The sequence below is a fragment of the Actinomyces oris genome (assembly GCF_001937445.1).
Classification (GTDB): domain Bacteria; phylum Actinomycetota; class Actinomycetes; order Actinomycetales; family Actinomycetaceae; genus Actinomyces; species Actinomyces acetigenes.
Genome location: NZ_MSKS01000013.1, coordinates 1 through 57671, shown reverse-complemented (window position 1 = coordinate 57671; position 57671 = coordinate 1). Strand labels below are relative to the sequence as shown.

44 protein-coding genes, 1 tRNA gene and 1 pseudogene (1 of these 46 running past the window's edge) are annotated in these 57671 nt (G+C 68.8%); 19 read left to right on the top strand and 27 right to left on the bottom strand.

The features are described from left to right. Window positions 1–945 carry the 5' portion of an Fpg/Nei family DNA glycosylase gene (locus BKH20_RS04395; protein WP_075390085.1) on the bottom strand. It extends 57 nt beyond the left edge of the window, so only the first 945 of its 1002 coding nucleotides appear in the window; its start codon is at window positions 943–945; its stop codon lies off the left edge, out of view. Window positions 946–947: 2 nt separating this feature from the next. Continuing rightward, the gene (locus BKH20_RS04390; RefSeq protein WP_075390084.1) at window positions 948–1454 is read right to left on the bottom strand and encodes a ribose-5-phosphate isomerase; all 507 of its coding nucleotides are present in this window, start codon (window positions 1452–1454) and stop codon (window positions 948–950) included. Between the two features lie 98 nt (window positions 1455–1552). Between BKH20_RS04390 and BKH20_RS04385 the strand changes: the two genes are divergently transcribed. The 5 genes from BKH20_RS04385 to pepN all read left to right on the top strand — a co-directional run bounded on the left by BKH20_RS04385 (window position 1553) and on the right by pepN (window position 10525). Next, window positions 1553–3736 carry a M13 family metallopeptidase gene (locus tag BKH20_RS04385; RefSeq protein ID WP_075390083.1) on the top strand — a complete coding sequence of 728 codons (2184 nt, stop codon included), beginning with the start codon at window positions 1553–1555 and terminating at the stop codon, window positions 3734–3736. Window positions 3737–3944: 208 nt separating this feature from the next. Further along, complete coding sequence (locus BKH20_RS04380; protein ID WP_075390082.1) at window positions 3945–4907, top strand: LPXTG cell wall anchor domain-containing protein; 963 nt, start codon at window positions 3945–3947, stop codon at window positions 4905–4907. A 157-nt stretch (window positions 4908–5064) separates the two neighbouring features. Further along, the gene (locus BKH20_RS04375; protein WP_075390081.1) at window positions 5065–6168 is read left to right on the top strand and encodes an LCP family protein; all 1104 of its coding nucleotides are present in this window, start codon (window positions 5065–5067) and stop codon (window positions 6166–6168) included. Window positions 6169–6393: 225 nt separating this feature from the next. Beyond that, entirely contained in the window at window positions 6394–7731 is a 1338-nt protein-coding gene (locus BKH20_RS04370; protein ID WP_075390080.1) for an LPXTG cell wall anchor domain-containing protein, read from the top strand. A gap of 193 nt (window positions 7732–7924) precedes the next feature. Beyond that, on the top strand, window positions 7925–10525 hold the full coding sequence (gene pepN / locus BKH20_RS04365; protein WP_075390079.1) for an aminopeptidase N: 2601 nt from the start codon (window positions 7925–7927) through the stop codon (window positions 10523–10525). Between the two features lie 120 nt (window positions 10526–10645). Here pepN and BKH20_RS04360 read toward each other — a convergent pair. After that, window positions 10646–12104, bottom strand: a pseudogene (locus BKH20_RS04360) (PTS transporter subunit EIIC). Window positions 12105–12364: 260 nt separating this feature from the next. Here BKH20_RS04360 and BKH20_RS04355 point away from each other — a divergent pair. The 3 genes from BKH20_RS04355 (at window position 12365) to BKH20_RS04345 (ending at window position 13990) form a co-directional block, all read left to right on the top strand. Next, window positions 12365–13108, top strand: a complete 744-nt coding sequence (locus tag BKH20_RS04355; RefSeq protein WP_075390078.1) for a GntR family transcriptional regulator — start codon at window positions 12365–12367, stop codon at window positions 13106–13108. A 193-nt stretch (window positions 13109–13301) separates the two neighbouring features. Then, entirely contained in the window at window positions 13302–13532 is a 231-nt protein-coding gene (locus BKH20_RS04350) for a glucose PTS transporter subunit EIIB (RefSeq protein ID WP_075390077.1), read from the top strand. Beyond that, window positions 13529–13990, top strand: coding sequence for a PTS sugar transporter subunit IIA (locus BKH20_RS04345; protein WP_075390076.1), 462 nt, complete (start codon window positions 13529–13531; stop codon window positions 13988–13990). The genes BKH20_RS04350 and BKH20_RS04345 overlap by 4 nt, the downstream gene beginning before the upstream one ends. Before the next feature lie 143 nt (window positions 13991–14133). Here BKH20_RS04345 and malQ read toward each other — a convergent pair whose 3' ends face one another. Together malQ and BKH20_RS04335 are read right to left on the bottom strand one after the other, a co-directional pair. After that, a complete protein-coding gene (gene malQ, locus BKH20_RS04340; RefSeq protein ID WP_075390075.1) occupies window positions 14134–16347 on the bottom strand; it encodes a 4-alpha-glucanotransferase in 2214 nt (737 codons plus the stop codon). A gap of 436 nt (window positions 16348–16783) precedes the next feature. Then, window positions 16784–17044: a glucose PTS transporter subunit EIIB gene (locus tag BKH20_RS04335; protein ID WP_256277323.1), complete on the bottom strand. Its 261-nt coding sequence runs from the start codon at window positions 17042–17044 to the stop codon at window positions 16784–16786. Window positions 17045–17387: 343 nt separating this feature from the next. Between BKH20_RS04335 and ptsP the strand changes: the two genes are divergently transcribed. Together ptsP and BKH20_RS04325 are read left to right on the top strand one after the other, a co-directional pair. After that, a complete protein-coding gene (ptsP, locus tag BKH20_RS04330) occupies window positions 17388–19085 on the top strand; it encodes a phosphoenolpyruvate--protein phosphotransferase (RefSeq protein ID WP_075390074.1) in 1698 nt (565 codons plus the stop codon). Continuing rightward, complete coding sequence (locus tag BKH20_RS04325) at window positions 19082–20062, top strand: acyl-CoA thioesterase (protein ID WP_075390073.1); 981 nt, start codon at window positions 19082–19084, stop codon at window positions 20060–20062. The genes ptsP and BKH20_RS04325 overlap by 4 nt, the downstream gene beginning before the upstream one ends. A 132-nt stretch (window positions 20063–20194) precedes the next feature. On the opposite strand, the gene BKH20_RS04320 is transcribed toward BKH20_RS04325, so the two are convergent. The 3 genes from BKH20_RS04320 to ettA form a co-directional block, all read right to left on the bottom strand. Then, window positions 20195–20389, bottom strand: coding sequence for a hypothetical protein (locus tag BKH20_RS04320; protein ID WP_075390072.1), 195 nt, complete (start codon window positions 20387–20389; stop codon window positions 20195–20197). Between the two features lie 14 nt (window positions 20390–20403). After that, window positions 20404–21108 carry a M23 family metallopeptidase gene (locus BKH20_RS04315; protein ID WP_075390071.1) on the bottom strand — a complete coding sequence of 235 codons (705 nt, stop codon included), beginning with the start codon at window positions 21106–21108 and terminating at the stop codon, window positions 20404–20406. 145 nt (window positions 21109–21253) lie between these two features. Beyond that, window positions 21254–22936, bottom strand: coding sequence for an energy-dependent translational throttle protein EttA (ettA, locus tag BKH20_RS04310; protein ID WP_070659175.1), 1683 nt, complete (start codon window positions 22934–22936; stop codon window positions 21254–21256). 226 nt (window positions 22937–23162) lie between these two features. On the opposite strand from ettA, the gene BKH20_RS04305 reads away from it, so the two are divergent. After that, entirely contained in the window at window positions 23163–23714 is a 552-nt protein-coding gene (locus BKH20_RS04305; protein WP_075390070.1) for a methylated-DNA--[protein]-cysteine S-methyltransferase, read from the top strand. Here BKH20_RS04305 and BKH20_RS04300 read toward each other — a convergent pair. The 3 genes from BKH20_RS04300 to BKH20_RS04290 all read right to left on the bottom strand — a co-directional run bounded on the left by BKH20_RS04300 (window position 23653) and on the right by BKH20_RS04290 (window position 26868). Further along, a complete protein-coding gene (locus BKH20_RS04300; RefSeq protein ID WP_075390069.1) occupies window positions 23653–24492 on the bottom strand; it encodes a CPBP family intramembrane glutamic endopeptidase in 840 nt (279 codons plus the stop codon). The two genes, BKH20_RS04305 and BKH20_RS04300, sit on opposite strands and share 62 nt — an antisense overlap. Window positions 24493–24735: 243 nt before the next feature. Next, entirely contained in the window at window positions 24736–25857 is a 1122-nt protein-coding gene (prfB, locus tag BKH20_RS04295; RefSeq protein ID WP_075373393.1) for a peptide chain release factor 2, read from the bottom strand. Between the two features lie 99 nt (window positions 25858–25956). Further along, entirely contained in the window at window positions 25957–26868 is a 912-nt protein-coding gene (locus BKH20_RS04290) for a LysR family transcriptional regulator (protein WP_075390068.1), read from the bottom strand. A gap of 72 nt (window positions 26869–26940) precedes the next feature. Between BKH20_RS04290 and BKH20_RS04285 the strand changes: the two genes are divergently transcribed. Then, a complete protein-coding gene (locus tag BKH20_RS04285) occupies window positions 26941–27297 on the top strand; it encodes a CBU_0592 family membrane protein (protein ID WP_430793356.1) in 357 nt (118 codons plus the stop codon). A 69-nt stretch (window positions 27298–27366) separates the two neighbouring features. Here BKH20_RS04285 and BKH20_RS04280 read toward each other — a convergent pair whose 3' ends face one another. The 7 genes from BKH20_RS04280 to BKH20_RS04250 form a co-directional block, all read right to left on the bottom strand. Beyond that, the gene (locus BKH20_RS04280) at window positions 27367–27873 is read right to left on the bottom strand and encodes a glycosyltransferase (RefSeq protein WP_075390066.1); all 507 of its coding nucleotides are present in this window, start codon (window positions 27871–27873) and stop codon (window positions 27367–27369) included. Then, on the bottom strand, window positions 27870–28283 hold the full coding sequence (locus BKH20_RS04275) for a hypothetical protein (protein WP_075390134.1): 414 nt from the start codon (window positions 28281–28283) through the stop codon (window positions 27870–27872). The genes BKH20_RS04280 and BKH20_RS04275 overlap by 4 nt, the downstream gene beginning before the upstream one ends. A 156-nt stretch (window positions 28284–28439) precedes the next feature. Then, window positions 28440–28913, bottom strand: a complete 474-nt coding sequence (locus BKH20_RS04270; RefSeq protein WP_070659167.1) for a TadE/TadG family type IV pilus assembly protein — start codon at window positions 28911–28913, stop codon at window positions 28440–28442. After that, the gene (locus BKH20_RS04265; protein ID WP_075390065.1) at window positions 28903–29133 is read right to left on the bottom strand and encodes a hypothetical protein; all 231 of its coding nucleotides are present in this window, start codon (window positions 29131–29133) and stop codon (window positions 28903–28905) included. The genes BKH20_RS04270 and BKH20_RS04265 overlap by 11 nt, the downstream gene beginning before the upstream one ends. Window positions 29134–29220: 87 nt before the next feature. Beyond that, complete coding sequence (locus tag BKH20_RS04260) at window positions 29221–30174, bottom strand: type II secretion system F family protein (protein ID WP_081381589.1); 954 nt, start codon at window positions 30172–30174, stop codon at window positions 29221–29223. Then, complete coding sequence (locus tag BKH20_RS04255) at window positions 30171–31022, bottom strand: type II secretion system F family protein (RefSeq protein WP_070659165.1); 852 nt, start codon at window positions 31020–31022, stop codon at window positions 30171–30173. The genes BKH20_RS04260 and BKH20_RS04255 overlap by 4 nt, the downstream gene beginning before the upstream one ends. Beyond that, complete coding sequence (locus BKH20_RS04250) at window positions 31022–32272, bottom strand: CpaF family protein (protein ID WP_075390064.1); 1251 nt, start codon at window positions 32270–32272, stop codon at window positions 31022–31024. Before BKH20_RS04250 ends, BKH20_RS04255 begins: the two co-directional genes overlap by 1 nt. Window positions 32273–32557: 285 nt before the next feature. Here BKH20_RS04250 and BKH20_RS04245 point away from each other — a divergent pair, with 285 nt between their 5' ends. Beyond that, a complete protein-coding gene (locus BKH20_RS04245; RefSeq protein ID WP_075390063.1) occupies window positions 32558–33886 on the top strand; it encodes a phosphotransferase in 1329 nt (442 codons plus the stop codon). Between the two features lie 22 nt (window positions 33887–33908). Here BKH20_RS04245 and BKH20_RS04240 read toward each other — a convergent pair whose 3' ends face one another. Beyond that, window positions 33909–37337 carry an ATP-dependent DNA helicase gene (locus BKH20_RS04240; RefSeq protein ID WP_075390062.1) on the bottom strand — a complete coding sequence of 1143 codons (3429 nt, stop codon included), beginning with the start codon at window positions 37335–37337 and terminating at the stop codon, window positions 33909–33911. Continuing rightward, on the bottom strand, window positions 37334–40981 hold the full coding sequence (locus BKH20_RS04235; protein ID WP_075390061.1) for a UrvD/REP family ATP-dependent DNA helicase: 3648 nt from the start codon (window positions 40979–40981) through the stop codon (window positions 37334–37336). Before BKH20_RS04235 ends, BKH20_RS04240 begins: the two co-directional genes overlap by 4 nt. 242 nt (window positions 40982–41223) lie before the next feature. Here BKH20_RS04235 and BKH20_RS04230 point away from each other — a divergent pair, with 242 nt between their 5' ends. The 3 genes from BKH20_RS04230 (at window position 41224) to BKH20_RS04220 (ending at window position 42923) form a co-directional block, all read left to right on the top strand. Beyond that, window positions 41224–41439: a DUF3107 domain-containing protein gene (locus BKH20_RS04230; protein WP_009232349.1), complete on the top strand. Its 216-nt coding sequence runs from the start codon at window positions 41224–41226 to the stop codon at window positions 41437–41439. 292 nt (window positions 41440–41731) lie between these two features. After that, a complete protein-coding gene (locus tag BKH20_RS04225) occupies window positions 41732–42157 on the top strand; it encodes a hypothetical protein (protein ID WP_075390060.1) in 426 nt (141 codons plus the stop codon). Between the two features lie 10 nt (window positions 42158–42167). Then, a complete protein-coding gene (locus tag BKH20_RS04220) occupies window positions 42168–42923 on the top strand; it encodes an NAD-dependent protein deacylase (RefSeq protein WP_075390059.1) in 756 nt (251 codons plus the stop codon). Here the strand turns inward: BKH20_RS04220 and ppk2 are convergent. From ppk2 to BKH20_RS04190, 5 genes are all read right to left on the bottom strand, one after another. Next, window positions 42920–43759 carry a polyphosphate kinase 2 gene (gene ppk2, locus BKH20_RS04215; RefSeq protein WP_075390058.1) on the bottom strand — a complete coding sequence of 280 codons (840 nt, stop codon included), beginning with the start codon at window positions 43757–43759 and terminating at the stop codon, window positions 42920–42922. The genes BKH20_RS04220 and ppk2 overlap by 4 nt on opposite strands. Window positions 43760–44446: 687 nt before the next feature. Further along, entirely contained in the window at window positions 44447–46102 is a 1656-nt protein-coding gene (locus tag BKH20_RS04210) for an Eco57I restriction-modification methylase domain-containing protein (RefSeq protein ID WP_218638148.1), read from the bottom strand. Beyond that, window positions 46099–46317 (bottom strand): hypothetical protein, encoded by a 219-nt coding sequence (locus tag BKH20_RS04205; protein ID WP_075390056.1) that lies wholly within the window; start codon window positions 46315–46317, stop codon window positions 46099–46101. The genes BKH20_RS04210 and BKH20_RS04205 overlap by 4 nt, the downstream gene beginning before the upstream one ends. A gap of 1075 nt (window positions 46318–47392) precedes the next feature. Next, window positions 47393–47469: transfer RNA gene (locus tag BKH20_RS04195), tRNA-Met, on the bottom strand. A 119-nt stretch (window positions 47470–47588) separates the two neighbouring features. Next, window positions 47589–50771: a UPF0182 family membrane protein gene (locus BKH20_RS04190; RefSeq protein WP_075390054.1), complete on the bottom strand. Its 3183-nt coding sequence runs from the start codon at window positions 50769–50771 to the stop codon at window positions 47589–47591. A gap of 234 nt (window positions 50772–51005) precedes the next feature. On the opposite strand from BKH20_RS04190, the gene BKH20_RS04185 reads away from it, so the two are divergent. Next, a complete protein-coding gene (locus BKH20_RS04185; protein WP_075390132.1) occupies window positions 51006–51587 on the top strand; it encodes a PPA1309 family protein in 582 nt (193 codons plus the stop codon). Window positions 51588–51664: 77 nt separating this feature from the next. Here BKH20_RS04185 and BKH20_RS04180 read toward each other — a convergent pair whose 3' ends face one another. Then, window positions 51665–53230 (bottom strand): zinc-dependent metalloprotease, encoded by a 1566-nt coding sequence (locus tag BKH20_RS04180; RefSeq protein WP_075390053.1) that lies wholly within the window; start codon window positions 53228–53230, stop codon window positions 51665–51667. Window positions 53231–53488: 258 nt separating this feature from the next. Between BKH20_RS04180 and BKH20_RS04175 the strand changes: the two genes are divergently transcribed. Further along, window positions 53489–54718 (top strand): YlbL family protein, encoded by a 1230-nt coding sequence (locus BKH20_RS04175; protein WP_075390131.1) that lies wholly within the window; start codon window positions 53489–53491, stop codon window positions 54716–54718. Between the two features lie 169 nt (window positions 54719–54887). Beyond that, window positions 54888–55877, top strand: coding sequence for a hypothetical protein (locus BKH20_RS04170; protein ID WP_075390052.1), 990 nt, complete (start codon window positions 54888–54890; stop codon window positions 55875–55877). A gap of 30 nt (window positions 55878–55907) precedes the next feature. Here the strand turns inward: BKH20_RS04170 and BKH20_RS04165 are convergent. Next, window positions 55908–57671, bottom strand: a 1764-nt coding sequence (locus BKH20_RS04165; RefSeq protein ID WP_075390051.1) for an ATP-dependent helicase, incomplete at its 5' end; no start/stop codon positions are given.

The window sequence follows — 57671 nt, the reverse complement described above, 5'->3', positions numbered from 1 at the left end:
GGCCACCGGGGTCCCACAGCGAAGGCAGGGACGGCCGGTGCGGTGGTAGACGTACCACCGGCCGGCCTCAGGGTCGTGGGGCGGCAGGGGGTCGGGGACGTCGTCGAGGTCGACGGTGGTGATGAAGCCGGTGGCCACCCCGTACTCCATGAGGGGGCGCAGGTCCTCCCAGATGGCCCGCAGCCGCTCCTGGCTGATGCGGTTGCCCGCCTGGAAGGGCGAGACCCCGACCCGGAAGAGCGTCTCAGCCCGGTAGATGTTGCCGGCCCCGGAGATGACGGCCTGGTCCATGAGGAGCTCCCCGATGCTCTTGCGCCGCGAGCGCGCCTTGGCCACGAAGGCCTCCACGTCGGAGTCGGCGCGCAGCGGGTCCGGGCCGAGGCGACGGCGCACGGTGGCCACGCCCTCAGCGTCCAGCAGCTCGCAGGCCGCCGGTCCGGTCAGGTCGGCCACCCCGTGCTCGCCGAGCAGCCGAAGCCGCACCGCACCGCGCGGCTCGGGCGGCTCCCACTCCTCGGGGGCGGGCCCGTGCGCGCCAGCGCCCTGGTCCCCGGGTTCGAGGCTCCCACCGTTCAGTCCGCTCAGGGCCGATCCTCCCCCGCCCTTGAGGGCGTGCTCGCCGCGCTCCCCGACGCGCCGACGCGGCGCTCCGATGGCGTGGGGCGCCGTGAACTCACGGTCGCCGTCGAAGGTCCACGCCCCGTAGAGACCCAGGTGGATCCGCAGCCAGGTGACGGAGGCGTCGTCGAGGGACATGTCGGCGCGGGGGCCGAAGGGCAGGAAGAGGTGCTTGCCGTGGGCCTGGCTACCCAGGAGGACCTGGCCGTCCAGACGGCTCGCCCCGTCGGCGAAACGCCCCTGCGGTGAGCACACGCGCAGGCTCTGGCCACCGTAGAGCTCGTCAAGGGCGGCGGCGAGCCGGTGGATGGTGTGCCCCTCCGGCATGCTCAAACCCCGGTGGAGGTGGAGTCGTCGGTGGGATCAGCCGCTGGAGCGGCGGCGTCATGAACGCGGCTCTCGTAGTCGGCGAGCTGGGCGATGCGACGCACGTGGCGCTCATCGCCGCTGAAGGGCTCGGTGAGGAAGGCATCGATGATGGCCAGGCCCGCCCCCAGATCATGCATACGGCCACCCAGGGCGACGACGTTGGCGTTGTTGTGCTGGCGGGCAAGTCGGGCGGTCTCGATCGACCAGGCCAGGGCGGCGCGCACCCCGTCAACCTTGTTGGCGGCGATCTGTTCCCCGTTTCCACTGCCCCCGAGAACAATGCCCAGGCTCCCGGCGTCGGCCACGACGGCCTCCCCGCAGGCCAGACAGAAGGCGGGGTAGTCGTCATCCGGGTCGTAGGAGTGGGCTCCGTGGTCGACGACGGCGTGCCCCTGCTCCCTCAAGTGCTCGATCACGGCGCTCTTGAGCTCGAAACCGGCGTGGTCGGAGGCGATATGGATGCGCATGGGCAGAATTGTGCCTCACGCGAACAGCGCTTTGCACCATGAGGCAACGGGCGCTGTCAGAGCACCTGAGAGTAGCGGAGCGGGTTAGCGTGTCCGCTATGACTGACGCCTGCGCGACCTCACCGACTTCCACCGGCCCTGCATCGGACTCACCGGCCCGCCGCTCTCAGCCGGAGGGTTCCCCCGGCCCCACCGTCGACGCGGTCCTTGCCGGCGTGCTGGAGACGGCGCACACCGACACCTCCGTGCGCCCCCAGGACGACCTGTTCCGATCCGTCAACGGCCAGTGGCTCGCGACCGCCGAGATCCCGGCGGACCGTCCCAGCACCGGAGCCTTCACGACGTTGCGTGACGAGGCCGAGGCCGCCTGCCGCCAGATCGTTGAGGAGCTCGCCGAGCAGCTCTCCTCCGTGGCACCCGAGGAGGTCTCAGAGATCCTGGCCACCAACCGGGGCCGAGTCGGCGCCCTCTACGAGGCCTTCATGGACGAGTCCCGCCTGGAGGAGCTGGGGGCCGAGCCACTGGCTGAGGAGCTGGCGCCGGTGCTGGGCGCCTCCTCCAAGGAGGATCTGGGCCGAGCACTGGGAGAGATGACGCCCGTCGGCTTCATGGGAGTGGTCGGTGCCGATGTCGAGGTGGACATCAACGACCCGGAGCGCTACACGAGCTGGATAGGCCAGTCAGGGCTGGGGCTGCCGGACGAGTCCTACTACCGCGAGGAGGCTCAGGCCCCGCTGCGCCAGGCCTATGTGGAGCACGTGGCCAGGATGCTGGCTCTGGCGGGCCTGACGGAGACCTTCGGCGCCCCGGGTGAGGAGCTGGCCGAGCGGATCATGGCCGTGGAGACCGCCCTGGCCAAGGGGCACTGGGACCGCGTCACCTGCCGTGACGTGGAGAAGATGAACAACCCGATGTCCTGGCGGCAGATCGTGGACTCGGCCCCGGGCCTGCCCTGGCACGAGTGGCGCGAGGGGATCCGCGCGGCGGCCCGGACCGCCGGCATCGAGCAGACCACCTTCCTCGAGGAGGCCATCGTCACCCAGCCCGACTACCTCCCCCACGCGGCAGGCATCTGGCGACAGACCGACCTGGAGGACCTCAAGGCCTGGGCCGCCTGGCACGTCGTTCACGGACGCGCCACCCTGCTGTCAGGCGCCTTCGTGGAGGAGAACTTCGACTTCTACGGCCGCACGCTCCAGGGGACCGACGAGCTGCGGCCCCGCTGGAAGCGCGGCGTCGGCCTGGTGGAGTCCTGCCTGGGCGAGGCACTGGGCGAGATCTACGTGGAGCGGCACTTCCCGCCGTCGCACAAGTCGGCGATGGAGGCCCTGGTGGGGCGGCTCATTGAGGCCTACCACCAGTCCATCTCCTCGCTGGAGTGGATGAGTCCGGCCACGCGGGAACGGGCCCTGGAGAAGCTGGCGCTGTTCACCCCCAAGATCGGCTACCCGGTGCGCTGGCGCGACTACTCGGCCGTGGAGGTCGTCCCCGGGGACGTGCTGGCCTCGGTGCGCAGCGTGGAGCGGGCCGATATGGCCTACTCGCTGAACAAGCTGACCAAGCCAGTGGACCACGACGAGTGGCACATGACCCCCCAGACGGTCAACGCCTACTACAACCCCACCATGAACGAGATCGTCTTCCCCGCGGCGATCCTTCAGCCCCCCTTCTTCGACCCGCAGGCCGACGACGCCGTGAACTACGCGGGCATCGGCGCCGTCATCGGTCACGAGATCGGCCACGGCTTCGACGACCAGGGCTCCACCTTCGACGGCACCGGAAAGGTCAGCGACTGGTGGACCCAGGAGGACCGGGAGGCCTTCACCGAGCGCACGAGCGCGCTCATCAACCAGTACGACGCCTACACGCCCGAGGTCGTCGTCGCCAAGCACCGGGACGCGGGCACGGCGCAGGCGGAGATCCCGCACGTCAACGGCGCTTTGACCATCGGGGAGAACATCGGCGACCTGGGTGGTCTGGGCATCGCCCTCAAGGCCTACTCCCTGGCCCTGGCCGACTCCGGCATCCCCTCACTGGATGAGGCTCCTGTCATCGACGGGCTCACCGGCCTGCAGCGCTTCTTCTACTCCTGGGCGCGGATCTGGCGCTCCAAGAGCCGCCCGGACTACGCCGAGCTGCTCCTGACCGTCGACCCGCACTCGCCGGCGGAGTTCCGTTGTAACGGAATAGTGCGCAACGTGGATGCCTTCTACCAGGCCTTTGAGGTGGATCCCAACGACGCCTTGTGGCTGGATCCCAACGAACGGGTCTCCATTTGGTAAATGGCCCGGATGCTCGGAATCAAGCTCAAGCAACCAAAACTCGTTGCCCCAGTTAGACGAATCCACAACTACCCACCACTGAGGTCGATACCTCATCTACAAAAAATCGTGGAACCTCGCCCCGGGGAGCGCTAAGGTGGGCGCAACGCGGTGATACCCCGACTCACCGGTTGCCACCCATCCCCCTCATATCTATCTAGGAGTACTCATGCGTCTCGGACGCCCCCTGGCCGCCGCAAGCGTGATGACCGCTGCCATCGGCGCCTCCCTCGCCGCCTCCCCCGCGCTGGCTGACAACTCTCTCGCCTTCAAGTTCGCCGAGGACCAGCAGAACATCGTCAGCCCCTCGGACCCCGCCTTCACGGTGTCGGGAACCGGCTGCACCGGCAAGGACGCGGCAGTCGGTATCGCCCTCTACAGCCCTAAGGGTGATATGTCCACCGTCGTGACGGCCACCCCCGACGCCGAGGGCAACTGGTCCACCGCCCTGAACATCCCCGAGCTGGTCAAGTCCACCGGTGTTGAGGCCAAGACGGACGGCTCGGCCGACGGCTGGTCCATCGGAGCCGGCTGCGTCGCCTACGGCGAGGCGAAGGGCCAGGTTCAGGAGGCCATCGCCTTCGACGACACCAAGGTGGAGGGTACCTACGAGGTCACCACCGACCAGAACGGCGCTCAGAAGATCACGGTGAACGTCAAGGGCTTCTCCCCCAACGAGGAGGTCACCCTCACCCTGGTCAGCAAGAACGACCCCTCCAAGACCTACACCGTCGGCAAGCTGAAGGCTGACGCCAACGGCAATGTCACGGGTGAGCTGCCGGCCCCCTCGGACGTGCCTGACGGCGAGTACACGCTGACCATCGAGGGCGCCCGCTACGGCGAGGGCGGCAGCTCCAACAAGACCGTCGTGATCAAGGGTGGCTCCCTCAGCCTTGTGGCTGACGGTGACAACGGCATCGGCGACAACGGTGGCGCCACCGCCAACCCGACCGCTCCCGCCAACAACGGCAGCGTGAACGTCCCGGCCAGCACCAACGCCACCCCGGCGGCCCCCACCTCGGGCAAGCCCCTGGCCAAGACCGGTGCCAACGGCCTGCTCTTCGGCGGCATCGCCGCGGCCCTCGTGGCCATCGGTGGCGGCGTCCTCGTCGTGCGTCGCCGCAAGGCCTGATCGCCTCCTTCCAGTCTGACTGGGAACATGTCCCGCCGGGGAGACAGCACCACCGCGTGCCGTCTCCCCGGCGGCCTTGTCCCATCCCGCAGCCCTCATGCGGCGCGCACGTTCGCGCCTGACGGCACAGCACTGCCCCGAAGCGGACACTGAGACCATGGACTCCACCTCCCACGACGAGCACAGCGCAGCCCCCTCGGAGGCCTCGGACGCCACCGGGGACTTCCCCGACGCCGCTTCCCCTCCGCCTCAGCGAGGTCGTCGACGTCGGACAGGCACAAGCATCAAGCGCTGGTCGAGGCGACGCAGAATCGTCGTCGGCCTGAGCGCCGCGGTCATGACGACCGCTCTGGCACTAGGAACCGATGTGGCCGTCCTGGTTCATCGCCCCGCGCGCGTCGATATCGCCATGCCCTCCACGTCCTCCCCGACGGCGGGCGAGACTTGGCTGATCCTGGGGACCGACTCGCGCGCCACCGTGCCGGGAGACCAGAACCGCTACGGAACCACTCAGGAGGTGGAGGGCTCCCGCGCCGACGTCATCGCCCTGGTACGCCCCTCCCAGGAGGGACTCACCGTCATCAACCTGCCCCGGGACCTGACCATCAACAGCAAGGGAAGGGAACTGGACCGCCTGGCCACCACCTACGTCCCGGGACCGCAGAACACGGTCAACGCCCTGTGCACGGGCCTGGGAATCCCCACCTCGCATCTGGTGACCATCGACATGGCTCAGTTCGCCACCATCATCGACTCCTTGGGAGGCATCGAGGTGGACGTCCCCGAGCCGGTTCGGGACGCCTACACCGGGCTGAACCTCACCTCCGCCGGCCACCACCGGCTCAGCGGGATCGACGCCCTGGCCCTCGTCCGCTCACGGCATCCGGAGATCCTGCGCGACGGCAGATGGGTGGCCATGAGCCAGGCCGATGGCGCCCAACGCCGCAGCCAGTCCACGGCCACCGTCATGCAGGCCGTGCTGTCCGCCATCGGGCAGAAGGCCAGTAACCCCGTCTCACTCCATCAGCTGGCACACACCGTGGCCGGGAACATCACCCTGGACTCAGGTACCGGGCTCAGCGACCTGGCCGCACTGGGACGCAGTGCCTCGAAAGCCGGGCGGGCCGGAGCCACGACCATCGTCGACCTTCCGACAGGACCTCGGGACGAGTCGATCATCGTCTCACCCAACCAGGAGTCGCGTGACCTGCTGGCCCGCTATGGGTACAGCCCCAAAACCTGTCGGCCAGCAGGCTCCTAGTCGCTAACCTTCGAGACTGCGAGCCTTCCCCGCCGTATCAGCCTTTCGTCGCCGTCCTCGCTCAACACCCCATTTTTTCACGTGAGAGAGGACACCTGCACATGTGTCTGGTATCACTTCAGAGACCCACGCCCTCGCCCTATTCATCGTTACGGTAGATAACGAGTCGACGAAGAATCGGATCGCCGACAGCCATCGTTCCCCTCGTCAGACCTAGGAGGACACATGCGTCTTGGACGTCCCTTGGCCACAGCCAGCGCGGTGGCCGCAATGACCGGAGCCTCGCTCATTGCCTCCCCTGTTCTCGCCAACAGCTCCAACAGCAACAGCCCGAGCACCCCCAGCAGCACCGCCGAGGCGACTACACCCCCCGGCAGCCCTGCTCAGCCCACCCCGGCTCCCGGCAAGACCAGCAAGGCCACCCCCACCCCCGGCAAGACCAGTGAGGGCAGCAGCTTCAAGATCACCCAGGAGAAGACCTTCGTGTCGGCCAGCACCAACACGTCCTTCACCGTCTCGGGAACCGGCTGCACCGGGAAGCAGGCCACCGTCGGCATCGCGCTGTACGCACCGGACGGCACCGTGTCCGACGTCGTCAAGACCAAGGCGGCTGCGGACGGCAGCTGGACGTCAAACCTCGACCTGGCTGCGCTCATCAAGTCCATCGGCTCGACCACGGCCACCACTACTGACGGGTGGACCATTGGCGCCGGCTGCATGACCTACGGCGACAAGACTGAGACGGCCCAGGTGACCAAGCAGCAGCAGACGCAGATCTACTTCGACGACACACGCATCTCCGGCTCCTATGAGGTCTCCGCCCGCGCGGAGAGCCAGTCCCAGACCTTCACCTTCAACGCCCAGGGCTTCTATGCCAGCGAGAGAGTCACTGTTCTCCTCAAGAGCAAGAGCGACTCCAGCATCTGCTACACCCTCGGAGAGCTGACGGTTGACGCCAACGGCAACCTCACGGGCAGCCTGCCCGCTCCCGCTGACGCCCCCGACGGGGAGTACGTCCTGGTCCTGACCGGCTCCCACCACAGCGAGACGGCCACCAGCCAGACCGTCACCACGGTCTCCCACCACACCTTCACCGTCGAGAGCACCGAGCGCTCCACCACAGAGACCGAGACCACCGAGAACAACGGCGGTGACAAGACCACCGAGCAGAAGACCACCGAGAACAAGGGCGGTAGCGACAAGCAGGCCGGAGGCGACAAGACCACCGAGCAGAAGACCACCGAGCAGAAGGCCAACGAGAACAACGGTGGCGGCAACAACGGCGGAAGCAACAGCAACGCCAACGCCGGAAACAAGCAGACCGGTGGCGACAAGCAGGCCAACGCCGGCGACAACAAGGCCGGGGCCGACAAGGGCAGCAACCTGAGTTCGAACGCCAAGGAGTCCTCCTCGGACAACCGGGCCGGCGGCGAGACCGCCAAGGACAGCGACGAGTCTCTGGCCCACACCGGTGCCAACGGCATGGTCTTCGGCGGAATCGCCGCATTCCTGGTCGTAGCCGGAGGCGCTGCCCTGGTGGTGCGTCGGCGCAACAAGGCCTGAACCGGTTGTGACCTGATCCGCTGACGTTCCCCAAGCCGCGGGAACAGCCTCTGCGCCGGGGGACGACACGCGATGTGTCGTCCCCCGGCGCCGTTGTGCGGCGCTTCAGGCACTGCCGGTGTCGATCCGAAGGTGAGACAATCACCCGGCGCACCCTCATTGGGCAGCGCATCCCTCTCAGACAGGAGTTCTTATGCCCGGTCAGAACCTGACTCGCCTTGAGGCCGCCGAGCGCAGCGCAACCGTACAGACCCAGAGCTACGACGTCGTCCTCGACCTCACGCGCGGTGAGACGGTCTTCGGCTCCACCACCACGGCACGCTTCACGGCCACACCGGGTTCCTCCGCCTTCATCGACCTCGTCGCACCGACGGTCCACTCCATCACCCTCAACGGGCTCCCGCTTGACCCCGCCGAGGTTTACACGGACTCGCGCATCGCGTTAAAGGATCTGGCCGCGGACAATGAGCTGGTCGTCGTCGCCGACTGCGCCTACATGCACACCGGAGAGGGGCTGCACCGCTTCACCGACCCGGCCGACGGCGAGACCTATCTCTACAGCCAGTTCGAGGTCCCCGACTCCCGGCGGGTATTCGCGGTCTTCGAGCAGCCCGATCTCAAGGCCTCCTTCACCTTCACGGTCACCGCGCCGTCGAGCTGGACGGTGCTGTCCAACTCCCCCACTTCTGAGCCGGTTCCCGCCGAGGCCTCCGACGGCTCAGGAGACGCCCACACCTTCGTCTTCGCCCCCACCGAGCCGATGAGCTCCTACGTTACGGCCATCGTCGCCGGGCCTTACGTCGGTGCGACCGACGAGTACGTGGCCGACGACGGACGCAGCGTGCCACTGGGGGTCTACTGCCGTAAGAGCCTGGTCGAGCACATGGACTCAGAAGAGATCCTGGACCTGACCAAACGGGGCTTCGCCTACTACGAGGACCTGTTCGCCACCCCCTACGCCTTCACCAAGTATGACCAGGTCTTCGTCCCCGAGTTCAACGCCGGAGCGATGGAGAACGCCGGCTGCGTCACCCACCGTGACGACTACATCTTCCGTTCCAGGCCCGTCGAGGCCCGCGTGGAGCGGCGCGCCGTGACGATCCTGCACGAGCTGGCCCACATGTGGTTCGGGGACATGGTCACCATGACCTGGTGGAACGACCTGTGGCTCAACGAGTCCTTCGCCGAGTACACCTCCACTCTGGCCACCGCCGAGATCACCCGCTGGAACCAGGCCTGGACAACCTTCCAGACCCTGGAGAAGGGGTGGGCCTACAACCAGGACCAGCTGTCCTCCACCCACCCCGTGGCCGCGGAGATCCACGACCTTCACGACGTCGAGGTCAACTTCGACGGCATCACCTACGCCAAGGGGGCCTCGGTCCTGGCCGCGCTCGTGGGCTACGTGGGCAGGGAGAACTTCTTCGCCGGCATCCAGCGCTACCTGGCGGCGCACGCCTACGCCAACGCCGAGCTGAGCGACCTGCTCCGTGAGCTGGAGGCGGTCTCGGGACGCGACCTGAGTACCTGGACCCGCCTGTGGCTCCAGGAGGCCGGCGTGACGACCCTGCGCACGCAGCTGGCCACCGACGCCGACGGCCTCATCACCCGGGCCACCGTCCTTCAGGAGATCCCCGCCGACTCACCGGCCTCGCTGCGCCCGCACCGGGTGGTGATCGGCTGCTACACCCTGACCGGCCAGGGCACGAAGGCGAGCCTGGAGCGCACCAACCGCATCGAGCTCGACGTCGACGGTGAGCTGACCGAGGTGCCTGAGCTGGTCGGCGCCAAGCGGGCGGATGTCCTCGTCCTCAACGACGACGACCTCACCTATGCCAAGGTCCGTCTCGATGAGGACTCACTGTCCTTCGGGCTCGAGCACATCGAGTCCTTCACCGAGTCCCTGCCGCGCTCGATCGTCCTGGCCTCGGCCTGGGACATGGTGCGCGACGGCGAGCTCGCCGCCTCCCGATTCCTCGACGCGGCGCTGCGGGCACTGGGCGTGGAGGAGCACTCCTCGGTCGTCCAGGGGCTGCTGGGGCGCGTCACGACCTGCCTGTCGGGTTTCCTGCCCCCGGCCGTGCGCCGGGATCTGGCTCCGGGAACGGCCGACCGGCTGCTGGAGCTGGCTCGGGCGGCCCAGGCCGGAGGCGACAAGCAGCTCCAGCTGGTTCGGGCGCTGGCCGCTCACGCCGTCACCGATGAGCAGCTCGACGTCGTCACCGGTCTTCTGGAGGGGAGCCAGACTCTTGGCGGACTCGACATCGACCAGGACCTGCGCTGGGACCTGCTGATCGGTCTGGTGGCCGCCGGCCGCAGCGGGGAGGAGCAGATCCGCACCGAGGAGGCCCGGGACCGCACCACCACAGGACGTGAGCGCGCCGCGGAGGCCCGCGCATCGATTCCGACCCCGGAGGCCAAGCGGGTCACCTGGCGGGCCCTCGTCGACGACGCCTCCATGCCCAATGAGACCCAGGTGCGCGTCCTGCGGGGCCTGACCAATGTCGAGCGCCGCCCCGAGCTGTTGGCTCCCTTCGTGGGGGCGTATGTGGAGGCCATCGACTCGGTGTGGTCCTCACGCACCTTCCACATGGCCGAGAACCTGCTGACGGGGCTGTGGTCCTGCGCCACGGTGGGCCTGAAGGGCGCTGATGACCCGGCCGCCGCCCTGAGGGGCTGGTTGGAGTCCCACGCCCAGGCCCCGGCCGCACTGCGACGGATCGTGCGCGAGAACCTCGATGACACGCTGCGCGTGGCCAGGGCGCAGGCCGCTGAGAGCCAGAGCAGGCAGTAGCCGCGCCGCACTGCGGCCCTCAGCGGGCTCAGGATGAGGCAATGAGCTGGGGCCGAGCGCATGACGCGCTCGGCCCCAGCTCGTGAGGTGCCGGCCCCGACATCCCGGCACCGGCATCGCTCAGCGCCGGGATGACTCCGCAGACTTCTTGCCCGTGGACTTGGCGGCGGCGGCCTGCGCAGCGGCGAAGGCGTCGACGTCGTCGTCCTCGCGCCCGGGGGTCTTGAAGTCGAACTTGACGATGAGGAACCTGAAGAGGAAGTAGTAGATGACGGCGTAGACCAGCCCCATGATGAGGATCATGAGCGGGCCACGCACCACCCCACCGGAGAGCTCGGCGGACTTGCCGAAGTTGAGCAGGTAGTCGATCGCGCCGGCGGAGAAGGAGAAGCCGTCCTTGGCGCCCAGCAGGTTGGCGACGGCCAGGGAGGAGCCGGTCAGCACCGCGTGGACGGCGTAGATCGGGAAGGCCACGTAGGCGAAGGCGTACTCGAGGGGCTCGGTGATGCCGGTGATGAAGGCGGTCAGGGCCACCGAGATCATGAGGGCGCCGGTCGCCTTGCGCTTGGCGGGCTTGGCCGTGTGCCAGATGGCCAGGGCGGCGGCGGGCAGCGCGAACATCATGATCGGGAAGAATCCGGTCATGAAGCCCCCGGTCCACGAGTTCGAGCCGTCCACGCCCTGGAAGAAGCAGGTGAGGTCACCGTGCGCAGTACCGCCCGAGGCCGTCTGGCAGGAGCCGAGCTGGAACCAGGGCACGGAAGGGCACGGAGTTGAGCAGGTGGTGCAGACCGAAGGGGATGAGCAGCCGGTTGACGGTACCGAAGACGAAGACCGCCAGGGCGCCGGCGATGCCCTTGGAGTTCCCGGCATTGATGAGCCAGCCGCCGAGCTGTTCGTTGATGAGCCAGTTGAAGGCCGGGTAGAGCGCCGACATGACCAGGGCGATGACAAGCGCGGCGCCGGAGGTGACGATGGGGACGAAGCGGCGTCCGCCGAAGAAAGCCAGCCAGTCGGGCAGCTTGACGCGGTAGTAGCGCTGCCAGAGCAGAGCGGCGACGATGCCGATGACGATACCGCCCAGGACCCCGTAGTTGATGGGCGTCTGGGTGGGGATGTCACAGAGCTTGATTCCCTGGTTCCAGGGGCCGACCTGTGCGATCTCACCCTTGGCGGGATCGAAGGAGTGGAGGCAGTCCAGGGCCTCCTTGCTCAGGGGTGCGGGCTCGCCCATGATGATGGGGGACATGGTCCAGGTGACTGCCCGGTAGACGAGGAAGCCGAACAGTGCGGCCACTCCGGTGGAGCCGTCGGCCTTCTTGGCGAAACCCACGGCGACGCCGACGGCGAAGATGAGGGGCAGGTTATCGAAGACCGCTCCACCGGCCGCGGCGAAGATGTCTGCGACAGGCTGCAACCAGGACAGCTTCGAGGCGAGCCCCTCGGCCCCCAGCATGTCCGCCTGCCCCAGACGCAGCAGCAGACCCGCCGCCGGAAGCGTGGCAATGGGCAGCATCAGGGATCTCCCCAGACGCTGAGCAAGGGCGAAGGCGCCGCCCGTCTTCTTCTTGTCTGACATGAGTGTTCTCCAGTTCAGGATCGCGCGGCTGCACTGCCGCGTCAGAGATAGCCACCGTGACGGTGGTAGTCGGGACGGATCGACACCGAACACGTCTGGACCAGTGCTACCAGAAAAACCGATATACTCTTCAATGTCAAGCGCGGGACGCACTCGTCGGCCATAATGATATGAAAATCGATACGACGGAGCGGAAGCAGTGGTCGCAGGCACACCCCTTCTCCTGGCCGCCTCCACCCGCTGTCAACCAGGGGAGTCCCATGCCCAAAAACGCAGGTAAGAAGCCGGCAAAGTACGTCATCGTGCGCAATCACCTGCTGGACCTGGTCAGGAACGGTCTCGCCACCGGCAGCCCGGTGCCCTCCGAGCGCGAGCTGTGCGAGCAGTTCGAGGTTTCCCGTATGACCGTGCGCCAAGCCATCGACACCCTCGTCGTTGACGGTGTCCTGGAGCGCCACCAGGGCAAGGGAACGTTCGTGGCGCCCCCGAAGCTCGACCTGCAGGTCCGGCTGACCTCCTTCACCCAGGAGATGCAACGCCGCGGGATGGAGCCCGGCGTCGTCATGCTGCAGGCCGAGACCATCGCCTCCAGTGAGACCGTGGCGGAGGCGCTCGAGCTCGAGGCCGGGGCCGAGGTTCATCACCTGCGTCGCCTACTGACAGCCAACGCCATCCCCATGGCGATCGAGGAGAACTGGATTCCCGCAGCACTCCTACCCAATCTGTTGCGCACCAACCCTAACTTCTCGGTCTACGCCGAGCTGACCCAGGCCGACCTGGCGCCGCAGTGGGGTGAGGACGTGATCGAGGCCCACGCGGCCACGGCCCAGGAAGCAGCGCTGCTCTCCGTCCAGGAGGGAGCCCCGACGCTGGACATCACCCGGCGCACCTTCCACGAGCACTGTGCCATCGACTACTCGCGCACCCTGTTCCGCGCCGACCGCTACACCCTGTGGGTCCCGGTGGCCGCCCCCAAACCCGCCTTCCGCCCCGACCGCTCGTAGCCTTATCGGGCTGTTGCAGGTCAGTACTGGACAACCTCCAAGCGCCCTGTACCATGGGGTACTAGTATGGACCATTAGTCCGGTACCGGCGAAGGTGCCGCACCTGACTGCACCTCCCCCGCGTCCTGACGCCTCATCTCGGCACCATCACCCACCGAGCCCGGCACACCCCGGGCAGACCCAGGAGGAACCCATGTCTCAGGCACAGAGCATCGTCGACGCCCTCGGAGGATTCGACAACATCGTGGAGATCGAGCCCTGCATCACGCGGCTGCGCTGCGAGCTGGAGGACGGTTCCCTCGCGGACGAGGCGGCCCTGAAGGCCGCAGGAGCGCACGGGGTCGTCAAGCTCGGCGATATCGTGCAGGTCGTGGTCGGCCCCAACGCGGACACGATCGCAGAGGATATCGAGGACCTGCGGTGAGCCTGACTGTCCAGTCGCCGGTATCCGGCGTCGTCGTCGCCCTCAGCGATGTTCCCGACCCCGTCTTCTCCGGCAAGATCGTCGGCCCCGGGGTGGCCATCACCCCGGACCCCGCTGGCGGGGACGAGGTCAGCGCCCTGGCACCGATCAGCGGAACCGTCATGAAGATCCACCCCCACGCCTACGTCATCACCAACGATGACGGCCGCAGCGTCCTGGTCCACCTGGGGCTGGACACCGTGAGTCTGGGGGGCAGCGGCTTCACTCTCCGGGCCGATGAGGGGCAGAGAGTCGAAGCGGGCAGCCCCATCATCAGCTGGTCCCCCGCTCAGATCGAGGCCGGTGGGCTCAACCCGATCGTCCCGGTCATCGCTCTGGAGGGCGATGAGTCCGACCTGGAGCCGGTGTCTCCCGACCGCACAGTCGCAGCCGGCGACACGCTCATGACCTGGGCGTAGACCCGAACGCGGGTCCGGTTCCATCGGGCCTCGCCCGCAACAACGTGTGGTCCCGGCCGCCAGTACGACGGCCGGGACCACAGCATCTCAGCAGTTCACCCGACTCCGGCCCGCCCGATCCGGCGGGCGCTGACCGAGTGACATCAGTCCTGAGAAGCCATCTCGTCGCGTACGGCGCTCAGCAGGCTGCCCAGGCGTGCGTTCTCGGGCAGGTCGTCGACCAGGACGACCTCGCCCGCGCCGTCGGCCAGAGGGATCCGCCAGTTGGGGTACTCCTGGTCGGTGCCGGGCTGGTTCTGAGCGCGCCGCTCCCCCACGCCGTCAACCAGGGCGACGCCGACCAGGACCGAGGGAGTGCACACCACGTAACGGTGCAGGGCCTCCACGACCTGACGCTCGGTGGGGGCGTCCCCCAGCAGGCCGTGCTCGCGCAGTCGGGCGGTCATCCGGTCGCGCTCGATGCGCGCCTCGGTGCGCACCTGCTCGACCGGCTCCGTGAGCAGGCCGAGGCGCTCACGCAGATCGACGTGCTCGTCAGCCAGGTAACCGGCAGTCGGGGGAAGATCATGGGTGTTGACCGTGGACAGGGCAAGCCTGCGGTAGTCCTGAGGCTGGAGGGGCCAGCCGTCGTGCTGTTTCTCGAACCACAGGACGCTGGTTCCCAGCACACCACGACTGGCCAGGTAGTCGCGCGCCCAGGGCTCCACGGTTCCCAGGTCCTCACCGATGACGACGGCACCGGCCCGGTATGCCTCCAGGAGCACGACGCCGAGCATGGCCTCATGGTCGTAACGCACGTAGGCGCCGTGGTCCGCCCCCATGCCCTCAGGGATCCACCACAGGCGGAACAGGCCGATGATGTGGTCCACGCGCAGCGCGCCGGCGTGGCGCAGGACTGTGCGCACCATGTCACGCAGGGGGGCGTAGGCGCTGCGCGCCAGGTACTGAGGGTTCCACGGCGGCTGGGACCAGTTCTGCCCCTGCTGGTTGTACATGTCCGGCGGAGCCCCCACGGTGACTCCGGAGGCGAAGGCCTCCGGGTTGGACCACACGTCAGCTCCCTGCGAGTGCACTCCCACCGCGAGGTCATCCATGATGCCCAGGGCCATCCCCGAAGCCAGAGCCTCAGCCTGGGCACGGGCCAGCTGCTCGTCGACGATCCACTGCAGCCAGGCGAAGAAGTCGATGCGCTCGGCCAGCTGGTGCGCCTCGTTGGCGACGTAGGCGGAGTCCGCCTCCCGCAGCGTGGCGGGCCAGGTGTCCAGGGGCCCGTGCTTCTCCACCAGCGCGCTCCACAGGGCGAAGCGCTCCAGTCCCTCGCCCTGCTCGGCACGGAAGCGCTCGAAGTCCCGCTGGCGAGAGTAGGAGCGACCGGCCGCGAAGATAACCTCGAGGGCCTCGCGCTTGGCCTTCCACGCCGCGTCGCGGTCGATCGGCTCGGCGCTGAGGTCGCTGTCCTTGACCTCCTCGAAGGCCCACTGCACCAGCGAGCGCTTGGGGCCGGACAAGCGGGCCACTTCGGGGATGTTCTCCGGCCGGATGTAGAGGGGGTTGACGAAGCGGCGCGTCACCGGCAAGTAAGGTGAGCAGGTCATCGGCGCCACCGGCTCAGCCGCGTGCAGCGGGTTGATGAGCAGGAAGTCAGCCCCCTGGTCCCCCAGAAAGGCGGCGAGCTCGGTGAGGTCGTCGGTGTCACCGGTCCCCCACGACCCGCGCGAGCGGGTCGAGTACAGCTGGGCCATGACTCCCCAGCCTCGATCGCCGAGAGACTCGGGCAGATCAAGGTGGTTGGGGGTGACCGCCAGCGCCGAGGTCACGGTGATGGTCTCCGCCTCGCCGTCGGCGGGCGCCGCGGCATGAGCCCCCTGCGGGGCCGCCTGGTCAGTGGAGCCGGGGCTGACCTCGGCGATGAGCCGGTGCCACCCCAGGGGCAGATCGGCTCCGAGGATGAAGGAGGCGCGGCCGCGCTTGACGCCGTCCACCTCCCGGGGCACGGTCCAGTCCTCAGTCTGAGTCAGCTCACGGACCTCCCCGTCCTCGAGCTCGACGCGCACCCGCACCTTGGCGCCGTCGGGAACGTAGACGGGGACGGTGGACTCCACACCGCCGCGCGTGACGACTGTGGGGGCAAGCGCCTGCCGCCAAGGGGCGTCCTCGACCTCTCGCAGAGCGCGCCCGATCTCCTCCTCGGAGTGGGTGTTCACCCCTAACGCGGCTAGTACGGCCCTGAGAGTGGCGCTTGAGGGAGAGGCAAGGTTGCCGTGATAGTCCCAGTACTCGGTGGAGACACCGTGCGCCTCAGCCAGTTGCTTGAGGCTCTCGGAAGCAGGTAACAGGTCGTCGTTGAACTCGTTCATGTGCGTGGGTCAGCCTTGCGTGAGCAGATGTGCGATAGAGCGCCATGGAGCGGGCGTGGAGCAGGGTTGCCCTCCGCCATCACCCCTGGGGATGGATGGGTCGGATCGGAACGCGGGCGCTAGCAGGACTAGCAGTGTCCAAGTGTGCCCTAACGGCTGAGGGTTGTGCACCCGCCGCACCGTATCTCCTGACGTTTTGCTGCAACTGTTTCACCATGAGGCCGCACGATGGCGCCACTACCGATGAGCAGCTCGGGGAACGCGTGCCCAAGACCCCACAGCCGGTCGGCAGGCGGCTGACCAGACGGCGAGACCGGGGGTCCCGCTGCCGGCATGCGCCCGACCGCCGTGCGGGCGAAGGCAGATCGCCCGGCTCCATGCTGAAGGCACTGGAGCCGGGCGACCATGCAGACCGTCCGGGAACGGAGGCGATCAGTCAGAGAGCTGCGATCTCTGAGGCGAGGTTGTCCGCCGTGGGCCCCACGACGACCTGGACGACGCGGCCCGAACGCACCACGCCGAAGGCACCGGCCGCTCGCAGCGCCTCCTCATCAACCTTCGTCTGATCGGTTACCTCGACGCGCAGGCGCGTGATGCACGGCTCGAGGTCGGTGATGTTCTCCTGGCCGCCGAGACCGGCGACGATGTCTGATGCAGTACTCATGGCTTCTCCTTCCCGGTTCCCGTCCTCGTGCAATCCCCGTCTGTCATGCGCGTGGTCGGGCAGCTGAGGTCCTTCGTGCTCACGATCACTTTATCCCACCTCCGCGGGATCCGCGGCGAAGAGCTCCGGTCGGCAGGAAGACGCACGTGCACGGAAGCCGCGGGCGCCTGCCGCACGGGAGACGGCAGCGGACGGCAGCACCGGAGAACCTTCCTCGCATGACGGCGCTCACTCACGTAACCTTACGAGAACGCGATAGATGCCTCGACGCCGCCGCAGAGGAGATCGTTATTCCCCTGGCGGAAATGCCTCTTTCCGACCACAATCGGGGCACAATGAGCGATGATCCCCATTCGTCTCCGATGAGGAGCACCACATGACAGTGTCCGACACCACCTCCACAACCCTGTCCGGCACCGGTGTGAGCCCTGGCCTTGTGGCCGGCCCCGTCGCCAGGATGGCACCTCCCATTCCTGAGCCCGAGATCGCGACCCTCGAGCCCAGTCGCGACATCGAGAAGGAGTGCGAGCGCATCGCGCTGGCGGCCCAACGGGTCAAGAAGGGCCTGGAGCTGTCCGCGGCCGAGGCCAAGGCCGAGGCCCGAACCCTCCTTGAGACCACCGCGCAGATGGCCGCCGACCCCACCCTGACCTCGACGGCGCAGGCCATGGTGCGCGAGAAGCGCCTGGTCCCAGAGCGCGCCGTGTGGGAGTCCGCGGGAACGCTGGCCGCCATGCTGGAGTCCCTGGGCGGCTACATGGCCGAGCGCACCCGTGACGTCCAGGACGTCCGCGACCGCATCGTCGCCGTCCTGACCGAGTCCCCGATGCCGGGGATCCCCCGCCTGCCTGAGCCCTTCGTGCTCGTGGCGGCCGACCTCGCCCCGGCCGACACCGCGCTGCTGGACCCTGAGAAGGTCATCGCCTTCATCACCTCCGAGGGCGGCCCCACCTCCCACACCGCGATCCTGGCGCGCGCGCTGGGCATGCCGGCGATCGTCGGCACCGGCGAGAAGGTCACCGACGCGCTGTCCGACGGCGACATCGTCCTGGTTGACGGCACTAAGGGAAGCATCACCATCAACCCCTCCGAGGACGCTCTGCGCCGGGCGCGGGAGCTTGCCTCCCGCGTGCGCGTCTTCAACGGCGACGGAGCCACGAAGGACGGCCACGAGGTCCAGCTGCTGGCCAATGTCGGTGACGCAGCCGGCGCCCGTAGCGCCGCTGAGGCCGGAGCCATGGGCATCGGCCTGTTCCGCACCGAGTTCTGCTTCCTGGACCAGCCTGAGGAGCCCACGGTGGAGGCTCAGGTGGAGGCCTACCAGGGAGTCCTGGAGGCGTTCCCCGGGAAGAAGGTCGTGGTCCGTACTCTCGACGCCGGCGCGGACAAGCCGCTGCCCTTCCTGACTGACGCCACCGAGGCCAACCCGGCGCTCGGCGTGCGCGCCTACCGCACGACGCGCCGCGACCCCGAGGTCCTGGATCACCAGCTCGAGGCCCTGGCCAAGGCCGAGGCCGCCACCGAGGCCAAGGTGTGGGTCATGGCCCCGATGATCTCCACGGCCGGGGAGGCCGAGGCCTTCACGCAGAAGGCCCGCTCCTACGGTCTGAAGACGGCCGGCATGATGATCGAGGTGCCCTCGGCCGCACTCATGGCCGACAAGCTCTTCGAGCACGCCGACTTCGCCTCCGTGGGCACCAACGACCTCACCCAGTACGTCATGGCGGCAGACCGCCTGCTGTCCTCGCTGGCGGATCTGTCCACTGCCTGGCAGCCGGCCGTTCTGCGTCTGATCAGTACCGCGTGCGAGGGGGCCTCCCACAGGGGACGTCCGGTGGGCGTGTGCGGTGAGGCCGCGGCGGACCCGGCACTGGCCGCCGTCCTCGTGGGGCTGGGAGTCGCCTCCCTGTCGATGACGGCACGCGCGCTACCGGATGTCGACGCCGTCCTGAAGTCCGTCACGCTCGCCGAGTGCCAGGAGCTGGCGAGGATCGCCCTGGACGCGGCGACGGCCGAGGACGCGCGCGCAGCAGTGCGCGCCAAGCTTCCGATCCTGGAGGAGCTCGGTCTGTGACAACTCCATACCCCGTCCCCGTCGCCACGGAGGAGCCCCTCGGGTCGGTGACCCGAATCCTCAGCCTGGCGGCGGGTGATGGGGAGGACATCTTCTCCGGGGACTCCTTGCCCCAGCTCTCGGGCCGGGTCTATGGAGGACAGGTGGTGGCCCAGGGCATGCTCGCCGCAGCCGCCACCATCGAGGACGACGGTGACGGTGAACGCCTGCCGCACTCGGTCCACGCTTTCTTCATGAGGGGCGGGCAGCCCGACAGGCCAATCACCTTCGCCGTCGAGCGCCTGCACGACGGGCGGTCCTTCTCCCAACGGCGCACCGCCGCCTCCCAGGAGGGCACGCCGATCCTGACGATGCTCACCTCCTTCCAGGAAGAGCAGGAGGGCGCTGACCTCCATGTCGCAGCCCCCTCAGTTCCGCGCCCTGAGGACTTAACGAGCGCGCTGGAGATCTTCCGCACCATCGACCATCCGGTGGCGCGTTTCCTGGGGCGCACGGCGGCCTTCGACCTCAGGCACGTGGAGGGCAATCTCTACCTGCGCCCCGCCAAGGAGCGTGCCAGCGGCCAGCACCTATGGATGCGCTCGCGCAGCCGCATCCCGGAGCAGACCTCCCAGACCGTGCACCGGGCGCTGCTGGCCTACGTGTGCGACCAGGTGATGCTGGAGCCGGTGCTGCGAAGCCAGGGACTGTCCTGGCGCAGCGAGGGCATGAGCCTGGCGACCCTCGACCACGCCCAGTGGTTCCACCGGGACGTGGACATGGGCGACTGGCTGCTCTACGTGCAGGACTCCCCCTCCTCACAGGGCGGCCGCGGCATGGCGCGCGCACAGGTCTTCGACTCATCCGGCCGGCTGGTGTCGACCATCGCCCAGGAGGGCATGGTGCGCATGCCCGCTGCTTCTCAGTCCGACGGTGGTTCGGGACGTTGGCGGATCCGTATGGGCGAGGGCGACGACGGCAGTACCATCCCCGGCTGACGCCCGCCCCTTGAGGACACGGATCGGGGACTGCGTTCTCCGTCCAGAACTTACTTCTCCTGCAGACGACTGCATCCGGATCTCAGAGGTTTGCAGGACAACGCAGTCCTCGCCGGAGAAGTACGTCCCCGATCAGGAGCAGCGCACTGGATCCGTGCGGCCGTCGTCGTCGACGGCGACGATGTCAAACGCGTAGGTAGTGGCGAACAGGTCGGTCCCGTGGCTCGGGACGCGGCGCGTGGGGCTGATCTCGGTCAGCCGCTTCTCGTCACGATCGGGTCGCCGCGGACCGACGAGGGGACACCGAGTGCCGGATCTGAGGCTCATTCCATGACGTCATATCAAGGTTGAGCGACGACCGCCCCCTGCTCGGGGCATGACTGTCGCCGAAGTACCCAGGGAGTACCCTGCTGCGGGCTGCATTGCCGGAACTCCTCAAAACGGAGCGGAACCCCCTTCGCGGTACGGAGATCTGGGCTGTCCATCGCTTGGATGTGAAGGTGGGGCTGCGTGGAGTTCCCGGAGTTGCCGCATCGACCGATCTGATCGCCTGCGCTCACCCGGTCGCCGGGCGACACCTGGACGGAGCCTCGCTGAAGGTGCACGAGTCCCACGCAATGAGGACCCTCGGCAACCTGGATGATGATGTGGTTTCCAGGGATGGCGGGAAGTCCCTGCCGAATTCGTTGGGGCTGACTCAATCCGTACGGGATGCGAGTCAGGACGGAACGGCGCGCCACGTGGTCGGGCTCGCCGTCGTGAACGGAGACCACGGTTCCCGCAACGGGCGAGTACAGGGGACGGCCGAAGGCGTGGAAGAGCTCTGGCGGTTCGGGGGTGAAGAGCGCACGCAGGCTGCGTGCTGGAGCCGTGAGACCATCGTCGTCGACGGCGACGAAGTCAAACGCGTACGTGGTGGCGAACAGGTGAGTCCCATGGCTGGGAACGCGGCGTGTGGGACTGCGCTCGGTCAGCCACTCACCCTCGAACGGGAGCCTCCCGATAACGCCGCCTTCGGGGATGAGCCCTAGGGTGTTCCTACTCATCACAACACCTTAAGTGCGATCGGCACCAACCGACAAGACGCGTGAACTCGCCGTCTGAAGCAGGACGAGAAGCGCCATTCCCTCAGCCAGATGGCTGGGGGAATGGCGCTTCTCCTTCTGATGCGGCCGACCGGGCGGGCTCCGCTCAGTCGCGGGTCAGCTTGCGGTAGGTGACCCGGTGGGGGCGGGCCGCCTCGGGGCCGAGGCGCTCGACCTTGTTCTCCTCGTAGGAGGCGAAGTTCCCCTCGAACCAGTACCAGCTGGCCGGGTTCTTGTCCGTTCCCTCCCAGGCCAGGATGTGGGTGGCCACACGGTCGAGGAACCAGCGGTCGTGGGTGATGACCACGGCGCAGCCGGGGAACTCCAGCAGGGCGTTCTCCAGGGAGCCCAGGGTCTCGACGTCGAGGTCGTTGGTGGGCTCGTCCAGGAGGATGAGGTTGCCGCCCTGCTTGAGGGTCAGGGCCAGGTTGAGGCGGTTGCGCTCGCCGCCGGAGAGCACACCGGCCGGCTTCTGCTGGTCGGCCCCCTTGAAGCCGAAGGAGGCGACGTAGGCGCGCGAGGGCATCTCCACGTTGCCGACCTGGATGTAGTCCAGGCCGTCGGAGACGACCTCCCAGAGGGTCTTCTTGGGGTCGATGCCGGCTCGGGACTGGTCGACGTAGGAGAGCTTGACGGTCTGGCCGATCTTGAGGTCTCCGCCGTCGAGCGGCTCCAGGCCCACGATGGTCTTGAACAGGGTGGACTTCCCGACGCCGTTGGGGCCGACGACCCCGACGATGCCGTTGCGCGGCAGGGTGAAGGAGAGCCCGTCGATGAGGGTGCGTCCGTCGAAGCCCTTCTTGAGGTTGGTGGCTTCCAGGACCAGGCTGCCCAGTCGGGGCCCCGGCGGGATCTGGATCTCCTCGAAGTCGAGCTTGCGGGTGCGCTCGGCCTCGGCGGCCATCTCCTCGTAGCGGGCCAGACGGGCCTTGGACTTGGCCTGGCGTCCCTTGGCCGACGAACGCACCCACTCAAGCTCCTCCTTGAGGCGCTTGGCGAGCTTGGCGTCCTTCTTGCCTTGGACCTCGAGGCGCTTCTCCTTGGTCTCCAGGTAGGTGGAGTAGTTGCCCTCGTAGGGGTAGAGGTGGCCGCGGTCGACCTCGGCGATCCACTCGGCGACGTGGTCGAGGAAGTAGCGGTCGTGGGTGACGGCGATGACGGCGCCCTGGTAGCTGGCCAGGTGCTGCTCGAGCCAGAGGACGGACTCGGCGTCGAGGTGGTTGGTGGGCTCGTCCAGCAGGAGGAGGTCGGGGGCCTCGAGGAGCAGCTTGCACAGGGCGACGCGGCGGCGCTCACCACCGGAGAGGTGCTTGACCTCGGCGTTCGGCGGGGGGCAGCGCAGGGCGTCCATGGCCTGCTCGAGCTGGGAGTCGAGGTCCCAGGCGTTGGCGGCGTCCAGGGCGTCCTGCAGGGTGCCCATCTCCGCCATGAGGGCGTCGAAGTCGGCGTCCGGGTCCGCCATGGCGGCGCTGATCTCGTTGTAGCGGTCCAGCTTGGACTTGATCTCGGCAACACCCTCCTCGACGTTGCCGAGCACCGTCTTGTCCTCGTTGAGCGGGGGCTCCTGCAGGAGGATGCCGACGCTGTAGCCGGGGGTCAGGCGGGCCTCACCGTTGGAGGGCTGGTCGATGCCGGCCATGATCTTGAGGATGGAGGACTTGCCGGCACCGTTGGGGCCGACCATGCCGATCTTGGCTCCGGGGAGGAAGGCCATGGTGACGTCGTCGAGGATGACCTTGTCACCATGGGCCTTGCGCGCCTTGATCATCTGGTAGATGTACTCAGCCACTGCTCGTCTGCGCCTTTCGTCAGGGTGTGAGCGGAGGTTCTGCGCGACGACGGCGACCGACCGGTCCCGCCCTGCGCACCGTGGCCAAGCCTAAGGGAGCCCCGGAGCAATGGCGACGACGGCGGAGGTGAGACGGTGCACGCGGCTCCGCAGCGAGCCGATGAGAGACAGAACCGTGCCCGGGCGTGACACCATGAGCAGGAAGAGGAACGAGAAGGAGGGACCGATGCCCTGCCTCAGCCGCTACGAGTCCCCGTTGGGGGCCATGACCATGGCCGGCGATGGCGAGTACCTCACGGGTCTGTGGTTCGACGGTCAGAAGTACGACCGCTCGACGATCAGCGACGACGCGGTACTCCGGCCCCACCTGCCCGTCTTCACGCAGACGGCCCAGTGGCTCGACACCTACTTCGAGGGCGCCGACCCGGGTTTCACCCCGCCGATCAGGGTCGAGGGCTCCGACTTCAAGAAGATGGTCACCTCCATCATGCTCTCCATCCCCTTCGGCGCCACCAGCACCTATGCCCGTATCGCTGCCGAGGTTGCGCATCGCATGGGCCGCAAGCAGATGTCTGCCCAGGCCGTGGGTGGCGCGGTCGGGCGCAATCCGATCGTTCTCATCGTGCCGTGCCACCGCGTGCTCGCCTCCGACGGGAGCCTGCGCGGATACGCGGGAGGGGTCGACCGTAAGGAACGGCTCCTGGAGATGGAGGGGGTCAACGTGTCCGGTCTGTCAACGCCGCCTGCCGCTGACGACGGCGGTGGATGGCGAGAATGAGAAGGCCGACCGCGGCCCAGGTCAACCCCTGAAGTACCCAGGTGATCGACCCAATGCGCAGATGCAGGGGTTCTGCCACGTAGTAGTTCACCAGGTGGAACCCTCCGTGCACGCCGATCGCCGCCCAGGTCGACCCGGAGACAATTCGGACAATCATCGCCGTCACCGCAAATCCGCACGGTAGAGCGAGATACGTGAGATGTTCGAGAAGATTCTGCTGACCTCCTTGAGAGAGAATATGAAGAGCAGTGAATCCGAGGACGCTGGATACCGCTGCGAAACGCGTCTCGCCCAGCGAGGAGTAGAGCCACCCCCTCCATATGATCTCCTCAGGAATCCCCTGGAGAAGGAAGGCTATGGAGAAGGACTCGACGATCGCGAGCCACAGCGGACCCTGGGGTACCGACTGGTCGCCACCAGCAAACCCGAGCACTTGAAGCATGCTGGCCACCACAAGGTCCACGACGAGCGCAGCCAGAATCATCCCTGCCAGCCAAAGCAGCGCGCGTCTGTCGATGCGCAGACCCATACTGACATGCCGGCCTCGGTCAAGCGTGCAGCCCAAGACACAGCACAGAACAAGAGCGAGCACCGCCGCCGCCCCATAGATCAGCAGCACACACGCCCCCACCGCGAATGACTCCACGAGACCAACGGGATTCTCATGTGCGAGAGCAAAAGACTGGATGACAGGAATCTGGATCAGTAAAGGCGGCGTGAACGCACAGACGAACATCATCGCAAACGCAATGACGATGCGCACAACCTTGCCGCCCACAGTGAGGTGATGACCTTGATCCGACCGATCCCCGCTGAGATCCGAGGACTCGAGAGACGAGAGTGTTGATGAGACTTCCACCGACCGAGGTTTTCCATGTGATGTACTCATGAAATTCACGGTACGCCTCATAATTTGCGGCTTCAATCGGACCCCAGAAAAATCAGGGGCAAGCGGAAAAGAAATCAGGGACCCCTCCGGGGGATCCCTGACTCCAATGATGCTTCCGATGAAGCGAGCCGATCAGTCCTCGGCGGTCTCCTGCTGCTTGCGCCAGCGGATGCCGGCGTCAATGAAGCCGTCAATGTCGCCGTCGAATACCGAGTCGGGGTTGCCGACCTCGAAGTTGGTCCGCAGGTCCTTGACCATTTGATAGGGGTTGAGGACGTAGGAACGCATCTGATCCCCCCAGGAGGCCTTGATGTCCCCGGCGAGCTCCTTCTTCTTGGCGTCCTCCTCCTGCTGCTTGAGCAGGAGCAGGCGCGACTGGAGGACACGCATAGCGGCGGCGCGGTTCTGGATCTGGGACTTCTCGTCCTGCATGGAGACCACCAGGCCCGTGGGCAGGTGGGTGATGCGCACGGCGGAGTCAGTGGTATTGACGCTCTGCCCGCCGGGGCCCGAGGAGCGGAAGACGTCGATGCGGATGTCGGTCTCGGGGATGTCGATGTGGTCGGTGGACTCGATGAGCGGGATGACCTCGACGGCGGCGAAGGAGGTCTGGCGGCGCCCCTGGTTGTCGAAGGGGCTGATGCGCACCAGGCGGTGCGTGCCGCCCTCGACGCTCAGGGTCCCGTAGGCGTAGGGGGCGTGGACCTCGAAGGTGACCGACTTCAGGCCCGCCTCCTCGGCGTAGGAGGTGTTGAGGACCTTGACGGGGTAGTCGTGCCGCTCGGCCCAGCGGGTGTACATGCGCAGGAGCATCTCGGCGAAGTCGGCGGCGTCCACGCCGCCGGCGCCCGAGCGGATGGTGACAACGGCGTCGCGCGGATCGTACTCGCCGCTGAGCAGCGTGCGGATCTCCAGGTCGGAAAGGTCCTTGCTGATGGCCGCCAGGTCCGTCTCAGCCTCGGCGAGGATCTCGGCGGCGTCCTCGCCCTCCTCCTCGCCGGCGAGCTCGACCATCGCCTCGAGGTCCTCAATGCGCTCCCCCAGGCTCTCGACCCGCTTGAGGTCGGCCTGGGCGTGGGACAGTGCGGAGGTGACCACCTGGGCGGAGTCGGGGTCATCCCACAGGTCGGGTGCGGAGGCCTGCTCGGAGAGCTCGGCGATCCGGGCGCGCAGGGCCTCGGGGTCGGTCACCGCGGCGATGGAGGCGTAGGTGTGTCGGAGTCGTTCGATCTCAGCGGAGAAGTCAGTGGCCACGGAGGGGAGTCTACGGCAGAACGCACCGGGGGCGCCGTCGGGGTGGACTCGGCTCGCTCGACGGCTCGGTCACGCCCACCGTTGTCCCTCGTCTGCCACTCACCCCAGCTCAATGCCCTGGGCCTGGGAGAGCAGCGCCTCGAGCACCGCACGTGTCGCCGGGCCCGGCTCGGTGCGGGTCGATCGGTGACGCACCACCAGCTGGCGCACGCCCAGCCCGGGCAGGCGCACCACGCTGAGCTCATCGGGGACGAGCCCGGAGTAGACGGCCAGCTCGGGCAGGAGCGCGCAGCCCAGGCCCTGGCTGACCATGGCCAGCACGACGTCGTAGTCGTAGGCGACGTGCCGCATCGTCAAGGGCACCCCCAGCTGGCGCTCCAGACGGTCCAGGGCAAAGGCGCCGGCGGTGCCCGGGGCCAGATCGATCCAGGTGGCGCGCGCCAGATCCGCCAAGGTCGTAGGGGTCGCCTGCTCGGCCGGCACGACGACGAGCCAGGACTCGTCCAGCAGCGGGATGTCGGCCATGCCCCGAGGCGCCGCGGGCAGCGTGTGCTCGTCACGCTCGATGAGGACCAGGTCGAGCTCGCCCCGACGCAGCCGGGACAGGGCACTGCGCTCCTCGACCTCCTCGACGATCACCTCCAGCTCCGGGCTGGTGGTCGCCAGAGAGCTCAAGAGAGGCAGCAGGAGCGCCCGAACGGCAGAGGCGAAGCTCCCGACTCGCACCACGCCGGAGGGGACGGAGTCATCCAGGTCCGCCAGCTCACGGCGCACGGTGGTCAGCTCGTCCTCAATGCGCTCGGCCGCATCCGCCAGCACCTTCCCGGCCGCCGTGAGCACGGCTCCGGTGGGTGTGCGATCCAGGACCCGGACGCCGCACTCGCGCTCCAGGAGGCGAATCTGCTGGGAGACGGCCGACGGCGTGATATGAAGGAAATCTGCCGCTGCGACAACTCCTCCGGCTCGGTGGACGGCCAAAAGAACCGAAAGTCTCTGAGGCAACACCCGCATGAAGTAAATCTACATCCCTCATGCAGATAGATGCGATTGACCTTCATCCAGGGGTGTCGAAGAATCATCCCCGTGAACGACGTGCTCTCCTCCCTCATCTCTATCGGCGGCTGGATCGGTGCCGCTGAGCTCCTCGTGGCCTACTTCCTGGTCTCCAAGGGCACGATCGCCGGCGATTCGCTCAAGTATCAGGCCCTCAACATCACCGGCTCCGTACTGCTGACCATCAACTGCGCGAGCTCCGGGGCCTGGCCCAGCGTCATCGCCAACGCCTTCTACCTCCTGGTGGGCCTCAACATCCTGTTCACGGTGAAGCGGGCCTACATCGCTCAGCTCTCGCGCCGTCAGAAGGAGGAGCTGCGGTCCCGGATGCACCTGCACCGGCGCCCCTCCCCGGTGGCCTCGGCGAGCTTCATCGAGCAGGCCTGAGGGCGCTGGCCGCCTCCTGCCACACGCAACCTTCCACCCACCCGTTTTCGACGCAGTGAGTCTGTCGGCTCACTGCGTCGTCGTCATTCGGGCAGAGCCGGTGGCGGTGATGGTGAAGCCCTCGGCCGGGAGGATCCCCCAGGGCAGGAAAGGCGGGCGTGAGCGGGCCTGCAGCCTCACCTCGGCGGTGCGGCTGTCGGCGGCACGGGCGCTGACGATCGTGATCCCCTCCAGCCTGGCCGCTGCCGGCTGGGCGGACAGGTCCTCGGCCGCCTTGCTCCTGACCCCTGCGTCAGTGAGGGACCCGGGGGCGGCGTCCGTGGCGCCACCCCCGTAGTAGGGGTGCGCCTCCACGCTGTCGGCCCCCGCGGCCGCAGCCGAGTCCGCCAGTGACGTGAGGGTCTTGAGGTCGAGGTAGACAGCGGTGGCCGAGGCCGCGACGAACAGCAGCGCAAGCACGACGCAGATGAGCCCGACTCCCAGGAGAAGCGTCTGCCCATCCTCCTCACGGTGCAGCCGATCCACCAGGGCACGGACCCGCCGCTGGACGGTCCCGGGGCCGGGCGGCCTGTTCACTGCTCCTCCTTGCCCGGCAGGGTGATGGAGCGCTCAGTGTCCACCACGACGACATCCCGACCGATCCCCAGCGAGGCGAAGCCCGGCAGGTCCACACCGACCGAGACCTCGACTATCGCCGCCTGTCCCCGGGCGCAGCCGTGAGCGCAGGTGACCGACAGGGAGCCGGACGAGTCGGCGTCAATGCCCTGATCGGACAGGGACAGCTGCATGGCCAGCTGCGCGTTATCCATCGCTAAGGGAGAGTCGTCGACCTCCAGGACCCGGCTGGCGGCGTCGGCCGCCGAGGCGACGGCGAAGGTCGTGGCCTGGAGCTGGGCGAGTGTCACCACCAGGTAGAGCACGGGCACCACCAGGACGGCGCTCCACCCGATGAACTCGACGATCGCATTGCCCTCCTCCTGGCTCATGAGCCGCCGGACACTTCGATCGCCCGCCCTGAGGGTCTCTCGGAACCGGCTGACGAACCGCCCGGTGATGAGGGCGCGGGCCGGGACCGCCCTCGGCGAGCGCGACACGGCACGACGCCTGCGACGCCTCGAGCCGACCATGGATACCACCCGGGCTCACCTCTCCTGGGTCAGGGAGGACTCATCGATGGCGTGCCCGGTGACCCGTAGTGTCCCTCCGGGGCCGAGGAGCCCCAGGACTGGAAAGGGCGCTGTCACCGTGACCTCGACGAGCCTCAGGTCACCGGAGGACACCCGCGAGACGGTGACGGTGTCCACGTAGCCGCGCCTGAGGGCGGCGTCGGTGAGGACCTGCACCCGTTGGCGCGCCTCGGCCTCCGTGCCCCCGACCAGAGCGGCTCGACGAGCGCCGTCGCCCGCGGCGTCGGTGAGGACGTTGCGGGCGTAGACCCCCAGGGCAACCTGGAGGAGTGCCACGAACACGATGATGACGAGCGCACCGACCATGACGAAGTCGACGACGGCCGAGCCTGACTCGTTCTGCCCGAGTGGGCGGAGGCGACCCGGCCGAGGCAGGGCGCGACCAGCCCGTTGAAGCACTCCGAGGCGAGGCGCGTGTTCAGATCGCACTGGTCACCTTCGCGATGGCGTTGAGGAAGACCTCGGTCAGCGTGCTGCCGGCCACCGTCCACAGAGCCACGACGAGCCCCGCGGTCATGAGGGTCACCAGGACCCAGCCAGGGACGTCACCGCGCTCATCGCGCAGATCGATCCGTGGCGCACCGGCGGCACGCCACGACCGAGAACCTGTCTGAGTGCGGTGGGGGGAGGGAGGGATGAGGCATGTCATGACTGCTCCTTGCTGTCGGGCGGGAATCTGGGTGAAAGGACAATGGATGGTCGGGGTCCACGGGCGCAGGAGGGTGATGGATACTCTTCACACCCCCAGTCTCAGGACGAACAGCCCCGGGAAGAGAGCGAAGACGACGGTGATGGGCAGGACCAGGAAGACCACGGGAACCATCTGGGCGATCTCCCGTCTGCCGCCCTCCTCCATGAGGTCCTGCCGCGCCGCCTCACGCACGTCGGTGGCCTGGGAGCGCAGAACCTCGGCCAGTGGTGTGCCGCGCTCAAGGGCCACGATGACCGCCTCGCACAGGCGGGTGACATGGACGGAGCCGACTCGCCGCTCCATACGGTCCAGGGCGGTGGACAGGACCGTGCCGGAGCGGATATCGGTCAGAGTGACGCCCAGCTCGTCAACGAGGTCGCCGCGGCCCAGCGTGACGATACGCTCGATGGCCGACACCGGGCCCTGACCGGCCCCCACCGCCAGTGCCAGCAACTCGACGACGTCGGGCAGCTGCGCCTCGATCCGTGACAGCCGCTTCGCCACGGCCCGACTGAGCCACCAGTCGCGGGCAGCGGCCCCGGCCACGATGGCCATGAGGCACAGGAGGATGAGCGCGGGCACGTTGACGGAGCGGACCAGGGCCGCCAGGCCTCCTGCGGCCAGGACGAGCAGGAGCGCCGTCGTCGACCACAGGACCTGCTGGAGGCGGAACTGGTCGACCCCCAGAGATGACCCTGATCGCGTCAGGCGACGCCGGACCGAGCCGGCCGACGAGCCCAGGGACTCCATCAGTCTGCCCAGGCTGAGAGCGCCTGCCGTGGAGGCCATGAGCAGGCCGATGACGGTGCGCCCGTCGGAGGTCGGCCCTGCCGGAGCGGCCAGCAGGCCGGAGGTCGTGGGCCGGCGGTGGACGTAGGGCTCCAGGCGGGCCATGAGTGTGGGGCGGCGTCGGCGGAGGGCCGAGATGACGCTCAGGACGCCCACGGCCCCCAGCAGCCCGGCGAGTCCTCCGGTGAGCATCGCGTTCATGGGGTTCATCGCAGTGTCCTGTCCTCCTCGGGCAGCCGCCCCAGGCGCAGCATGAGCCGGTAGGCGATGACCGAGACGACGGCTCCGGTCAGGAGAATGACGGCTCCGGCGGTGGTGGCGTAGGCCGCCGCTGCCTGAGGCCGGGTGGACAGCAGCGCCAGGACCAACCATGGGGCGGCGACCGCGACCTTGGCACCGTTGACGGTCCACGACTGGCGAGCCTCGAGCTCGCCTCGGGTGCGCATGTCCTCGCGCAGCATCTGCGACAGGGAGCGCAGCAGCGTCCCCAGGTCGGTGCCGCCGACCTCGTGGGCCAGGCGCAGGGCCTCAACGATCCGGTCGGCGACCGGGTCGGCGAAGCGGGCCTTGAGCCGGTCCAGGGAGCTGTCGAAGCGGGCGGAGGCGGCGTAGTCGGTGGCGAAGGCCCGGAACTGGGGGCGGACGGCCTCCGGGCCGCGCTCACCGAGGTTGGTCAGCGCCTCCGGCAGGCTCATGCCCGCGCGGACGCCGGAGACGAGGGTATCGACGGCCTCGGGCCACACCTCGCGCAGGCGGGTACGGCGGTTGCGCGCTCGAGAGGAGATGATGAGGAAGGGGATCGCCGTGAAGATGGCGGTGAAGGCGAGGGCCACCGGCCAGGCCCGGGACATTCCCAGGAAGACCAGGCCGATGAGCAGCCCCAGCCCGATCGACCCCAGGACGAACATCGTGGGGCTGGTGCGGCCGGCGCCGGCCTGGACCAGGATGTCGGCCAGACGACGGGAGCGCCTCGAGCGCCACTGAGGCGGCTCGGAGGTGCAGGCCATCCAGATCAGGAGCAGCCCCACACCGCCCAGGAGCCCGGCGACGGCGCCCATCAGTAGACCTCCTGGGAGCCTGCGGGCCGGGAGCTGAGCAGAGCTGTCAGGTCGTGACCGGCCCGGTTGAAGCGCTCGGCGGCGTCGGGCGCTCCGGCGCCCCGCACGAGGCTGCCGGTGGGGTCGCGGTGGAAGACGTCGGAGAGCTCGATGATGCCGTTCTCAACCCGACCGGACAGGGCCGCGACCTCTCTCACGGTGCGGCGCCCACTGCGATCCAGGTCGAGGTGGACGACCAGGTCAATGGCGCTGGCGACGGTGGGGACCACGAAGTCGCTGGAGACGTTCTCCCCCGCCAGCAGCGGGAGGGTGCAGATCTTGATGACGGCCTCCCGGGCGGAGTTGGCGTGGATGGTGCACATGGATGGCAGACCCGAGTTCATGGCAATGAGCAGATCGAGCGCCTCGGCCTCTCGGACCTCTCCGATGAGGAGGCGGTCGGGGCGCATGCGCAGGGCCTCCTTGACCAGGCGCCGCAGGCTGATCTCACCAACGCCCTCGAGGTTGGGCGGCCGGGTCTGCATGGCCACGCAGTCCCGGTTGCGCAGGGCGAGCTCGAAGACCTCCTCGCAGGAGATGACCCGCTGTGCGCCCGGGATCGCTCCGGCCAGCGCCCTGACCATCGTGGTCTTACCGGCCTGGGTGGCGCCCGAGACCAGGATGTTGAGGCCGGCCTGCACGGAGGCGTCCAGGAAGGCGGCGACCTGGCTGGTCAGCGAGCCCATGCGCACCAGGTCGGCGGTGCGGGAGGCACGGGACGTGTGCTTGCGGATGTTGACCGCCCAGTGCTGGGAGGTGATGGGCGGGATGACAACGTGAAGCCGCTGTCCCCCGGCGAGCTGGGCGTCGACGAAGGGGCTGGACAGGTCCAGGCGACGCCCGGAGGCCCGCAGCATCCGCTCGACCAGGACCGTGAGGTCCTCACTCTCCAGGATCGTGGTGGTCAGCTCGGGGCGCCCGGAGCGGGCGACGAAGACGCGGCCGGGGGCGTTGACCCAGATCTCCTCAATGGACTCGTCATCGAGATAGCCCTGCAGCGGACCCAGCCCCGCCATGGAGTCGAGCACGTGGGTGCGCGCCCCCTTGGGATCGATGAGCGGCGGGACGAGTCCGGCGTCGGAGCGACGTAGATAGTCCTCCTCGGCCTGGGTAACGAGCTGCTCCAGGTCGGAGGCGTCCTTGAGGGGGTCGATGCCGCGAGCGCGCACCAGCTCGCGAACCTCCGTCAGGAGAAGATCGGCAGCGTCCATGATGCCTCTCAGCGTGGGAGTCGTATGAAGAAGAGTGACGATGATGTGAGGACCGGCCTGGGGCTCTGCACTGAGCCGTAACACACCGGCCGGACGGTGACCATTGTCACGGATCAACTCTAGGACACCTGGTCACGAAATGGCCACCACCTCGGCAGAACCTGTGGATAACGTCGACCTTCTGGTACATTCCTCAAGCTGTTGCTCACATCCCTGGACGTTTGCCGCCAGCGGACGGGCGCGGCTGTCCTGCGAGACATAGGACCTGTCGCCTACGGTTGGACCATGTCACAGCCTTCGCAGTCCCCGGACGCCCCCGGCACCACTGATGTCGACAGCGGTGCCGACAGCCTCACCGACGAGGTGACCTCCGACGTTGAGCGCGCTGCGGCTCCGACGGCCGGCGATGAGGACAGCAACCAGCAACAGGCTGAGCACTCCGATCAGCGATCCGACGAACACGACGAGGACAACGAGGACTATCGTGCGCCCGTGGTCGTGGCCCCGCTGCCGGGGGCCTCGGCCGAGCCGCCGCAGAGCAGCACGCCGGCCCCACGGGCCCAGCCCGCCGAGACTCCTCGTCCTCACCACTCAGCGCTGGCCCTGGCCGCGATGGCGAGCGTCGCCGTCGGCGGCCTCAACCCGACTCGGCTGGCGCTTCCGCAGTCCGAGACCCCGGAGCGGCACATCACCGGCGTCATCGACACCCAGGGCCGCCACTGGGAGGTCCATGAGGCCCGCACCGATGCCGTGGGCGCCTCCTTGGAAGCTGAGGCCGAGGTGCTGCGCCGCATCGGCCGGGTCGTTGACGACGGACGGCTCTCCTTCGACGTTCCTCGCGTCGCCGGGTCCCTGCGCCAGAAGGACGCGCACATCCAGGTGCGCTCCCATGTGGAGGGCAAGCCGATCCCGGTCGAGACGCTCCGACCGGGGCCGGGGATGTCGGCGGGCCTGGGCAAGGCGCTCGGTGAGATCCACGAGCTGGCCATGACGGTGATCTCCGAGGCCGGCATGCCGGTCTATGACGCCGAGGAGGTGCGTCGGCGCTGGCTGAGTCTGCTGGACGACACCGCCGCGACGGGAAGGACCCCACCGGCGCTGCTGGGACGCTGGGAGCAGGCCCTGGAGGACACCGCCCTGTGGCGCTTCCGCCCCACCGTGGTCCACGGGGACCTCGCTGAGGAGAACGTCCTGGTGGCCGGTGGCACGGTGGTGGCGGTGCGGGGCTGGTCCCAGGCGCATGTGGGGGACCCGGCCGAGGACCTGGCCTGGGTGTACTCCTCAGCACCGGTGGACTGCCTGGACTCCATTGAGGACGCCTACGACATCGCCCGCTCCGAGGGCGTTGACCGGCACCTGCGTGAGCGCGCCGAGCTGGTCAGTGAGCTCAGCCTGGCACGCTGGCTGCTGCACGGAGTGAGGACCGGGGACAAGCCGGTCATCAATGACGCGGTGGCGATGCTGGAGGACCTGGCCGCCCAGGTGGGTGACGCCCCACTGGTGGAGCCGGCCACGCCCCGGCTGGCGCCGGTGCCCGGGGTTCGCGAGCCTGCTGAACCCGACGCCGTCACCAATCCGGTGGCGATGGTGCGCGTCGACGACGAGGAGAGCTGACGGGCGCACCGCTCACGAGCCTTCACCCCACTGTCAGGGCCGCCTGAATCTGCTCGATGCTGAGCAGGCCCTCAGCGGTGAGCTCATCGACACGTCCTCCGGGGTAGTCGACGTACACGTAGGCGGCCCGTACCGACCCGGTGGGCACGCCCTGGGAGGCCGCCCAGGCGTGGACGTAGACACTGAGCTGGTCCACGGGCACCTGTCGCCGCCCGGTCTTCCAGTCGACGATGAGCCACCCGGAACCGTCCGAGCGGCAGAAGACGGCGTCCATGCGGCAGCGCAGGGTGGTGGCGCCGATGGTGATCTCCCGGTCGGTCTCGGTCTCGGCCAGGACGTAGTCCTCCAGGAGCGGAAGGTTCTCGGCGGTCTCCAGCCAGCGCTCGATGCGGTCCCGGTCCTGAGGACCGAGGCTGTCAGGCACGCCCGCCTGCCTCAGGCCGAACAGGGTGCCACGTGCGCTCAGGCGCTGGGCGACGGCGTCGTGGAAGACGGTTCCGAGCCGGCCGGCGGCGCGGGGCTCAGGTGGGAGCGGGCGACGCAGGTCGAGTGCGAACTGTCGGCGGTCGGCGCGCAGGTCGTCCAGGCGGGTGGCGGCCAGGTGCTCGGGTAGGCGGACAGTGGGGCCGTTGGACAGGGCCCGGGAGTGCTCGGCCAGGAGGAGTCCCGCCTCGAGTCTCCACCGCCGCACCGTCTCGTCATCGAGCCGGGCCTGAGCAGGCGCCTCCTGGGCGGGGCCGGTTCGACTCATGGCGGCGGTGACTTGGGCGGCGGCCACATGCCGGGCCCGGCGCACAGCGGCGAGCCGGTCGGTGACCGCTGTACCTTCTCCCCCGGTCTCCGGGGCCTGGCTGTCCAGGGTCTGCGCTGCGTCGGCGTCGGGGGGCCAGGTGCCCACCTGGGTCAGGGAGGTCAGTGGGTTGGGGCGGGACTCATCGAAGTCCACCCAGCCCTCCGCGTAGGGAGACAGGAGGTCGCGCCGCTGGAGCTCGGTGAGAAAGCGTGAGGGGCGGCGAGGCTTGGAGGCGGTCTTGGACAGGTGGGAGCCGGTCAGGAGGAGCTCGTGACGGGCCCGGGTGAAGGCCACGTAGGCCAGGCGGCGCTCCTCGCGCAGGCGCTGGCGTCCGAGGGCCTCCTTGTAAGCGCTCATCGTCTCGGTCAGGAGGGGCTTGTCCGTAGCAGCCGGGTCGAGATCCCCCACGGTGAAGGGGGGCAGGTCGCCGGCGTCGGCCCGCAGTGGGAAGGGGAAGGTGGAGGTGGAGCCCATCCAGCCGGTCTCCGTGACGCGAAGATCGTCCTTGACGGCGCTGGTGTAGGAGGGGAAGACCTGCTCGTCCATGCCGGGCACGGCGACGACGTCCCACTCCAGGCCCTTGGCGGCGTGGATGGTGAGGAGCTGGACCGCCCCGGGCGGGGGCTCGATCTCGGGGGCGCTCATGGCGTCCTCGTGCTCCTCGGCGGCGTCGAGCCATTCCAGGAGGCCGGTGAGGGTGGGGGCATCCGTGTCGGCGGTGAAGGCCCGGGCCGTCTCGTGGAAGGAGTCCAGGGCGCGGTGGCCCATCGGGTGACCGACTCGGGCGGCGATCTCGATGTCGAGGTCGAGTGTCTGCTCGGCCAGGGCCACGAGGTCGGGCAGGGGCAGGCAGATGGCCTCCCGGATGCGTCGGATCGCCCGGGCGGTGCGCAAGGCGACGGCCCGCCCGGCCTCGGTCAGGTCTCGGACCGCGGCGGACTCCTCCTGCTCTTCTCGCGCGCCGTCCTCATGCCATCGCAGCAGGGTGTCCAGGGCCTCGCTGAGCAGCGGGGAGTCGGTCTCGGCCTGGTCGCCGTGAGCCCCCGCCCCGGTCTGGTCGCCTTCGGTGGTGGAGCGGGTGAGCTCGCGGGCCAGCGTTGCCAGGGCTCGCAGGTCGCGGGCGCCGATACCGAAACCGGTCAGGAGCCTGACCACCCGGTCCCCGCGCTCCGGGTCCGAGGCCACGGTCAGCAGGGCGCGGACGTCGGCGACCTCGGGGACATAGAGCATCCCGCCCAGGCCGATGATCGTGTAAGGCAGGCCGGCCTCCTCCAGCTCGGCGGCAATGGGATCCATCTGTGCCCGGGTGCGGCACAGGACGGCCATCTCGGCACTGGGTGACCAGCGCTCGGCAAGGAAGGCGACCACCGTGCGGGCCTCCTCGGCGGGGTCCTGCAGGAAGGCCCCGAACGCCGCCCCGGGCTCCAGGCCGAAGGCTGCGGGGCGGGCCTGCAAGGGAGCGACGGTGAGGTGCTCGCCCACCGGGTCCCCGTCCTCGACGACGCCGGAGCGCAGGGGCGCGGAGACGACGTTGGCGACCTCCAGGATGGTGGAGTCGTTGCGCCAGGAGGTCGACAGCTCCAGGACGGGGGTGGCCTCGGCCGGTGGGGTCCCGGACTCCAGGAGGGCGGTGCCGGTGGGGTTGAAGCGCTGGTGGAAGGTGTCCAGGGCTGCGGCGCTGGCTCCTCGCCACCCGTAGATGGCCTGGTGGGGGTCGCCGACGGCGGTCACCCCGGAGTCGGCGAAGAGGGCCGACAGGAGCCGGACCTGGGCCACCGAGGTGTCCTGGAACTCGTCGAGCAGGACCGCGGGGTACTGGGCCCGCACCTGGGCGGCGGCCTCGGGGACGGACTCGGCGATGGTACAGGCCAGGGCGATCTGGTCACCGAAGTCGAGCAGGCCGTGGTGACGTTTGTGCGCATGCAGCTCGGCGACGACGTCGAGCAGGGCCTCCCACTCGGCCATGACGGCGGGGGCCTTGCCGACCAGGGTCTTGCAGCCCTTGATGGCGGCCAGGGCGGCGAGCTGTTCGGACAGGTCGGCCAGGTCCGTGGCGGCCTCCTCGATGGTCAGCAGGTTCTGGCTCAGGGAGTCGGCCAGGACCAGGGTGGCGCTCGCGTTGTGGCTGAGGCTCTCGTTGGGCAGCGGGAGCGTGCGCGCCTCGAGCAGGGAGGTGACGATCTGCCAGGAGCGGGCCTGGGTGATGAGGGTTGAGTCGGGGTCCACGCCGATGCGCAGTCCGTGGTCGCGCACCAGGGCGCCGGCGAAGGAGTTGTAGGTGGCGATCATCGGCTCACCACAGTCGGCGGCGTCAGCGGTGCCCCCCACTCCCCTGTCGTGCTCCGGACCGGTGGCCGGCAGCAGGCCGGCCGCGCTGAGGCCTGCCAGGCGGGAGGCGACGCGCTGGTCGAGCTCGGCGGTGGCCTTGCGGGTGAAGGTCAGTCCGAGAATCTGGTCGGGGCGGACCTGCCCGGTGGCGACCAGATAGACGACTCGCTGGGCCATGGTGGCGGTCTTGCCCGAGCCGGCTCCGGCGACCACCAGCAGGGGGCTCAGCCGGTGGGCGATGACGCGCGCCTGCTCCTGGGTGGGGGTGTGGATGCCGAGCGCCTCCGCCAGGGCCTGCGGAGTGAGCCGGCGTGAGCCGACGGGGGTCATGAGACGACTCTCCTTCCCTCGACCTGCACGGGGCAGGAGTCCTTGACCCGGCAGGTGCGGCAGTGCTCGCCGGTGCGGGCCTCGATCACGGGGCCCACTCCGGCCACGGCCGCTTGGGCCACGAGGTCCTCAGCCCAGTACTCCTCGCCACTGCCGGCAGCACCGTTCGCCTCATCGTCGTCAGGTGTCTCCGCGGGCTGCTCCACAGGTTCCACGGTTGCGGGGCTGGGGTCGAGGGCGGCGCCCGGCGGAGCCAGGACGTAGCCGTCTCCTGAGCGTTTGGAGGGCTCCTTACCCAGGAGCACGAGGGCTCCGCCGACGACGTCGAGGCCCTGCGAGCTCAGGGCCAGCCGGTAGGTGGCCAGCTGGGGGTGGCGCTGGACGTCCTTGGGGACGCGCTGCCCGGTCTTGAGGTCGATGACGCGCACGGTGCCGTTCCGGTCGGGCTCGGCGGTGTCCTCCGGGCCATCTCCCGAAAGGCCGCCGAGGTGCTCGAGGCGGTCGATGCGCCCGGAGATCGTGACCGGGACGGCGTCGCCACCTTTCGTCGGTTTCCACAGGCCGGCCCGCTGGTGGACCGCGGGGCTCAGGACACTCAGGGGGATGTCGACGTCGGCGCGGACGGGCTGCTCGACGTCGGCACGAATGCCCAGGGCGTCGCAGTCACTCAGGTAGGCGTCGAGGCGCTCGATCATGGCGCGGGCACGGTCTGCAGCCAGGCCTCCCTGCCACGTGGCGGGGTAGCCGAGGTCGGTCAATCGTTCCTCGAAGGCCTCGCGCAGAGCCGGACCGCGCAGGTGCTCGCTCTCGGCCCGTTCGGCGACCGCGTGGACGAGGCTGCCCAGGGCCTGGGCCTCGCTAGCGGGGGCCGATCCGCCGCTGCGGGTCAGGAACCACTTGAGCGGGCAGGCGGCCAGGCCCTCGACGTCGGAGGGGCTGACCCGTATCCGCTCGCCGGCGGTGATAAGAGGGGCGGTGGAAGTGGGGCCGGTCGCGCCGATCCAGGTGGCGGGGTCGGCGCCGGACACGCCTTGTCGGGCGAGGTCGGCCAGCAGGTCGACGGCGGCCCGGCCGCGGCGGCGCTCGGCGTCGGTGGCCGTCTCGAGGTTGCCGCAGATGGCGGCGTGGCGCAGCTCCCCCACCAGGCCGCGTAGGGTGAGGTCGCCGGTGTCGGGGGCCAGGAGGGGGGCGCCGTCGGCGTCGGTCAGGGAGATCCCGGCGCTGTGGGCGATCTCGGTCAGGAAGGGTGAGGGGGCGTGCTCGGCGTCGGCGGTGGCGGTCAGCAGGAGGCGCCGGGTGGCGCGGGACAGGGCCATGATGAGCATGCGGCGCTCATCGGCGCGCACCTGTGCCCGGGCGGCGGCCACGGCGCCGCTGCCGCCGGCCCCGCCCGTCGGGGCGCTGACACCTGCGCTCAGGCGGCCGGTGACGGCGTCGACGAGCAGGCCGGTGCGGGTCAAGGAGTCCCTCAAGCGCAGGTCAGGCCAGCGGTCACGCTCCAGCCCGACAACCACGACGAGCTCCCACTCCTGGCCCGCGCAACCCGCCGGGGTCATGACGGCCACGCCCTCCGGGCGCCGGCCCTGGGGGGCGACGGAGTCCGAGGGCAGGACCTCGGCGTCAAGCTCGGCCAGGAAGCTGGAGGCGTCCTGGCCCGGGTGGCGCTCGGCCCAGACCTCGGCGCGTTTGAACAGGGTAGTGACGACGTCGAGGTCGTGCTCGGCAGCCTCGGACAGGAGCGTTCGCACGGGGCCTGCCGAGGGCAGCAGGGCGGTGTCGCGCCAGGCCTCGGCCCGCTCGGAGGCGTTCCAGGCGGCCCACAGCAGGGCCTCGACATCGCGTGGGACCTCAGCGGGACTCTGCCTGATGGCGGAGCGCAGGGCCTCAAGGATCCTGGCTGCGATGAGGAGCCGCTCCGCCTGGGCGCTCAGCGGTTGGCCGTCCAGGGACCGGGCGAAGCCGGAGGCCTGCTCGGGGTCGGCCAGCAGGGCCAGGAGGGCGGCGTCGCCGCCGGTCCGGGGCCCGGTCCCAGCAGCAGGAGCGACAGCGGGAACGGGGGCGGGAACGGCTGTGGGACCGGTGGAGGTCCCGACCTCACCGGGCTCAGTCACACTGGCGCGCGGGGTTGCGGCCGGCGGGGCCTGGCGCAGCCTGCGGCGCAGTCGGCGCAGGTCCATGGTGGTCAGCCCCACCAGGGGGCTGGTGAGGAGGTTGATGGCGGCGTCGCGCTGAGGCGGTTCACCGCGCCCGCCCAGCTGGTCGCGGATGGCGGCGCGCACAATGTTCAGGAGCGCGGCCGCGGCCGGTTCTGCGCGCAGCAGGACCGCGGGTGTGCGGGAGGCCAGGGGCACGCCTCGTCTGCGCAGGTCCCTGGCGAGGGTCTCGGCGTCGGCGGCGCTGCGAACGATGACCGCCATCTGAGACCAGGAGGTGCCGTGGTGGACGTGCTCGAGCCTGAGAGCCCGGGCGACGTGGGCATGCTCCTGCCAGGCGGAGGAGGCCAGGATCACCTCGACGCCGGCCGCCGCCTGCGGGCGCTCAGCGTCGGGTCCTACGGAGGAAGACCTCTGTAAGGCCCCTGCTGAGGACCGGGGCGCCAGTGTCGTCTGCCGGTGGGCCGTCGTGCCGGTCACCGGGACCCGGGCGCTCTGATCGCAGATCACCTCCGAGATGGCCGGGTTGCCTCGGTAGCAGGTGGTCAGTCGCAAGCGGGTGGCTGCGAGCCCCGAGTGGTCCTCGGCGGCGATGAGCAGGCTGGGCGTACCGCCGCGGAAGGTCTCCACGGCCACGTCGGGGTCCCCCAGCACCACGATCTGCGCCCGGTGCCCGTCGAGGTCCGGGGTCGCCAGGGCCGTCAGGAGCCTGGCGGTGGCGGCCGTGCAGTCCTGGTAGTCGTCCACGAGGACGAGGTCCGGGACGGGGCGGGGGACGGTGACGGCGTCGGCGCCCCAGGAGCTCAAGGCCTCCACGGCTCGATCCTGGAGACGAGCCGTATCCATCTTGCGGGTCTGGGCCCTGCGCTCGGCGCTGGGCCGCCCCTGCGCGTCCCAGGTGCGCAGAAGCTGGGCGGCAGGCCCCCAGATGGGGACATTGAGCCGGCGTCCCAGGTCGGCCAGGTCGTCGGCACTGACGCCGAGCTCTCCGGCGCGCGCCAGGAGGTTGCGCAGCTCGGAGCGGAACGCCCGTGACCCGGTGGCCTCGGCGGGGAGCCCGGGCCAGGTGACGGTGCTGATCATGGAGGCCAGGGCGGAGTCCTCCTCCGCTCCGGCCAAAAGCACCGGAGGCGGCAGCGGGTCGGGCCGCATGGTCAAAGAGGTGGTCAGGATCGTCAGGGCGAGGGCTGCGGGAGTGCGCACTCGGACGACGCCGTCGCCATGGCCCTCACGCAGCAGGTGGGCGGCCCGGCCACGCAGCCAGTCAGCTCGCGCACGGGTGGGGGCCAGCAGGATGGCGTCGCGGCCGCCGGCGACCGCCTCGGCCAGCAACCGCAGGGCCAGGGACGTCTTACCGGTCCCGGGTGCCCCCAGGACGACGACGTTGGAGCCCTCGGCCACGCGGTCCAGGACCCGCCGCCCATCGGCGTCGGCGGCGGGCAGCTCGGCCGCCTCGGCGGGCGGGAGGAGACGGACGGGGGCCTGAGGCATGGGACCATCTCACCACGGGCCACCGATAGGAGCGCGCACCGTTAACGGATCGTCATCGGTCACGAGTCCTCCACCAGGAAGCGCCGACGGCGCATGTTCCGCGTGGCGCGAAACGCCGCGGCTCCTGGGGCGCGCGAAGGGTCGGCGCGGCCGCGGCACCCTAGGATCGAGCCAGGTTCACGCCCCTCTCCCCGACGGGCTATGCCGCTCAATACGGCACACAGACGATGCGAAGGAGCCCCATGCAGGTCACGATCGGAATCAAGCACGCCAGCCGCGAGCTCTCCCTGGAGACCTCCGACTCTCAGGAGAAGGTGCTGGCCGCCGTGGCCGACGCCGAGACCAAGGCCGTCACCCTCACCGACGACAAGGGCCGCAAAGTCTTCGTGCCGGCCGGCTCCCTGGCCTACGTCGAGCTCGGTGAGGCCGAGCCCCGCCGGGTCGGCTTCGGTATCTGAGTCTCTCCCCCACGACGAGCACGCACAGGGCCCAGGTCTGGCGGAGCGTAGCCACACCGTTCCGCAGCTGATCTGGGCCCTTGCCGTTCCGCTCAGCGTCCTGCGAGGAGGCTGAGATTCATCTTCCTGGATATCCAGGGACTCGGCTGGTACCCGTGGGTCAGTTCCCTGTCTTGTCCCCCATTGGCTACAAGACCGGACGGAGCGCGGGACTCGGCCACATCCGGGCGCCCCGATACCGGGCCGCCCCAGAGCCCCTCACGTCAGAAAACGGGCCGGTACAGTCGCTCTTATGAAGTCACCTGTGCTCGCGGCTACGTGCGCCGTCTTGTTCTTCATCAATGGCGTGCTGCAGCTACTGCTGGCTCTGGGACTTCCCTTGGGCCGGTTCGTCCTGGGCGGCGCCTATACTGTCTCCCCTCTCCTCCTCAGGCCGGTCAACCTGGCACTCTTCCTGGTCTGGTTCGGCTGCGGTCTGGCGTACCTCAGGTACGGCGGTCTGATACGCCGCCCTCTGCGTGATCGCACCGCGCGTAGCATTGTGTATGTCTCGACCCTGTGGCTGTTCATCGCCTCGGCGTTCAACCTCCTCATCACCACCAGCGAGTTCGAGCGCTATGCCACCGGGACGCTGTCGACTGTTGCCTGCATCCTGAGCATGTGCCTCGTATGGCGCCGCGACCGGATCCGCCCGTGCAGGATCGGTCCCCGGCGTTAAGGTGGGGTGCATGGATCACCAGGACAGCCAGCGGGGCCTGCTCGCCCAGTGGATTGAAGAGTCCAGACGCATCGTCTTCTTCGGTGGTGCCGGGGTCTCAACCGAGTCGGGGATCCCCGACTTCCGAGGAGCCAAGGGCTTCTACCACCAGGACCGGGAGATCCCCCTGGAGCAGGTCCTGTCCATCGACTTCTTCACCGTGCACCCGCAGGCCTACTGGGAGTGGTTCGCCCAGGAGAACGCCCGCGAGGGCGTGGCCCCCAACGCGGCCCACCGGTTCGTAGCCGATCTCGAGCGGGCCGGGAAGCTGTCGGCCGTGGTCACGCAGAACATTGACGGCCTCCACCAGCGGGCCGGCTCCGAGCGGGTCCTCGAGCTGCACGGCAACTGGTCACGCCTGATCTGCACCGGCTGCGGCGAGCACTTCACCCTGGACGACGTCGACAACGCCCGCTCCGGCGAGGTCCCCCACTGCCCCGTGTGCGCCTCGGTGCTGCGCCCCGACATTGTGTTCTACGGGGAGATGCTGAACAGCGACGTCATGGAGGGGGCCGTGCGGGCCATCTCGGAGGCGGATCTGCTGATCGTGGCCGGAACGAGCCTGGTCGTCTACCCGGCAGCGGGCCTCATCGACTACTACGTCGGTGAGCGCCTGGTCCTCGTGAACGCGACTCCTACGCCGTATGACTCCCGCGCCGACCTCGTCATCCGTGAGCCGGTCGGGAAAGTCTTCGAGGAGCTGGGGCGCAGGAGCCGCCGGCCCTAGCTGATCCCCTGGTCCTCGAGGTCCACGTAACGCTCGGGCGCATCGGCCGCGTTGAGGGTGGCGGCGTAGTCGGGCACCTCGCTCTGGAGGGATCGGTCGGTACGGCGGTAGCCCGACGACGGGAACGAGGGCTTCTTGGGGAACTTCATCTTGGGACGCTCCACGTGCTCGTAGGGAATGGATTCCAGCAGGTGGTGGATCATGTTGATACGCGCCTTGCGCTTGTCGGCGGACTCCACGACGTGCCAGCGCGCGGAGTCGATGTCCGTGTGGACGAACATCTCGTCCTTGGCGCGCGAGTAATCCTCCCAGCGGGGCAGGGCCTCCAGGTCAGTGGGTGAGAGCTTCCAGCGCCGCATGGGGTCGGTCATCCGCGACTTGAAACGCTTGTACTGCTCCTTCTGGGGAACGGAGAACCAGTACTTGCGCAGCAGGATGCCGTCGTCGACGAGCATCCTCTCGAAGACCGGGCACTGCTGGAGGAAGCGCCGGTGCTCCTCCGGGGTGCAGTAGCCCATGACGTGCTCGACGCCGCCGCGGTTGTACCAGGAGCGGTCGAACAGGCAGATCTCACCGGCGGCGGGCAGGTGCGCGATGTAGCGCTGGAAGTACCACTGGGTGCGCTCGCGCTCGGTGGGCACAGGAAGCGCGACCACGCGCGCGATACGCGGGTTGAGGTACTCGGTGATGCGTTTGATCGCTCCGCCCTTGCCGGCCGCGTCGCGGCCCTCGAAGATGACGACGACGCGGGCTCCGGTGGCCCTGACCCACTCCTGCATCTCGACCAGCTCCGCCTGCAGCCTCAGCAGCTCGGCCTCGTACAGGGAACGGTCCATGGTGGGGTGCTTCTTTGCCATACTTGAGTTTCGCATAGCACGTCCCCGTACGCACGGTAACCGTCAACGGAAACGACTCCAGAGGAGCCCGTCCCTCCCAGGGCCGGGCTCCTCTGGAGTCGAAGGCCTCATATGAGTCGAAGTTTCGCTCAGCCACGCGCTCGATGAGGGCCTCGAACATGTCGTCGAGCGGCACCTCTCGCTCCAGATCGTTGACCTCGAACGCGCGGATGGGCCTTTGCTCGGGATTGAAATCGGCCAGGAGAACGAAGAACCCAGCCAAGACGGCGTAGGGAAACCGGCGGTGCAAGGTGACGGCCTCATTGAGCATGCCAGCACGACGGTTCGTGAGGTTCTTCTGATAGTTCAAGGTCTTTCCATCACGGAAGAGAATGGGTTTTGACCGAGATCGCTGCGATTAAGCCAGCCTCATCGGTCGCCCACGTGACATCAACCTTCTTGGCACCGATTCCGCCAGCCATTCGTCGCTCCGTGCCGGTGGAACGGTCTGTCCTGGGATCACGAGGGAGTGGGAGTACTCCACCCATCCCTCGATTTCTCATCTCACTCGCCAGGGCGATGGCAAGGGCATCCGAGACGTTCTGGTTGAAGTTCTTCTTCGTGGACTGTGGTTCGGCGTCGTCCGCCTTGGGACCGCATGACTCGAGGGCTTCCAAGAGGCGCGACTCAAGCCTGGACACTGCGACCACGTGCCTTTCTCCGGTCAGCGAGCTGGTCCCGCGCGTCGCGGACCGCCTTGACAGTCTGGTTGCTTAGGGAGAGGTGATCGACGAGGAGGACCTCATCAACGAGTGACACGGCTGCGGTGAGGTCCCCAGCATCGAGGAGATCGGCGACGATGCCGCGGAGGCTGTCGAGAGCCGGCTTCGCAGCTGCGAGCGTCGTGGGCGACGGGGTGAGCCACTTAGCCGCCTCGCCGGGCTCCATCTTGAGGACCCCGCCTCCGTAGGCACGGCCCGTGATCTCAGCGGAGAGCATCGTGAGGGAGTTCAGCGAGGCAAGAGGCAGCAGCTCACGCCCGAGCTCGCGGTTTTCGGGGGCGAGGTAGACGCCGTGGACGGAATTGAGGTGATACGCCTTGGCCTCGTTGCTGACCATCTGGACCGTGTCGGCGTTCATGTAGGTCAGCAGAAGGTCCGCGGGCTTGAGCAGGGGAACCTGCCACCACACGCGGCGGACGCGGCACTTGTACGCATTGTCGACGCCCTTGGCAATACCGGCGTCGAGGTAGGCCCGAGCGCCGTCGGAGAGCGCCCCTTCGCGGGGGTAGAACAGACGGGTTCGCTTGCCTTGCGCACCTAGGCGTCGCATGTCCGCCGACGTCAGGGTCAGACCACGGAGGTGGTTCGACCCGGGCGGGGAGAGCGTGAGCGTCTCGCTACGGCACAGACCGGCGTCCTTGACCATGGCGGGGGTCATGGCGAAGTAGGTGTTGCGTCCGGTGACCATGCCCAGCCTGAGACTCCCCCACGTCGCAAGGGCGGTGAAGGTTCCGGCTGCCGCGGCATCGACGAGAGCGGCCGTTGCGTCAACGGAGACGACCCCACCCGACCACTTACCTGCAGGATCCGCAGGTTCCCAGGTGAGGACGGGACCGAGGTCGTCGAGGGCGTCGGCGTTGGTGACCTGGCGGAAGGACATCGTCGTGGAGGTGCCCTCGTCATAGCCGGAGGCGAGAAGGAGCACGGCCTCGGTCTCAGCCTCAGCGAAGACACGTTTAGTGAACGTGACAAGCTCGATACCGGTGAAGTGGTCGAAGAGGAACTGGCGCACCGGTGCGGCGTAGTTGGCGTTGAGCAGCTCGGCTGGCAGGACGAAACCGAGGCGGCCGCCTCGGGCCAGATGGAGGGACGACGCGACAGTGAAAGCAGCCCATGCTGAAGCGAGGCCCGAGAGCGCCACGCCGCCGCGCAGAGCTGCGGACTGGGCCTTGGCTCGTTCCCGCCCGGAGAAGTCCTGGAAGCGGATGTAGGGCGGGTTGCCGATGACGACAGTGAACCGTTGGTCCACGGGGCGGTCGAAGAAGTCACCGACCTCGACGACGGCCTTTCCACCGGCTTCCGTGACGCGCTCGATTCCGGCCTCGGCGGAGTAGGCGTGTAGCTCAGAACCCCAAACTATCGGTTCACCGTTGCCTAGATCGGCGAGACGCTCGACAGCGTGAGTGAGGAACTCGGCGTCCCCCATGGAGGGTTCGAGGACCGTGTCGCTTGAGCTCGAGATCGCCCAGTTGGCGATGAAGGCAGCGATAGCCGGCGGGGTGAAGAACGCCCCGCGGGCCTTGCGCACCTCCGGGACGTCGTCCGACGCCGTCATACTCATGGCCCCATTGTCCTGACCGCCGGGGCAACCGCCAAGACGGCGAGGCCGGCGGCGTCGAGGGCAAGCGAGGGCAAAAGTGGGGCCGGGGCGCGAGTCAAGGGCGCCGAGGCCGTGTCGGTGAAGACATGGGTGTAGTCGGCGGCGTTGAAGGCATCGAGCTGTATGCCGAGGGAGTGGTCCGCGGTGCTGACCCGCACGTAGCCAATGGTGGTCACAGGCCGATCATCCGACAGCCGGGCCCACGGGCCTGGGAGAGCCGGCTTATTGAACAGGGTTCTTGGTCGCGTGTCGCTCGGCGCGTCGCGGTGTCCAAAACGGTCAATATCAGACACTGGCTTCGAGTCGGAGGACTCCACAGCTCCCTGGGCTGGGGCAGTGCCCGTTACCTTGTTGGTGGTCACCTGCGACAGGAGCACCGATGGCTGAGCCAGCGGTGGTCGACATAATGGTTTGCCCTCAGAGCGCAGGGATCGAGGTCGGGACTCGGATCGCGTTGAGGGCCTCCTGGATGACATTGACGAGCGAGTCAGCGTCGCCCACCGAAGAAGAACCGCAGGATTCCAACGATCCCCACGGGGGTGCTTTGGCAGCAGGCTTGTTCATGTCAGCGCTGTGGACACCGGGCAGCGCAGGAGCGAGTCCGGGGTTCTCGGTGGCACAGCCCGGCGCCTCCGCCACGGGTCCGCCCCCTGCCCGCTGCCTGCGCAGGGTCCCGGAGGCCATGGTTCGACGCCGGCTCCGCCTTGAGTCTCGCCTCGAGTCGGTCTACTCCACGAGGGTCGGGCTCCACTGACCACGGGTTGTGCGTACTGCACGAAGGCCCCACCCACCCGAAGTACCCCTAACCCTCCTCCAGGAGCACCCCACCCTCGTGCAGTGCATCCAGACGACACCGGGCAGCCACCACAGTGACCGGGCCGGCCCCCTCCGACAGGCCCAAGCAGCAGCTCTCCCATCCGGCAGACCCACCCCACCAGTGTCCTGAGACGTCATGACACCCGACACTCCCAGAAGATATGAGACGACACAGCTCCTAGATGATTGATTCCAAGGGGTGTGGGTCGGTGTGGATGCTTGGGGCGGGCAGTTCCCGCCATAGCGTCCGCGCCGCACTGGCGGGCGACATGGAGCTCATCCTCCAACCTGGGTTATCGGCGTGAACGTGGTGCTTAAGATCTGACTTTGCGTTGTGATAACAACTGAAAGTCGGGGTGATTGTGGTTCTGAGCGGTAATCCGCAGAAAACCCCGGCACCTTTCGGTGCCGGGGTTCCTACCGCCGATACGGCCTTGGTAGCGGGGACAGGATTCGAACCTGCGACCTCCGGGTTATGAGCCCGGCGAGCTACCGAACTGCTCCACCCCGCGTCGGTGTCACCAACCTTAGGGGCATCCCACCCCCAAGGCAAATGGCGAGGGCGTGCCCTTGCTCACCGCCCGGTGAGGCGGATCGCAGGGCACGCCCTCATGCTGTGCTCCGAGCGGGCTCAGCCCAGCTTCTGCTGGGCCGCAACGGCCCGCTTGACGGCATCGTTGAGGCGCTTCTGCGCATCGCCGTATGCCGCCCAGTCGCCCTTGCTCCTGGCTGTGTCCGCGTCGGTCATCGCTGTCTGAGCGTCGGAGAGCGCCTGGTTGAGCTCCGCCTTCGGGTCCGAGGTTTCCGAGGCCTGCGGGGTGGCGGAGGCATTGGGCGGCGCGCTGGCCGAGGCCGTGGGCGCGGCGCTCGGGCTCGGCGAGGCCTTGGCTCCGCCATCCGCCGTCGGGTCCTTGCCATCGGTCGTCTCGTTGGTGTCATTGGCCGCGGCGGCATCGCCGTCGATGGCCTCCTGACCCGTGGTCGCCCCGGAGTTACCGCCGAAGACCTGGTCGAGGGCACCCGAGAGGGTGTCGGCGAATCCGACGTTGTCCCCGAAGGAGACCAGTACCTTGCGCAACAGCGGGTACTGGGTGCCGGACGACGACTGCACGTAGACGGGCTGGACGTAGAGCAGACCGCCTCCCACGGGCAGCGTCAGCAGGTTGCCCTTGATGACCTGGGAGCCCTCCTGGGACAGGAGGTTCAGCTCCTTGGAGATCTCCGGGTTGGAGTCGAAGATGTTCTGCACCTGCCCGGGCCCGGCCACGTTCGAGGACCGGGGAAGCTCCAGGAGTCTCAGCTTGCCGTAGCTCGGGCTGCGCTCCCCCTTCTTCCCGGTGCCGGGAGAGGTCTCGGAGTCCACGGCGAGGAAACCGGTGAGCACGTTGCGGTTGGTGTTTCCGCCGATGATGTAGGCGCTGGACAGGGAGAAGCTCGCCTGCTCCTGCCCCGGCATCTTGAGGGTCAGGTAGTAGGGGGCCTGCTGGTCCTGACTGGGCGTGGTCGGGTCGTCCGGGATCTTCCAGAAGTCTCCACCGGAGTAGAACTCCGCGGCGTCGTTGACGTGATAGGTCGCCATCATGGTGCGCTGGACGTTGAACAGGTCCTCGGGGTAGCGCATGTGGGCGATGAGGTCGGCGCTCATCTGGCTCATGGGCATGACCGTTCCGGGGAAGACCTTCTGCCAGGACTTGAGGATCGGGTCCTTGTCATCCCACTGGTAGAGCTTGACCGACCCGTCGTAGGCGTCCACGACGGCCTTGACGGAGTTGCGCACGTAGTTGGACTCCTCCGGCGCCCTGAGAAGACCGCCCTTGTTGTCGGCGGTCGCCGTCGCCTTGGCCAAGGACTCGTGCTGGGCGTATGGGTAGTTGTTCGTCGTGGTGTAACCGTCGACGATCCACATGACCCGCTTGGGGGTGGCCGGGTTGTCATCGTGATCGACGACGGCCGGGTAGGGGCTGTTGTCCAGGGTCAGCCAAGGGGCCACCTTGGCGACGCGCTTGGCCGGGTCCCGGTCGTAGAGGATCTGAGAGCCCTCGCGCACCTCCTGGGAGAAGAGGATGTTGGCCTCCCGGAACTTGGCGGCGTAGAGCAGACGGTTGAACGGGTTGGACACGCTCGGCCCACCGTTGCCGGCGAAGGTGGTGTTGACCTGACCGGTCTTGGACTCGTCATCGGGGTAGTCCAGCTCGCGCGGCGAGCCGTTGTCCTTGCCTCCCACGATGGAGTAGGACGGCGAGGACTGACCGAAGTAGATCCGGGGCTCGTACTCGCCCAGGTCGCCCTTGGAGGGGATGCCCCCCTCCCAGAAGGAGGGGTAGCCGCGGGTGGCCACCGTGTTGCCGTAGGCGTTCACGACGCCGTAGCCGTGAGTGTAGACGGTGTGCTCGTTGACCCAGGTCTGCTGCTGCTCGCCGAGGCCGGACAGGTTGAGCTCACGCACCGCGATGACCGTGTCCCGGCTGGTGGAGCCCACCTTGTAGCGGTCCACGTTGAGCCGGTTCGCGAAGGAGTAGTACTGCTTGTTCTGCTGGACCTGCTGGAAGGTCGGGGAGATGAGCCCGGGGTCCAGAAGCCGGATCGAGGTGGTGGATTCGGCGTCCTTCTCCAGCTGGCCGGCCGCCGTCTTCGTCGTGGCGTCGTAGTTGGTGGTCTCCACGTTCTCCAAGCCGTAGGCGGCCTTGGTGGCATTGATGTTGCGCTGGATGTACTCGGCCTCCTGGCGCTGGGCGTTGGGGTCGACGATGAACTTCTGGATGACCAGCGGGTAGGCGGTCCCCACCACCAGGGAGGAGACGATCATGACGGCCACACCGATGATCGGCAGGCGCCAGGAGCTGGAGCGCACCGAGGCGACGAAGAGGATCGCCACGGCCAGTCCGATGGCCGCGAGGATCGCGTTGGCGGGGATGACCGCGTTGACGTCGGTGTAGTTGGCGCCGTCGAACTTGGAGTTGGAGGCGTACAGGGCGCTGTAACGACCCAGCCAGTAGCCCACGGCCCGAATGACGGCGTACAGCGCCAGGAAGACCGCCAGGTGCATGCGGGCGGCCTTGGTGAAGTGGGGCTTGCGCACCACGGAGATACCGCCGTACAGGTAGTGGACGACGATGGAGGCCACCCCGGAGAACAGGACGACGCCGGACAGGAAGGACATGAGCGTCAGCACCGCGGGCAGGATGAAGACGTAGAAGGAGATGTCGATACCGAACTGGGGGTCCTTGACTCCGAAGGACTGGGAGTTGAAGGCCAGCAGAATCTCCCGCCAGCTGGGGGCCAGCTCCCAGGCCGAGCCGAACAGGGCCAGCACCGCGGGCACCACCCAGGTCAGGCGACGTCGCACGGGTTCGATGACGGAGCGGTAGGCCTCGAGGTTGCGCGTGGCCTCGTCGTCGGGCATCCCGATCTCGCGGGCACGGTAGGCCCTGGTCATTGAGACGAAGACGGCCCCGAACATGATGGCGAATCCCACCAGGAACAGGACGATGAGGGCGATCCACTGCGTCCACAGCACGCGGGCGTACCCGATCTGGCTGTACCAGAGGACCTCGGTCCACACCTGCGACAAGATGCCGATGGCCACGGCGATGGCCGCGATGATCGAGATGGTCAGGGCCAGGGGGCCGGGACGACCGCCGCCTGTCCTGCTGCGCGGTGCGCGGGGAGGACGGGGCCCTCCCCCGCCCATGCGCCCGAGGCCGAACAGTCCGGCCCCTTTGTCAGGCTTCCCCTGCCGGGATGAGCCGGTGGACTTGCTCGAAGACTCCTCGGGGGTTGAGTCCGGGGACTCGTCGTCGGGCCTGGTGCTCACGATCCTGCTCCCTGTCTGACGTGCGTGGTGGCGCCGCCTCGCACACGGTGAAACACGGCGTCATCGGCCGGAGGGGCCGCTCAGGCCATCGTCCCACACACCTCTGACACGCCCATAACCTTCTCCAGGATGAGATAACGCCTCGGGCGGCCACGGCGCGCCCCCTGAGTGATGAAGCCTCGTCATTGGAGGAGTCGACACCACCAGTGAGACGATGGCGGGGTGACTGACACGATGCATGACGAGGCGAGCGCCCCGGGCCCGGGTCGAGCCGCAGCCTTAGCGGCACAGGCCCTGGCCCGCGCGGTGACAGAGACGGAGACCCACGTGGCGGCCCACGGCTGGGACCAGCCGGTGCGCGTCTTCGCACTGGTGCGCACCGCCGAGGCTCTTGACGCCGACCCTGACGTGGCCGACCTCCTGGACACCGCCACCGTGGAGGAGGCCCGCACGAACCCCGAGCTGCTCATGGTGGTGGAGCAGGAGGGACTGCCGCCCGCCACGGACCTGGAGCACCTGCTGGCCCAGCTCGCCTGGCCCGACTCCGTCCACGGCGCCGCCATCAGCGTCGAGCGGCTGGTCCTGCCGCCTGCGGCCCAGGAGGAGGCCGAAGCCATCACCGATGCCGCCGAGCGTCTCGCCTTCCTCCAGGAGCGCCCGGACCGCGAGGACATCCGCATGGTGGTGGGGGTCCTTCGCGGCGGACAGTCCTGGTGCACGCTGCGCTCACGCAGCCACGACGACGACGCCTCGCTCTACCAGGGCGAGCGCCTGGTCCCCGGGCTGGTCGAGGCCCTGGCGGCGACCTTCCTATAACCGGTCACCGGGGCGGGCGAGCGCTCAACGCCGGTCTCCGGCGCCGCGCAGCCCCGCGCGTCGCAGCCCTGCGCATCTCAGACCTTGTCCGTGCCGGTTGGGTCCTGCTCGTCGGGCTCTCCGGACGAGTCGTTGTCCCCGGCGCCGTCCGAGGCGGGGTCGGCTGACTGGCCGGGCTCCGGCGAGGAGGTGTCCTCGTCGGAGGCGGGAATCCGGTCCCCGAGCCCCTCAGGGCTGTTCTCATCGGCCTCCTTGGCGCCCTCGGCGTAGCCGAGGGTCCCGTCCAGCAGGGAGGCCAGGTCGGCGTCGATCTCGGCGTCAATGTCCTGGGCCATGCGCCGCATGGTGAGGAAGTCCTTGGGGTTGGCGAGCTCGGAGGCCGTGGGCATGACATCGGGGTGGTTCCAGAAGGCGTCGCGCTCGGCGTCACCGGCCTGGGCGCCCAGGTGGGCCCACAGCTCGGCGGCCTCCCTGGCCCGGCGGGGACGGAAGGTCAGCCCGATGAGGCGGGCGAAGACCTGCTCGGCGGCGCCGCCCTGGGCCCGGCGCCGGCGCATCATCTCGGCCAGCGCCATGAGGTGGGGCAGGTGCGGTGCGGCCGCGCGGGCGGTGACCACCTCGACCCAGCCCTCGACCAGTGCCAGCAACGTCTCCAGGTCCTCCAGGGCCTCGCGCTGAGCCGCCGTCTCCTGGGGCGCGAACAGCCCGCTCTCAAGGGCCTCGCGCAGGGCGTCGGGATCATTGGGATCCACCTGGGCCACGGCGGACTCCAGGGTGTCGGTGTCGATGCGGATCTCACGGGCGTAGGCCACCACTGCCTGGAGCACCTGTCCACGCAGCCACGGCACGTGGGCGTAAAGGCGGGCTGTGGCGGCCTCCCGCACGGCCAGGAACATGCGGGCCTCGTCCTCATCAACCTCCAGCCCCTCGGCGAAGGCAGCCACGTTGGCGGGAACCAGTGCCGTGCCGGGCTCGCGGGTCAGAGGCAGGCCGGTGTCGGTGGCCCCCAGCGCCTCCTTGGCGAGCTCACCGATGGCCTGGCCGATCTGGAGGCCGAAAGCCGTGCCGGCCATGGTGCGCATGATGGACCCGAGCGCCCCCATCTGCTGGGCGGCCTGCGCCATCTCAGCCGGCATGTCCCGAATCTGCTTCTCCAGAGTGTGGGCCAGGGCAACGGTGACAGCCTCGGCCACCGGGGCGCACACGTCCTTCCACACCGGCAGCGTGCGCTCAACCCAGGTGCCGCGGCTCCAGGCCTCCCGCTGCCCGGGGGCGGGCATGAGCTCGGTGGCGGTGTCCAGCCACAGGTCGGCCACCTGAAGGGCCTGGCGCGTGGACTCGGCGACCGCGGCGGTCACCGTGGGGTCGCCGTTGCCACGCGCCTGTTGGAGGGCCAGCTCCTGCCCCATCTGCCAGTTGACCGGCTCGGTGGTGGAGGCGGAGAACATCTGCTGGAACTGGGCCCGCATCGCCAGCAGCTGGGCGGGACTGAGCTGGGAGACGTCCCCCACACCCGGCATCTGAGCGATGGAGCTGGGATCCACCCCGGATGAGCGAAGGGCGCTGACGGCGTCGGAGGCCATCTGCTCGCCGAACAGTGATGCGAGCATCTTCTCGAGCTCGTCGAAGGCGTCCTCGCTCACGGGGGTTTCCTCTCGCCGGGTCATCCTTGGGCATCGTCCGGGCCGTCTGGGGCGCCTGGACACTGTCGCTAACGGCCTTATGGTCGCATCCATTCCGGTGCCAAGGCTATGTTCCGTTCGCCGACGGCGTGCCCGCACCGTCCCGGTCGGGCCCAGGTCTTCTCCGTGTCGGCACTGTGTCGACTTCGTGCCGGGTTCGTGCCGGGTTCGTGTCGATATCTGTCCGTCTTCCCCAGGAAGATGTCGCATGATGAGCGCGTGACGCACCCAAACCAGCACGACGCCGCCGACGCTGCAGGCTCAGCCGCCCCAGACAACACCCAGCCGGTGCGGGAGCATGAAGGCGACCGGCTCGACCAGGCCGGGCACTCCGAGGCCCCGCACACGCAGCCCTCCCGGCAGGACCGGCGTCGGCGCAGGCTGCGGCGCTCCGTGGCGGTCGGGGCGGTCCTTGTGGTGGTGGCCCTCATCGTCGCCGTCTTCACGGTACCGATCAACGTGGTCATCGAGGCCCCCGGCCCAACCTGGAACGTGCTGGACAACGGTTCGTCGTCGAGCCAGGACGTCCTGAAGGTCTCGGGAGCGGAGACCTACCCGACCGAGGGAGCCCTGCGGATGACGACGGTCTCGGTGTCGGGCTGCCCCGGCTACCCGGTGACCACGGCCGACCTCATCGCCGCCTGGTTCTCGGCGGACAGGCGGATCGTGGACCGCAACCAGGTGTGCCCCCAGGATCAGAGCGCCGAGCAGGTCGAGGAGACCGGAAAGGCCCAGATGACCGCCTCGCAGGACTCCGCCGTCATCGCCGCGCTCGTGGAGACCGGCAAGGCCGGCACCATGCACCTGACCGTCACCGAGGTGACCAAGCAGCAGACCTCAACGGAGATCCAGGCCGGGGACGTCCTGGAGACCATCACCCCTGAGGGCGGCCAGACGACGACCATCACCTCCTTCTCCCAGCTGCGAGACCTCATGACCACCATCGCCGAGGGCACGCGAGTGACCCTCGGCGTGCGCCGCGGCGATCAGCAGGCGAGCGCCGCACTCACCACGATCGCCCCGCAGGAGGGGACGACCGGTTCCCTGCTGGGCCTGAGCCTGAAGATCTCGGTGGACAGCAAGGTGGACGCCACCTTCAGCCTGTCCGATGTCGGCGGGCCCAGTGCCGGCATGATGTTCGCCCTGGGGATCGTTGACGAGATCACCCCCGGGGCCCTGACCGGGGGCAAGGACATCTCCGGGACCGGGACGATCGACATGACTGGGCAGGTCGGTCCCATCGGCGGTATCCAGCAGAAGATGGCCGGCGCCAGAAAGGCGGGCTCCACGTTCTTCCTGGCCCCGGCAAGCAACTGCGACGAGGTCAAGGGCCATGAGCCCAAAGGCATGCAGGTCTTCGCCGTCAGCACCCTGCACGAGGCCGTCACCGCCACTCAGGCAATCGCGTCGGGCGACACCTCCGGCCTGGCCACCTGCTCAGCCAAGTGACTCCTGTGGGACCGGCATTCGGCCGTGGACAGTTATCCACAGGCCGGCAACTGCCTCTGGCGGCTTGGGCGCGCCCCGTGCCACTGTCGCCCTGTGTCCTGACGCTCTCGCCAGGACGTCGAGCTCCTGGTGCCCCTTTCGGGTTCCGGGAGGACTGAGAGGAGGCACGATGCGTGTACGTGGTGGGTGCGCCATCCTGTGGCGCCAGCAGGGCGTCAGCCAGATCGGGACGAGCCCCGGACGGCGCACCATTGTCAGCGACCTGAGCCTGGCCGAGCAGCGCCTGCTCGATGAGTTCGCGCGCAACCTGGAGAGCGCAGGCGTCTACCGGGCCGCCCGGCGCAGCCGGGTGCCGGTGACGCGCGCGCGTCAGATCGTCGCGGACCTGGAGCGACAGGGGGTGCTGGTGGCCTCAGCGACCAGCGAGCTCGGTGGGGCCGACGGTGTCTACTGGGATCGGCTGGGAGCTGATGTCAAGGGCCGAGGCGCGGTCCTGTCCCAGTCCGTCCTGGCCATTCACGGCGTGAGCACCCTGGCTCAGGAGGCTGCCCTGTGGCTGGCGGAGGCCGGGGTGGGCACGATCCTGTCCACCCGTTCCCCGCAGGACGGGGGCCTGGCTCCGCTCCTGTCGGCGCGCTTCCCGGCCCTGAGGACGCGGGCGCCGTTGCGCACCCGTCCCGATGTCATGGTGACGGTGGACGCGCACGTGGTCGAGCCGCTGCTCGCGCGCCGGCTCGCTCAGGAGGACGTGGTGCACCTGCCGGTCGTCGTCGGCGAGGCGGGGGTGCGCATCGGCCCGGTACTCAACGCTCAGGGTCCGTGCTCGACCTGCCTGGACCTGTGGGAGAGGGACGCTGACCCGTGCTGGCCGGCGCTGGCCACGCAGATGCGCACCCTGCCCATGCCCGAGGTCGAGCACCTGGTCCTGCACGAGGCCGCGGCGTCAACGGCTCGGGCCGTCATCGACACGCTGGTGGGCGGGGCATCCGGGGCCGACGGCGCCCAGGACAAGGCCGAACCGGGCGGGGAGGCGAGCGAGGGCAGCGGGGGCTCGGCCATGTGGTGGTCCACGCACTCGGTGGAGGTCACCGGCCAGGAGCCCCGGGGGCGGCACAGGGCCTGGGAGCGTCACCCCGAGTGCCTGTGCTCGCAGCTGTGAGCGCCGTCGGGCAGGATCTCGCCTGGCCGCTCAGTCCCCGGACTCGAAGTCACGCAGGAGGGCCAGGACCGGCCCACCGTAGTCCTGGAGCTTGGTGGCGCCCACGCCGCGGATGAGGGAGAGCTGGGGCAGGCTGGTGGGTTTGACGACGGCGATGTCCCGCAGGGTGGCGTCGGCGAAGACCGTGTAGGCGGGCCTGCCCCTCTCCTTGGCGACCTGGGAGCGCCAGGCCCGCAGCTCCTCGAACAGGGCGATGGTGCGGGGGTCGTTGTTGGCCTCGAAGTCTGCGGCGGACTGCCGGGAGCGTTCCTTGGCGCTGCGGCGGCCCTGGCGCCGGGAGGCGTCTGTGGCATCGTGGCCGGTAGGCCACAGGCCGTCCAGGAAACGGGAGGGTTTGCGGGCGGCCCGCCCCCCGGCGTTGCGGGCGCGCGCGTAGGAGATGATGAGGTGCTCGCGCGCGCGGGTGACGCCGACATAGAGCAGGCGCCGCTCCTCCTCGATGGCGGCCTGCCCCTCGGCCAGGGAGATCGGCAGCAGCCCCTCGCAGACGCCGGCGAGGATGACGGCGTCCCACTCCAGGCCCTTGGCGGCGTGCAGGGAGGACAGGGTGACGCCCTCGACGGTGGGGGCGTTCTGGGCGTCGGCGCGCTCACGCAGCTCGGTGTGGAAGGCATCGAGGTCGGCGCCGCGGGTCTGGGCCATCTCATCGGCCAGGGCCACCAGGGCGTTGAGGGCGTCCCAGCGTTCGCGCACGGCTCCGCGGGGGGCGGGCGGCTCCTCACTCCAGCCCTCGCGGGACAGAACGGTGCGCACGTCCTGGCCGAGGTCACCGGCGAGGGTGGCCTTCTCGGTACGGGCGGCCCCGAGGATGACGGCCATGGCGCGTTTGACCTCCTCGCGTTCGAAGAAGCGCTCGCCGCCGCGCACGAGGTAGCCGATCTGGGCTCCGGCCAGGGCCTGCTCGAAGACCTCGGACTGGGAGTTGGTGCGGTACAGGATCGCGATCTCGCTCAGGGGGACCCCGGCGGCCTGCAGGCGGCGCACCTGGGCGACAGCTCCCTCGGCCTCGGCGATGTCGTCGTCGTAGGTCTCGAAGCGCACGGCGGGGCCGCTGGGTCGCTGGGCGACCAGCTCGACGGCGCCGGCGGGCAGGTGCAGGCCTCCGCCTCCGCGCCGCGAGCGCGAGAGGACCTGGTTGGCCAGGGAGACGACCTGCGGGGTGGAGCGGTAGTCGCGGCTCAGGCGCACGGTGCGTGCCCCCTCGTAGCGGGTGGTGAAGCCGGTGAGGAAGGTGGGCGTGGCCCCGGTGAAGGAGTAGATGGTCTGGGAGACGTCCCCCACCACGCACAGCTGGCGGCGCCGCCCCAGCCACAGGTCCAGCAGGCGCTGCTGGAGCGGGGAGACGTCCTGGTACTCGTCGACGACGAAGTGCTTGTACTGGCCGCGCACCTGGGCGGCGACGTCCTCGCGGTCCAGGAGGATCCCGATGGTCAGCAGGAGCACGTCCTCGAAGTCGATGACGCCGCGCTCGCTCTTGGCCTCCTCGTAGAGGGACAGGACCTGGGCGACCGTGGCCGCCTCCTGCCCGGCCACGCCGGTACGGCCGGCGGCGACGGCGGCCTGAGCGTAGTCCTCGGGCAGGGTCATGGTGACCTTGGCCCACTCGACCTCGGCGGCCAGGTCCCGCACGGTGGCCCGGTCGGTGGGCAGGCCCAGGCGGCGGGCGGCGGCGCCGACCAGGGGTGCCTTGTGGGCCTGAATGTCGGGGCGGCGCCCGCCGATGGCGGTGGGCCA

What these genes read in the sequence shown, in the direction of transcription:
- BKH20_RS04225 (WP_075390060.1), top strand. Translation starts at nt 41,732, where the DNA reads ATGAAGTCACCTGTGCTCGCGGCTACGTGCGCCGTCTTGTTCTTCATC.
- BKH20_RS04370 (WP_075390080.1), top strand. Translation starts at nt 6,394, where the DNA reads ATGCGTCTTGGACGTCCCTTGGCCACAGCCAGCGCGGTGGCCGCAATG.
- BKH20_RS04375 (WP_075390081.1), top strand. Translation starts at nt 5,065, where the DNA reads ATGGACTCCACCTCCCACGACGAGCACAGCGCAGCCCCCTCGGAGGCC.
- BKH20_RS04245 (WP_075390063.1), top strand. Translation starts at nt 32,558, where the DNA reads ATGTCACAGCCTTCGCAGTCCCCGGACGCCCCCGGCACCACTGATGTC.
- BKH20_RS04380 (WP_075390082.1), top strand. Translation starts at nt 3,945, where the DNA reads ATGCGTCTCGGACGCCCCCTGGCCGCCGCAAGCGTGATGACCGCTGCC.
- BKH20_RS04185 (WP_075390132.1), top strand. Translation starts at nt 51,006, where the DNA reads ATGCATGACGAGGCGAGCGCCCCGGGCCCGGGTCGAGCCGCAGCCTTA.
- BKH20_RS04275 (WP_075390134.1), bottom strand. Translation starts at nt 28,283, where the DNA reads ATGAGCCAGGAGGAGGGCAATGCGATCGTCGAGTTCATCGGGTGGAGC.
- BKH20_RS04385 (WP_075390083.1), top strand. Translation starts at nt 1,553, where the DNA reads ATGACTGACGCCTGCGCGACCTCACCGACTTCCACCGGCCCTGCATCG.
- BKH20_RS04265 (WP_075390065.1), bottom strand. Translation starts at nt 29,133, where the DNA reads ATGACATGCCTCATCCCTCCCTCCCCCCACCGCACTCAGACAGGTTCT.
- BKH20_RS04250 (WP_075390064.1), bottom strand. Translation starts at nt 32,272, where the DNA reads ATGGACGCTGCCGATCTTCTCCTGACGGAGGTTCGCGAGCTGGTGCGC.
- BKH20_RS04260 (WP_081381589.1), bottom strand. Translation starts at nt 30,174, where the DNA reads ATGAACCCCATGAACGCGATGCTCACCGGAGGACTCGCCGGGCTGCTG.
- BKH20_RS04230 (WP_009232349.1), top strand. Translation starts at nt 41,224, where the DNA reads ATGCAGGTCACGATCGGAATCAAGCACGCCAGCCGCGAGCTCTCCCTG.
- BKH20_RS04305 (WP_075390070.1), top strand. Translation starts at nt 23,163, where the DNA reads ATGCCCTGCCTCAGCCGCTACGAGTCCCCGTTGGGGGCCATGACCATG.
- BKH20_RS04235 (WP_075390061.1), bottom strand. Translation starts at nt 40,981, where the DNA reads ATGCCTCAGGCCCCCGTCCGTCTCCTCCCGCCCGCCGAGGCGGCCGAG.
- BKH20_RS04240 (WP_075390062.1), bottom strand. Translation starts at nt 37,337, where the DNA reads ATGACCCCCGTCGGCTCACGCCGGCTCACTCCGCAGGCCCTGGCGGAG.
- BKH20_RS04390 (WP_075390084.1), bottom strand. Translation starts at nt 1,454, where the DNA reads ATGCGCATCCATATCGCCTCCGACCACGCCGGTTTCGAGCTCAAGAGC.
- BKH20_RS04220 (WP_075390059.1), top strand. Translation starts at nt 42,168, where the DNA reads ATGGATCACCAGGACAGCCAGCGGGGCCTGCTCGCCCAGTGGATTGAA.
- BKH20_RS04255 (WP_070659165.1), bottom strand. Translation starts at nt 31,022, where the DNA reads ATGGGCGCCGTCGCCGGGCTCCTGGGCGGTGTGGGGCTGCTCCTGATC.
- BKH20_RS04290 (WP_075390068.1), bottom strand. Translation starts at nt 26,868, where the DNA reads ATGCGGGTGTTGCCTCAGAGACTTTCGGTTCTTTTGGCCGTCCACCGA.
- malQ (WP_075390075.1), bottom strand. Translation starts at nt 16,347, where the DNA reads ATGAACGAGTTCAACGACGACCTGTTACCTGCTTCCGAGAGCCTCAAG.
- pepN (WP_075390079.1), top strand. Translation starts at nt 7,925, where the DNA reads ATGCCCGGTCAGAACCTGACTCGCCTTGAGGCCGCCGAGCGCAGCGCA.
- ptsP (WP_075390074.1), top strand. Translation starts at nt 17,388, where the DNA reads ATGACAGTGTCCGACACCACCTCCACAACCCTGTCCGGCACCGGTGTG.
- BKH20_RS04170 (WP_075390052.1), top strand. Translation starts at nt 54,888, where the DNA reads ATGCGTGTACGTGGTGGGTGCGCCATCCTGTGGCGCCAGCAGGGCGTC.
- BKH20_RS04350 (WP_075390077.1), top strand. Translation starts at nt 13,302, where the DNA reads ATGTCTCAGGCACAGAGCATCGTCGACGCCCTCGGAGGATTCGACAAC.
- ppk2 (WP_075390058.1), bottom strand. Translation starts at nt 43,759, where the DNA reads ATGGACCGTTCCCTGTACGAGGCCGAGCTGCTGAGGCTGCAGGCGGAG.
- BKH20_RS04210 (WP_218638148.1), bottom strand. Translation starts at nt 46,102, where the DNA reads ATGAGTATGACGGCGTCGGACGACGTCCCGGAGGTGCGCAAGGCCCGC.
- BKH20_RS04315 (WP_075390071.1), bottom strand. Translation starts at nt 21,108, where the DNA reads ATGAGTAGGAACACCCTAGGGCTCATCCCCGAAGGCGGCGTTATCGGG.
- BKH20_RS04355 (WP_075390078.1), top strand. Translation starts at nt 12,365, where the DNA reads ATGCCCAAAAACGCAGGTAAGAAGCCGGCAAAGTACGTCATCGTGCGC.
- BKH20_RS04320 (WP_075390072.1), bottom strand. Translation starts at nt 20,389, where the DNA reads ATGAGCCTCAGATCCGGCACTCGGTGTCCCCTCGTCGGTCCGCGGCGA.